We start from the raw sequence: 41,990 nt of genomic DNA, 5'->3' as shown, positions 1-41,990 counted from the left end.
CGTCGGCGGCAGTGGCAACGACACACTCAACGGGGGTAGCGCAAAAGAGGCGATATATGGATTTGATGGAGACGACACGCTCAACGCCAATGCCGGCAACGACACTCTGACCGGCGGCGCTGGTACCGATGCGCTGAATGGCGGTTCCGGCAACGACACCTATGTGTTCAATTCGAGTGACGGCTCCGACACGGTCTACGACACAGGCGGCACCGACACGATCCAGCTCGGCGCCGGGCTGACCGCAGCTAATGTGATCTTCAACGTCTCCACCTCCGGCAACGACCTGCTGATCAGCGATGGTGTCAGCGGCGACCAGATCAAGCTGGTGAACCAATACGTTGGCACCAGCTACCAGATCGAGACACTGATCTATGGCGACGGCACCACCATCAGCCTGACCAGTGGTCTGCCGATCGTCGGCGGCACCGGCAACGACACCCTCAACGGGGGTAGCGCAAAAGAGGCGATATATGGATTTGATGGAAACGACACACTCAATGGCGGTGCCGGCAACGACACGCTAGTCGGCGGGGCGGGCAACGATACCTTCATCTTCCGGTCCGGTTTTGGGCTGGACGCTGTCGCGGATTTCACTGCCGGATCGGGATCCGACGACGTCATCGAGATTGCGAATGATGTGTTCGCTGACTTCGCTTCAGTGCTTGCCGCAGCGACCCAGGTCGGCACCGACACGGTGATCACGCACGACTCCAGCAACGTGCTGACCCTGAAGAACGTGGCCCTGGCGAACCTCCATCAGGACGACTTCCAGTTCATCGCCGCCTGAGTCTGATCCGGAACTGTAGTGAACGCGTGGCCTCAACTCCATCCATCCGAACCGCCGCGAACAACACTTGCGGCGGTTCTGGCTTCCTTCCGGCGAGCCTTCACCGGAATTGCGCTGATGAGCGGCGTCGTTAATGTTTTGGCGCTGACCGGCTCGTTCTTCATGCTGCAGGTCTATGACCGCGTCATACCCGGCCGCAGTGTGCCGACGCTTGTCGGCCTTGCCGTGTTTGCCGCCACGCTTTTCATCTTCCAGGGCGTGCTCGAGCTGATCCGGTCGCGGCTGCTCGTGCGCATCGGCATGGCGCTCGATGCGCGACTGAGCGGGCAGGTCTATGCCGCCCTGATGCGCTTGCCATTGCGCACCAAGCTCGCCGGCGATGGCCTGCAATCGTTGCGGGATCTCGACCAGGTGCGATCCTTTCTGTCGAGTGCCGGGCCGACTGCGCTGTTCGACCTGCCCTGGATGCCGCTCTATCTCGCCATCTGCTTCCTGTTCCATTTCTGGATCGGCATGACGGCACTGGCCGGCGCGGTTATTCTCTTTGGCCTGACACTGCTTGCCGAAGCGCGCACGCGGGAGCCCGCGAAGAGGGCCAACAGCCAGGCGGCAGCGCGCAACACGCTTGCGGAAGCGACGCGACGCAATGTCGAGGTCCTGCAAGCGATGGGCTTTGGCTCGCGCATTGCCGAGCGTTGGTCAGGCGTCAATGCCGACTACCTCAGCACCAACGCGAAGGCCAGCGATCTGGCGGGCACGCTGGGAACGATCTCGAAGATCCTGCGCATGATGCTGCAATCGGGCATATTGGCAATCGGCGCCTATCTCGTCATCCACCAGGAGGCGACAGGCGGCATCATGATTGCCAGCTCGATCATGATGGGTCGGGCGCTGGCGCCGATCGAGCTCGCCATCGCCCATTGGAAGAGCTTTGTCACTGCCCGCCAGGCTTGGGCACGGCTGAGCCAGCTTCTGGCTCTGCTGCCGGAAGCCTCGACAAGCGTCGCACTGCCGGCGCCGAGATCGGCCCTTTCGGTCGAAGCCATCAGCGTCGCGCCGCCCGGCGAGCGCCGCGTGGTCGTGCAGGATGCTGGCTTCGCGCTGGAGAAGGGCGCCGGCCTCGGCATCATCGGACCAAGCGCCTCGGGAAAATCCTCGCTGGTCCGAGCAATCGCCGGCATCTGGCTACCGGTGCGCGGAACCGTCAGGCTGGACGGCGCAACGCTCGACCAGTGGTCGCCCGAAGAGCTCGGCAAGCATGTCGGCTACCTGCCGCAGGACGTCCAGTTGTTCGACGGCACCATTGCCGAAAACATAGCGCGCTTCGAGCCGCAGGCACCCTCGGACAAGATACTGGCGGCGGCGCGCGCCGCCGGCGTGCACGATCTCGTCGTCCACCTGCCGGAAGGTTACGAAACGCGGATCGGCGAGGCGGGGTCGGCACTCTCGGCCGGACAGAGGCAAAGGGTGGCGCTGGCCAGGGCTCTCTATGGCGACCCGTTCCTCGTCATCCTCGACGAGCCCAACTCCAATCTCGATTCCGAAGGCGAAGCCGCGCTGACGGTGGCGATCCAGGGCGTGCGCGAAAGAGGCGGCATTGCCGTCGTCGTGGCGCATCGGCCAAGCGCGCTGGCAAGCCTCGATCAGGTGCTCGTCATGGCCAACGGCCGCGTCCAGGCCTTTGGTCCCAAGAATGAGGTGCTAAACAAGGTGACCCGTCCAGGCGGCGTTCCGCTGAAAGTTGTTTCCGGCCCCGAAGAGGTGGCGCCCTGATGGCGGAACGCGCTGCATCCGTGATTGACCGAACCATTCGCCGCTATCTGCTTGGCGGCGTCGCTGCCTGCATCCTGCTTGTGGGCGGGGCCGGAAGCCTTGCCGCCGTCACCGAGCTTTCCGGGGCCGTCATCGCCTCGGGAAAGCTGGTCGTCGATTCCAACGTCAAGAAGGTGCAGCATCCGACGGGCGGTGTGGTCGGTCAGATCTTCGTCAGGGAGGGCGATGCCGTGCAGTCGGGGCAAATCCTGATCCATCTCGATGAGACGGTCACCCGGGCCAATCTGGCCATCGTCACCAAGAGCCTCGATGAATTCGATGCCCGCCTGGCGCGCCTCGAAGCCGAGCGCGACGGCGCCGACGTCATCACCTTTCCACCGTCACTCCTGTCGCGGCAGGGCGATCCCGAGACCGGCCGCGGGATGGCCGGCGAGCAATCCTTGTTCGAGTTTCGCAGGCAGGCGCGCGCCGGCCAGAAGGCCCAGCTGGCGGAGCGTATCGTTCAGCTTGCTGAAGAGGTCTCGGGCCTGACCGAGCAGAGGGACGCCAAGAGCCAGGAAATCAAGTTGATTGGATTTGAGCTTGAGGGCATGCGCAAACTCTGGGAGCGCAAGCTGGTCTCGATCGATCGCATAACGGCGCTCGAGCGCGATGCCGTGCGGCTGGAGGGTGAGCACGGGCAGCTGACAGCGTCGATCGCGCAGTCGAAGGGCCACACGTCCGAAATCCGCCTGCAGATCATTCAGGTCGACCAGGACCTGCGCAGCGAGGTCGCGACCGAGCTGCGCGATGTCCAGGCAAAGATCTCCGAGCTTGTCGAGCGCAAGGTGTCGGCGGAGGACCAACTCAAGCGCATAGACATACGCAGCCCGCAGACCGGCGTGGTTCATCAGCTTTCCGTGCACACGGTCGGTGGTGTTATCTCACCTGGAGAGCTGATCATGCTCATCGTGCCGGTGGCAGACGAGCTGACCGCCGAGGCCCGGGTGGCTCCGCAGGACATCGATCAACTGACGCCAGGGCAGGGCGCAGCATTGCGACTGTCGGCCTTCAACCAGCGCACGACGCCTGAACTCAACGGAACCGTCGGCAAGATTTCCGCCGACCTCAGCATCGACGAGCGAAGCGGCGCCGGCTTCTACACCGTGCACGTCGTTTTGCCGCGCAATGAACTCACCAGGCTCAAAGGATTGACGCTTGCGCCCGGGATGCCGGTCGAGGTGTTCTTTTCGACCAGCCGCCGCACGATGCTTTCCTATTTGGTGAAACCCCTGGCCGATCAGATCGAGCGCGCGTTCAGGGAAGAGTAGGAAACAGCTTCCACGACTCTAAGGTGCAAGGGCATTCGGTAGAACAGGATGCGCCTACCGCGGACTACCACCTCGTACGTGGCTTGCTTCCCAGTGTGCTGGTCGTGGGCGGCGGCCGGAGCAGCAGTGAGACACTTGCTGCTAAGATGCACCTTGCTAGCGCAAAGACAAACCTCCAGGTCGACGTCGTTACCGACTGCTCGGATAGCCACCAAGATGATGAGTGCCAGACCTTATTTGTTCAAATTCATTTTAATGAAGTGGATATTCGCCCCTCCTAAAATGAGCTATACTCTCTCGTTGCATAGGGGCAGGGGTCTCTGGCATGATTGATTCAGACGTGTTCGACTTTGTCGAACGCTGCAGGAAGCACACGACAACCGGGCCGCTCCTGAGCGACCTTCTAGAGACTGTGAGAAACCTTGGTTTCGAACATCTAATTTTGAGCGGTGTTCCCCTCGGGGGCCAAAAGCTCGCCCCAATGGTGGAGTTGAACGGTTGGCCTGCGGGCTGGTTCGAACGCTATGTCGAAGCCGAGTATGCTGCGGTTGACGGTGTTTGCATCTATTCTGCGAAGACCTTGAAGCCGTTTCTTTGGGCTGACGTACCAGCAAAATGGTCTAACACCGAAGGTTCGCGACGAGTTGCCGGCGAAGCAACGGAGTTTGGCATCTGCAGCGGCTTCGCCGTACCCATGCTTAGCGTCCATCATTGGCAATCCGTGCTGTCGTTTGCGTCTTCCGCCAGGTCGTGCACTCTGTCGCCGCGACAGCAAGTGCAGTTGGTGACGATGGCGGTATACGCCGGCATGTCGATCCAGGCTTTGTCGAATGACGAAGACGGCGATGAAGGTCCGCTGACGGATCGGGAAAAGGAAGTGCTTTTGTGGGCGGCGGCTGGCAAAACCTCGTCGGAAACGTCTCAGATTCTCGGCCTGACCGAACGGACTGTCAAATGGCATTCCACACGAGCTCGGGAAGCCTTTGGCGTCGCGACAACCACGCAGGCGGTTGTTGAAGCGGTGCGCAGGCGCTTAATCCATCCCTGAGCGTGTCAACTGTTCGATCGGACAGGTGACGTATATTAGCGCGACTGCGACTGTCCCTCTAAGAAGCGATGGGGGTCGCGCTATGATAGAAGCCCATGTCGTCAATGCGCTGAACAAACATCTTTATGAAAGCGAATTCGACGAATTCCTGCGCCGGCGTCACGACTTTTTCGTGCATCAGAAGCATTGGCGGCCGGAAAGTCCCGACGGCCGAGAGGTAGATCAGTTCGATACGGACGCCGCGACCTACCTGCTGGGCATCGAGGATGGCCGGGTAATAACCTCCGCCAGGTTGATCCCGACCAGCGAGCCGCACATGGTCTCCGAAGTCTTTCCTCACATGTGTGAAAAATCAGGTGTCCCGAGGAGGCCGGATTGGGCGGAATGGACACGCACTTTCGTTGTCCCCGACAAACGCTCGACCGGTTTGCGGGGCACGCTCACGCAACTCTGCTGCGCGGTGATGGAGTACGCCCTCGACGAAGGCCTTAGCGCGGTAGGTGGCATCCAGGAAACTTACTTCATGCCCCATCACGGCGCACTCAAATGGCGAGCCGAGCCTTTGGGCATGGCCAGAGAAGAAAACGGTGAGTGGTACATCGTTGCCTACATTGACGTGAGTGAGCGGGCTCTCGCGAGTGTCCGCAGAATCCTTGGTATCGACCATTCCCTGTTGGTTCGTCGAGGGTCGCAATTGCCGTTCATCGAAAGTGCCCACAAATTTAACAAGGTTGCCTAGAATTCCAGCTGGCCTGAACTGATGCAGGTAGTCCTGGATACATGCAGATCACGTAGAGAGGTAAGTAACAGCACTCGTTCGGCGGCATTATCGAGCAGTGGAATCAGGATAATCGAGTGCACCGATAGCGTAGGAGTTTTGACCATTAGCTGAGCTCCACCGCAAACCAAAGATAGCGGGGTATCAAGGGGAAGGGAGGAGCATATGCCAATCGTAGGAACGGGATGGGAATTACATATAATTCGACAAAATATTCAGCAAAGGCGGGGAAGAATACGCACTATTGGCGATTACCAAATTTATCACAACGGAATTCCCCAAACGAATCTCAAAGGTACTGCGGTCGAAGCGAAGGGTCCTGGCGACAATAACGTGGCAGGAAATGGCCGAAGGGTCGAGGCGGCCAGATATCCCTTGGCCACCCAAGCAGGTTCACATTATCTGACTATAGGTTATTTGATCAGCAACGATTGTGACCAGACTCCCAAACCTGGCCTGGAATTGCTCCAAACAAGAAACCGTCGGGAAATACTTGTGCATCCTGGCCACGGATTTCTGGCGAGTGTCGGTTGCATCAACCTGACTAGCGCCTTAGCGAGCGGCAATACCGACATACCGTTCGTTGACAGCCGCGATCGAGTTATTGCGGCGATCACCGACCTTCAAACGTTCGCAGGAGGTGCCTTTCCCCATCATAACGGACAACCTATCGACAACGCCTGGGTTGTTATCGACGGCGAGCCCTAAAACGTGATCGGTATTCATGGGCACGAGTGACCCAGTTGCCAGGGAAGCTAGTCGCCGTCGAAAGGTTGATCTCAATTCCAGCTTACCTTTGAGGAATTTGACCAATATGGCTGACGTGCAGGTGCCGGATGTGTCCGGCTTGACCCAAGCAGAAGCGGAAGAGCGGCTGACGAGCGCGGGGTTGGTTGTTGGCACAGTGACGACCGCGACCAATTCAACGGTGCCGTCCGGCGGGGTCAGCAAGATGAACCCCGTTGCGGGCTCGCCAGTAGCACCTGGATCGACCGTAGATCTTGAGCTGTCGGGCGGACCGGCAGCGCAGGTCGTCGTGCCGGACGTGTCCGGCTTGACCCAAGCAGAGGCGCTAACACGGCTGACGAACGCGGGGTTGGTTGTTGGCACAGTGACGACCGCGACCAATTCAACGGTACCGTCCGGCGGGGTCAGCAAGATGAATCCTGGTGCGGGTACGTCAGTTGCACCTGGATCGACCGTGGATCTGGAAGTGTCGGCCGGACCGGCAGCGCAGGTCGTCGTGCCGGACGTGTCCGGCTTGACGCGACCCGCCGCGGAATTAGCTCTGAAAGGTATCGGTCTACAAGTCGGAGCCGTCAAGAATCAACACACCGATCTGGTTCCGACCGGCGGTATCTTAGCAACAAATCCGCCTGCCGGGGCAACGGCGCCATCGGGATCGGTGGTCACGCTTGAGATATCGTCTGGACAGGAACCAAATTTTACTCAATATATACCAACTGTATTGTTTTCGATGCTTACTCTTATCGTAGTTGGTTTACTTGTGTGGGGAATATGGTCAGAAAGTTTTCTGACAAATCTTTCACGTAAAGAGTTCGCAAGGGGATTGATCACATTCCTAATAGCAGTTGCGACCGTCGGAATTGCCATGATCATCGCCATTTCGACGATTATGTTAAATGAAACGGCGGATGCAGACAAAAGATTTGACCGCGGAAAGCAAATTCTTACAATTCTAATTGGGGTATTGGGAACGATTGTTGGGTTTTACTTTGGTTCCACCCCCGATACTGAGAAGCCTCTAACTGAGCAGCGCGTATCGGCACTAAAGATGATGCTACCGCGAGGCACCGTCGGGATTCCCTATCCGACCATAACTTTAGAATCGACCGGATTAACGCCGCCACTTAAATGGTCGGTTTCTCCCGACTTGCCAGATGGCATCGTATTGGACGCTAACGCGGGGAAGATCAGTGGTACTCCAACAGTGCCCTTAGCGAGGACCCAATTCACATTTAAGGCTACAGACAGTGCTGCTCCCCAAGGCTCGTCACAGGAAATATTGGAACTGCAAATACAGTAAAGTTGCCGAGGGAGAACAAAAGGCATGATCAGCCGGATGCGGTTGCGGTACTAAAGCCGTCGCCTAGCGTATGCGGGCGCTGAGGCCTGCGGTGAGGTTTGGTTTTCTGTTCGGAGTAAATTGGTTGGCCTATACCCTCGCTGACGCGAGGCACCTTTGGGTTTCGAGTCTAGGGAATGTTTTGCATGCATTATGCTGCGTCATCTCTTGTTCTTGTTCTCTGCTTAGCGGGCTGCGCGACGCCGCCTCTTCAGGAGACAAAGGCCTTCGTAACTGCTGTGAATGCGGTAAATTCTGCGGCGGATACGCTCGTTGATGAAATCAACGTCGCTGAAAAGGCTCGATATTCGCGGCTTCACGCAAAAGATCCAGTCTTCGAGCTAAATAACGCTTACTATGTTTCAACTATCAGTGAAACGCCTGCCGCTTTGGATTACCGAAATGGCCTAACTGTACTTCAGGATTACGCAAATTTGCTGCAGAGTCTGGTTGACGGCTCCGGAATTAACGCCGTTCATACTCAGGCTGAGACGTTGGCGGCCAATATTTCGGCCATAGCCGGTGCTCCGGAAGTCGCGGTCGTCACCAAGGCTTTGCTACCCGTTCTTGATCGGATCACAGCTGCGGCCAACGTCGCGGAGGCCCGGCACATGGCAGTAGGCGGAGCAAAGGCCGTTCACGATCTTCTCGCCGCGCTCAGGGATGGCGCGCCGGCAATGTACGAATATCTGACATTGGATCTGCGTCGTACACGAGCACCTTACGAGAGACTGCAAGAATATCGTGTCGCCGTCGCGAATTACGTGGTTCTGATCGACAAGCTAGACTCAACCTTCTCGCAATTGATCGTCGCCTTCGATCGCCCCAGCAATCCCATCACATTAGCGGCACTTGTCGATGCTAGCGCCCAATTGAAGGCTAACGTGAGCGCCGCGCGACAGAGCCTCGTAGCGTTACGACGCAGCGGAATTTGATACCTCGGAGGTCACATGAGCGCACTGGCCGACACGATGAGCCGCGCCCTTGCAGCATTGCAAGAGCGCATCAACCAAACGCCAGCGCCACCCGACAAGGACGCACTGATTGCTCAATACGACGCACTGTTTGCGATCTACGAGGAGCGAGTGGATGACGATTGGACGCATGCCGCGAAAAAGGTACGCGATGCTGCGGCTGCCGTTCAGGCGGTCATAGATTCCGGCAAATCGTCACCCCTCGCAAACTTGGCGCCCGCTCTTGCGGCAGCTACGGCAAACCTGAAAGCTGCACTGGTTGGTTTGCCGTCCGCGCCTGTGGCGCTGATTCCTGCTGCTCGCGGCCCGGTCACCGCTCCTGCCCCAGGGCCGGTAGCGGCGGGGCCGGCGCCGGCGGCCATTCCCATCGCTCCGACCGGTGCAGCGATCCCGCTTACCCAAGCCGGATTGGAAAATGCCTGCCAGAAGCTCGCTGTAAAGGCAGCCGAAATCTGGGCTGTTCTGTTTACCGAAACCGATCCACCCTATTGCGGCTTTTGGGCCAATGGTTCGCCCCAAATTCTTTACGAGCAGCACATTTTCCATCGGTTGACACAAGGCAAATTCGACGTGGCCCATCCGGACATCAGCTCGCCTGATGCCGGAAACTACGGCGCCAGCGGTGCGCATCAATATGCTCGATTGAAGCAAGCGGCCGCCTTGGACGAGTCGGCGGCCTTGCAAAGCGCCAGCTGGGGTATTGCTCAAACCCTAGGCACTAACTTCAAGCGCCTCGGATTCGCCACACCACAAGTAATGGTCAAGCAGATGTTTTATTCAGAGGATGAACAACTCCTGGCCGGCGTTAAGGAGATCCTCGCCTCCGATCTCGCTGGTGCCCTCGCCGCACATGACTGGAAGTCCTTTGCCACCGGCTACAACGGTCCCGCATATTGGAAAAACAACTACGACGAGCATCTGCACAGCTGGCACGCAAAACTCGTTTCGGGTGCTTTGCCAGACCTGCGGGTCCGAACGGCTCAGGTTTACCTGATGTATCTTGGCTATGATCCCAGCACCATTGATGGAATTTGGGGCAAACGTACCCAGTCTGCGCTCAATCAATACAGGACCAAGATCGGTTTGCCAGCCTCTGACCAGCTGGACGATCCGACCATGGCCGCATTGTCCAAGGACGCTCAAGCCGCCACTGGGGCGGCAGTACCAGTTCTGTGACATTGCGGGTGCTGTCCGACCTAATGCGTAATTGGAGGAAGCAATGACCACCGGCAGCTATCTTGACAAGACGTTTGTGGTGGAAAACCCAGATGCCCGCATTCGGAGGGACGACGACTTGCACAGCTTCGTCACTTTGTCTGCCTCTGAGGCCGCATTAGCCGGCGGAAACGTCGGAGATTTCAAGCGGATACCGGTTGATACTAAAATCCGGGTGCTTGGAACCCGCATCGGCCCCAATGGAGTCGTCTATGTTCAAGCGGCGACCGACGCCAACCCTCCCACGACAATCGGTTGGACGTCATCGCGCAATCTGAGGGGCCAGTTCGTTAATGAAACTCTCGGCGAAGTCGACCCCACTGACAATGATCCAAGGGGCGCTACGGCGGCTTGGGCAAAGGGAAACTTCGTCGGGCAGAAAAAACTGGTGAATATCGTCGACAGCACGCTCGAGGTGGAACAGATTGCGCTCGAGACATTGCCGGCATATCTCAGGCTCGTTGCAGCCGCCGAACAATCCAAGGTCACAGTGGCGTTGCGGAGTGGCTTCCGAACCTATGCCGAACAAGCGTATCTGTACGAAGGTTTCAAAAATCACAAAGCAGGATTTGCAACGGCCGCGCGACCTGGATTTTCTAATCACCAGCATGGTCAGGCCTTCGACCTAAACGTCGGGGGCTTCCAAGGCAATCCTGTCTATGACTGGTTGAGTCAGAACGGCCCAAAGTTCGGGTTTATTCGTACGGTAAGCGGCGAACCCTGGCATTGGGAGTACCGCCCTGAAATGGCCGCCCAACTCGCAGCGAAAGGGAAGCACAAGCTAGCTGGCATCGTTTAACCTGCTTCTTGTTTTTTCTTACTTCGACATCTCGAGGGGCGTCCACGATGGCTGAGACAACGCAAGCAGATCCCATACCCGGACAGTCACAGAAAGAACCCAGCAGCTGCACAGGTAGGGATCCCCACTTTGCAGTGAATGACGCCTCGTTCTTTGAATACGTTGACCGGCTTAAGCGTCTTCGGAATTTTTTATATCAAGAGGCTATTCCGATGTCGACCGCAGCTTCAGAAGCGCTAGAGATGGGAAATCTACATGTGCTCTATTTTCATGCTGACGGAAGAATGCCGACAATTGAGGAGTGGAACCAAGTTGAACGGCAAACTCAACTTGTTTATAGTATATTGCCCCCAATGCTACGAAGACGATTTCTCTTGATTAAGACACCACGAAATTTAGTTATTTTGCCAGTCGCGTTTTTGAGTCTGATCATTATATCTGCAATAACGATTGTTGGTGTATTCAATTTTTCGTGGCAGGTTCTGATTTACGTAGCTTTTTTCTTGTTTTGGACAGGATCTCTCGGATCTCTCGGTGCGATAGCATCCATCGGAATGAATGCTTTGTCAGTTCAGAATGATATTACTTTTGATATAACTAATAACGCACTTCTATCACTTCGCGTGATCATTGGGGCGTTATTTGCGGTGGTTCTTATATTTCCATTTGGTTATAACGGTCTATTTAATTTTTTCTACACAATCTCCTTTCTCGTTTTTGGTCCAATACAGTCCAACACGACGCAAGGTAGTCAAACCAGCCTGGATTTAATAGGCCAAGGCGTACTTTTGCTAGCACCATTTATTCTTGGGTTCAGCACATCGACCGTAATCCTTATTTTAAATCATCTTACGGATGCCGTTCAGAGTTTGTTCGGTCACGGGCCGTCACCTTCAGTTCCCCCATTGGTTACTGCCGATGAGGGCTTAAAGTCCTAAGCATAAAGGCCGACTGCTCCCTTAATTGAATCCGAACCGCAATTAGAGTGTTGCACCCATCGATAAGGCAAGAGAGGCAGATGAGTACAAAATTTAGTTCATCGTTCTGGTCCATTCTGACGTTGCTGTCGATGCTCGACCAGGTGGCGGTTGCCCAGGAGTTGCCCGCTGATCAGGTCGACGCTATCGTACAAGCCTGCGCTCAGATCGCTGAGGTCAAGCTCAGCGATGATTTGGTAAAATCTATCCGAGACACGTATTCCGACGTAGAGACACGCAGCGACTTCAGTTTAGTAGGTCCTTTTTTGGCGCGAATGCCGCCACCAGATCGTGGCGTGGCGCTCAAGTTGTTCGATTGTCTCTCAAAAAATTTGCTACAATCGTCTAGTCTCCCCACGCCGCAACCGCAGCCGAAACCTCCGCCGCCTGTGCTTCCGCTTGTAACGTATAAAGTGTGTTCAGGCGAATACGAAAACAGGTGTCAGCAGCACGATGTTTACCTCTACTGCTATAGCGATGTTGGAGCTTGGGCAAGCGCACGCTGCAGCTCATCCAACGTAACAAGATACAATACGTACGGTGGAAATAAGTGCGGGTATTCGATGGATCTTGTCACATGCACAGGACCTAAATGAGCTTTTGGGTTTCCTCTCGGCGCAGCAAATAGAGCAGCGGCAGTGTATCCAGGTTCAGCATTAACAGACGTCGCTGCGTCTTTATGCAGCGCCCGGTATTGTTGAGTCGCCGGTGTTTCCCGCAACAACGAGCGTGCCGGATCCCTTGAGACGGATCGCCTTGCGGAAGAGCGCGACGTATGGGACTTCAAAATCGCGCCTCAGCATGAAGTTGCGATTAGAGCGAAGAGGGATTGCTGGTGAACGGCACTCGCGTGACGATTTTCACCGTAACTGCATGGCCCCAGTGGGGCAGGTGCGCTTGCGTGTGCGCGCTGTTTGCGAGGCTCCGCGGGAACGCTGTCGATGTGGTGGTTCGGGCGGCTCCTGATCTTGCCCCGCTCCTGCAATGCTTCGCCTCAACCGGGTATGCTTATCCTAATAGTGTTTGATCGGCTTCTGTGATAAGTAGTCTAAGTACTAGGCGGAGGTCACAATGACAAAGATATTTCCTCGGCCCTTTGATGACGTTTCCGAGGTTGAAAGGCGGGAACGCCTGGAGGTGCCCGCTGCGTCGAAGCAGCCGGCGCAAAACCCCTATGGGCAAAAGGCTGCCAAGAAAAACGAGCCCCGGCCGGCCGCCAAGCCGAGCGCCCAAGCCAAGCCGGCTGAGGCCGTGAGGAAAGCGTCAGTCAAGAAAGCGGCGGCCAAGCCCGCAGCGAAGCCAGCACCGCCTTTGCATGACTCACCGGACCCGGAGCTGTCGTGGAGCACACTGGAGGCGGAGGCGATGACGTGCTTCTTCGAGGGTGCTACGGTCGCCGGGTCGCCTTCCCTTGTCAATGTCGCCAACATTTGCGCACATTTCGTCACGGTTGATACTGCACAGCCGCGCCTTGTCATCGGGCTTGCCTCGGTGTTGGCGGCCTACTTGTTCGCTGGGGTCAGAGGCAAGGCGCAACTGCCTCAGGGCGACACGCCAACCTGGCTCGTCGAGTGGGCGATAGCGCGCACGGCCCGAACCGAGCTCGAAGCACGGCTCGACGCCCGCCTCAGCGGTGAGGACAAAATCATGGGCGGCCGACGCGACGGCGCCGCCTTTGCGCTCGATAACCAGACCGCGAGCGTCATCAGGACGGCCCAATCCTATCTTCCCCTCGTCAATCCTGGTCACAGGGACCCTTCGGCACGCCACATGTTCGCCGCCATGCTGAACGCACCAGGGTTCGATGCACTGCTTTCATCGGAATTGGGGAGGACGGTCACACTCGCCGAAATCGACGAGCTGCGGGCATTCTTCCTCCGGAAACTCAAGGCCAAACCCGCGTCGGACGAAAAGGCCGACAATTGGGACGCGATCGTCCTGCCGTCGGAGATCGACGCCGTCCTGGCGTTGCTCCAGATTCCGATAGAGAAGTCCGCCCACGCCATGCTTTCTCGCGCCGCCATCCGGCGCGAAACTGGCGAGGATCTCCGCCTGCGCCATGTCCTCTCGGCCCTGGTGGAAGATCAGGCTTCAGGACAGCGCTCGCCGACCTCCCCTTCGGCGATGCTGTCTCAGGCGAGGACCTTCAACCCCCAACCGATCAGCTCGGGGTCATCGGCCGACGTGCGGGTCAATCCCTCCGATCCGCTACGTCTTTCGTCCGCTGTCGAATCGCTGTTACGGCGCGGGCTCAGGACGCAGCGGGAAATCTTTCTCAATCCTGCCCTGGGAACCAAGGGGCTTGTCGCCGGCATTCTCACCACGCCGCAGGAGGAACGGACAGCCGAGTTCACGAGCCAAAACATCGATTTCGACGGCATCGATTTCGACGAGATGCAGGGGCGCTTCCGCGACGTGGTGCGCGAGCGTTTCGCGGATAATCCCGAAGAGATGCGGGAGTGGTTTCGCGCCCTCGAACTCGAAACCGCGACTCTGCCCAAACTCAACCACGACCAGCCGGGCCAGGGTCAGGCGCACGACAAGCTCGGCATCACCAACGATGCGCTCGCTATCGCCAACGTCGCCGCCGGGTCGAACACGAACCTGCCCCTGGCATTCGGCATTTTCGGCGACTGGGGCGCTGGCAAGACGTTCTTCATGCGGCTGATCCAGGATCAGATCGCCGGCTTCGTCAAATCGGAAGCCAGGAACGACGGCTTCGAGCACGCGATCGTCCAGATCGAGTTCAACGCTTGGCACTACGCCGAAACCAACCTCTGGGCGAGTCTCGTCGGCCACATCTTCGATGAGCTGGACCGCTGGATGACGCGGGAGAACCGCGATCCAACGGCCGCCGACCAGATCCTCCAGCGCCTCGCCACCTCGCGCCAGCTTACGCTCGAGGCCGCGGCCGAACTGGCCATGCGCCGCAAGGAGCACGCCAAAGCCGAGAGCAAGCTTTCCAAGGCGCAGGAGAGCCTCGCAAATGCGCAGGTCGCCGTGGCCCATGCCCCGGGCCTCGCTTGGCGCGTCGCGCTCGACGCAGTGCGGCAGGAAATCATGAAAGACGCTGAACTGGAGCAGCAGCTTGGAACTATCGGGACTGCAGCTGGCGTGCCCAAGCTGCTCGACGACAAGGCCAAGCTCGTCGCCGCCCTCGATGAGCTCAACCGCTCGGCATCCGCCGGAAACGCCATGCTCGGCGCCTTGCGGTCGACGGTGGGAAGTTCGAGCACGGTCATCCTGGCGCTTTCGGCCCTCGTCGTCGTGCCACTCCTTCTGTTTGGCCTCCACACCGTCCTCGCGGCTGTACCGGGGTGGTCTGGACTGGCCGGGGTCGGCAGCGGGTTCGAGGCACTTGGCGGACTGCTCGCAATGCTGGCAGTGCTGGCGCAGAGGTTCTCCAACAAGGCCAAATCTCTAGCGGACAAATTCGCCAATCTGAAACGGAGCGTCGACGTCCAGATCGCCTTGGCGACGCAGAAAGAACAGGACGAAGTCGTGGCGGCCGCCAGCGGCTTGGCCAAGAGTTCGGCCGAGGTCGAGAACGCCAAGACCTTGGCCCAGGCCACTGGCGATCAAGTGGTCGCCGCGCTCAAGGATTATGCGGAGGAGACCAGTGCGCTTCGCATCCGCCGTTTCGTACGGGCCCGCGCGGGCGCCGACGGCTACGGTAAGCACCTTGGGCTGGTCTCGACGATCCGCAAGGACTTCGAGCAGCTCGAGTCACTCATGCTGAACAAGGAGGCGCCTCCCCATATGGAAGAGGCACGCCTCCACTACGAGGCGCGCGTGAAGGCCTTGATCAAAGAAAACGAGCAGGCCCTTGAGGAAAGCGAAAAGACACAGCTTCTGGCAACCGCAACCAGCCCGCGTGGAATAAAGGGTCTGGAAAGCATGCGGTTCAACCGCATCGTGCTTTACATCGACGACCTCGACCGGTGCGAACCCGACAAGGTGGTCGAGATTCTCCAGGCAGTGAACATGCTGCTGAGCTTCCGGCTGTTCGTGGTGATGGTCGCGGTCGATGCGCGCTGGCTCTCGCGGTCGCTCGAAAAGCGCTATCCGGACTTCTTCGGCCGAACCGAAGTCACCGACGAGGACCCCAGGGAGCCAACGGCTGCAACGAAGGCTACCCCCAATGCGACCGGCAAGGTCGGAGGCCAGGCCAACCGAAACGAGGATGGTGCCGCCGAGCGCGCGACGGCAGCGGACTACCTCGAGAAGATATTCCAGATTCCCTATTGGGTGCCGAGCATGAACGCGAAGGCCAGCATCTCACTAGTCGGCGACCTGGTCGCTCCGGATCGGATCATCGAAAAACCAGGCCCGGTTCCGCCTGAACCGGTTCCAGCACCCCCAGACAAACGGGGACGAAAGGGGGAAGTGCCCGCCCAGCCTGCGCTACCCGAAGAGGACCGTCAAACGCGGAGCGAGGCGGCGCCAAGCCGCGCGCTCGGGCTCACCGACAACGAGATCGCGACGCTAACCGCCCTCTCGCCTTTCCTCGGCGGTTCGCCGCGGCGCGCTCGCCGCTTCGTTAATATCTATCGCGTCGCCAAGGCGAGCCTGACCCCTGCCGAGGTCAAGAAGCTGGAGGACGGCGAGCACAGGGCGCTGGCCACCCAGCTCGCCATTGCGACGGGCGCGCCGAACGCGTTTGGCACATGGATGAGCATATGCGAGCGCGCCGACGAAAAGCGCTTGACCGAGCTCGTGACCGATGAATTCGACCGCAGTAACATCGAGGGTGCGCTCAAGGCATTTCGAGCGATGCCGGGCGAGGGCACGGATGTGCTGGCGAGGCTTGCCGTCCAGGCATCGCGGGCGGCCCGCTTCAGCTTTGCCGTCCCCCGCCGGCGATCACAAGGCGAGGCATCGCGAGCAAAATAGGGACAAGATTGAGGACGAATGGCTACCCGGCCGCGAGCCCCACTGGCAGAGAAGCCTGAGTCGCCTGTCCCCCCATCTCGGTGGCGCGATGGACGTGAGACATCCAAAGGATGTCCATCATACGTTCCATATCCACAATACATCTTATTCGATTTTGACCGCTCATTTCGACGGTCAGTCTGCCGCGAAAAAACAGAGGTTGAGCTTCGTGCTAAAAGCACCGCTCCATAAATGATGTTCTGCGACTTTTCATGATCAGCTAAGCACCAGAATTGGTCATTGGAACTTTTGCCCCCGTATGGCCGCCAGCGACGCTTTTCTGACAGGGCGCGCTGTCGAGCACTTTTCGCCAGCGACTCTGGTTAGTCCTGGACGAACCAATCACAGTACGCGCTCGCAGCGTACTGTGATTGGCTGCGGGCTCTATAGAGGCGACTGTCATATTGGGTCCGCCAGATTTCAAGCGAACAACACTACCTGTTTTGATCTGAGTCGCCATCTTCCCCTCCCTGGCAATTTAAAGACGATGACTGATCATACGACTAACACTTACCAAAGAAAATGGGTAAGCGATCGTTGCTAACTCAGATGCGACATGCTTGTTATTAAGATTAGAACCTAGAGAGGGGGTTCAATTGCCCGTTACAAAAGGCTCCGGAAACCCAAAGTGGACGCGCGACGAATCCTTGCTGGCATTGGATTTGCTCTATCGCCACGGCAAACCAATCGACAAACACCACGCTGACGCAATTGAGCTATCGAGGCTCTTGCGCGCGGCCCGTATCTACCCTGAAGCGAAACGCAAAGAGAGTTTTCGCAATCCAGACGGCGTGGCGCTGAAGACGCAAAACCTACTGTCCGCAATTGACCCAACGCGAAGGCTTAGCTCCTCTGAAACTGACAAAGAAGTCGTCGTGGAATATCCGAGCAACCGGAAGATCGAGCTCGCAAAACTCGCGACGGCCATTCGTGAAGCACTTGCGACTGAATCTGCATCGGAGATTGAGACCGACGACGATCCTGCGTTTCCCGAAGGCAAGATACTGACTGCGAGGCATCGTCAACGAGACCGACGATTGCGAGCGAAACTCATAGAGGCGCGACGGCCATCCGGATTGAAATGCGAAGTCTGCAGCTTCGGCGTAAGTGCAAATTCCCCGCGGTCTACAGATAGTTTTTTTGAGGGGCACCACACGGTCCCATTGGCCGCAGCTGAAGGCGAGCGGAAAACTCGCCTGTCTGACATGTCACTCCTTTGCGCCTGCTGCCATCGATTCATCCACCGGCTAATCGTGGACAACAAGCGTTGGATCAGCATCAATGAGGCTGTCGAGATGCGCCGACAAGTGGTGACTTAATCCGGCTAGTCGTCTCGAAAATCTATGGAAATCAGCGAAACGGACGGAACATGCTTCCGCCAACCGATCAGCGCTTTGATCGCCGCCAACCTGCGGCAAGGGCTTGTGCTTCTGAGCAGAACCATCTTTCGCCCTTGGCTTCGGTGATTTTGGTGACGCCGTAGTATTTCTGGCCAGGCACGTGATAAATGCGCTCGCCGTCCGCTGAAATGTTGCCCTTGATGTTGCAGCCGGAGTTGCCGTTGCCCAAGGCTAGAAGCGGTGCCGTCGTCGGCTGCGCATCGTCGGTGTGCTGCGCTCGCCAGTCCCACGGCGCTTGAAACGTCCCGACCCAAAGCCCGATCTTCGACGCCTTCGCCTTGGCCTGTTGCTCTGCATAGGCGCCATTGCTGTATTTTGGCCAATCCAGCGCTTGGCCGTGCTCGACCATCCAGGCGGCGACGCTGGACCCATCCCCTCGCCTGCAATCGCCAACATAGCGGTCATAGCGATCCCACGTGACGAAAGTGCATTGGACCGGCTTAGAAGCGGCTAGGAAGCCGTCCAGCGCTTCGGCGGAACGCCGCCCGCATGGATACTCGAACCCCTTTGCATCGTCGCAGTACTGCCGGCTCTCTGGCGCGTCGATCCCATTGAAGCGGACGCGCTGCCCTTGGATTGCGATCGTGTCACCGTCGATGACGGAGGCAACGCCGGCAATCGGCGCTGGAGCAGGCTTGGTCAAGCTCTGTAGGTTTATCTCAGGCAACGAGCCGCCGCGTTGGATGACAAACTGCGTGATCAGAGCGGTCACCGCGGCTACCGTCACGAAAACCACCCGCAAAGGCACGCCGGCCAACCGACGTGCGCGATATCGCTTTGGTCCGGTGCGCTTTCGCCACCGGTCAGCCTGATTGGCGCCTTGATAACGGCGGACTTTGCCCACTCCCCTTCTCCCGAAGGAGAGAATGCTTCCATCGCGGGCAAGAGTCCAGAAGTCTAGCTGGCCAACGCCTAACAGCGTTGGCCTCAGTGTGCGATACACAAAAGCCATACTTCGAACGCTGAAGCGATGCTCGACGCTATTTCAACGCTGCAACCCGATAGGTCTCGATAGCGTCAGATTGCAGCAACTCTTGGCAAATCGACAGCAAGATGTAATCCAGGTTTGGTCGAACATATGCAGGATATAACTCAGTCAGATGGTCAAGAATCCTTGCGGCATCGGGACTGCGTTTCAGATACCTATCGCCTTGGGCGTGTATATAGCCGGCGCGATATGCGGCGTACTCTATTACGTCAAACCTGCTCAGTTTGATCCCATCATGACAAGCTATCGTGCTTGAAAAATACTCTGGAAAAACGCAGGAGCGCTTAACGAAAGGCTCGCCACCCATCGTAAAATTGATTGGGGTAGTGGAGGATGTAATAAACCAGTCCTTTCCGATTGATGGATGTTCGACAGTTTGTCCACTTCCGTTCTCGGAGGTGACTATTGCCGACAGCACGCCGACGCCGCCGTATGAAGGAAGTTCCTCGCCGCCAAACAGTAACGCCGTCACATCTTTGGGGAGTGGCTCCCATTCGAGAGCGTAGGCCTCAATATGTGGTTTTCCATCAAGACCGACATACCCCCAGAATTTTTCAAAGTTGTCATAAATGTCTCGAAGCCAAACTGTCGCAGCTTTCAATTGCGACGCTGAGACACCAACTGGAACGAGTTCCCTAAGATCAGCGATATTTTCAGCCAGATTTCTGGCATACCGCGCTTTCTCGGTGGGCACTTCGCGAATCTCCCGGATGGCTGTGACACACCGATGTGATCCGGCCGCCTAGGCGGTCCCGTTCACGCTGGTCTCTTCGTCAAGAGCATATGGTGCCGGCAAATAGGCATTTGCCACAAGCCAATCATCTACAATCGATTTGATCAAATCGGATTTCGAAACTCCGATCTCAGCGGCCAGCCCGGCAAGGGATTCATCGACCTTCGGCTCCAGGGCAATCCCGGTGACGTTCCTAAGCACAAGCGCGGCCCTGCGAAGAATGATTTGAAGATCAGGGCGGGAGATGTCCGCAATCCGGTCAGCTGCGCTTGCAAGTTCGCTTGCGATGGTGAGGCGTGCCATTGCTGATCCCTCTCAAAGATACCGCTCGCCGTCCGTGCGGTGCTCGAAACAAAACCAATGCGGTGTGTGCTTCGGTTTGCCAAAGCCCCAACCCGCATCCTTGCCGCAGCCGGTGTGTTCGCAGAAATGATGTTGGATGCCCGGCGGCGTGACGTGTTCCTGCCTGGGAAGCCTAATTTCGTCGCTCATGACACCTAGTGAACAAAATAGGAACAAAAGTGTCAAGGGTGCCTTGACGAGTTAGGAATATGTTCTCTATCTCTGATCGCATTAGAAGCGGGAACGAACGGATCGGCAAAGCGTGTCAAGCGCTGGCCGGCGAAGCTATGGCAAAGACAGCAGAGGACAATTTTCGGATCGAGGTTTGGGATCGCGAGGAAAAGGCCCTTGTCGAGACAATCTGTCGATCGCCGGACTCATTCGTGAGTCAGGCCGCATGGCAATCCGCCATCCGACGACGGCCAGGAATGCTGCTCATCCATCGTAACGGTCGGCACGTGATGGAAAAGATCATCACGCCGGGCGAACCGACAATCTCGCCGCAGACCATCGTTGACGGCAGCGTACATGCTGGCTTGGACGTGGCGCTTGGCGATTTGCGCGAATGGCACAGACTGCGCGCGTGGTGCAAAAACTGCTCACATCACGCCGACGTCAAACCCGCAGCGCTTATCAAACGCTATGGCAAAGATGCGTTGTTTAGCACAGTCGAGCGGGCGCTGTTCTGCACCAGTTGCGACCGTGGCGGGCCGGTCAGGTTAGAAATTCACAAGCTGCCGAGGAATTGACAAGCGCGAGATTGCGCCGGCTGTTTTCACGAGTAACCGCGCCTGTGAATCTCAACGTGACGGGTGATCTTTTCAGGCAAGACCATCTCGACCCCGTTGGAATTTATCCACGCGCCTAGAAATACCAGGTGCGATCCGATCGGTGCGCAAAGTCCTCGGCCGTCGGCGCCGGGCTGATCTGCTGCCAATTCCCATTGGACAATCGCCAAATCTCGACTGTTGCAAGGGACGTGAAGTTCGTCGATCCAGATTTTGGAGGACAAGCCATCAATAGAATCGAACGCCGACCACTTGCCTGGACCTTGGAATCGCAATCCTGCAGTTTCGAACGCGTCCAGCAATATTGGTCGCAGCACCGTTCGCAAATGCGAATTCGCGTTTCGACCTAGCTCGGCATCAGTGAGAAATTGAGCGCGAAGACCGCATGGACTATTGAAAAGCCAATCAAGGGTCATGCGGCGGACTGAGAAGGAAAACTGGACGCGTTCGCAGTCCGGTAGCCGTTCGTCCGTCGCGGGCCTGATTGTGGGTTTAACCGTGCCCGTCGAGATTTCGTGCCCAATTGCTTCCGCTATCTCAGCAAAAGCCGGAGCAGCTTCTAAACTGAGGCGTCGCTCTTCATCAAATTCTGGTAGGAAACGCCAATCATTGGATTTTCGGAAAGGCACTGAGATCATCATCGAACATCCCTCAGCGCCTCGACAAACGCAACTTTCGCGGAACTATCCTCTAGGCGGTCGCAATGGTCAGCGATTTGGTGAGCGCCCGACCACAGAAATGTTCCAATGGGCAGAAAATAAGGGCTCTAGGGTATTGACTGGCGGAGGGAGTGTCCGCCGAGCGAATGCGATGTCACAATCGCTTCTTCTGACCTGCGTTGGGGTAGACTGGATGTCAGGAACGCGCCTCATCTCGGTCATAGAGTCAGGCAGCGACGCTTCCTGAAAGCTGACATACCGCTACGAGTTAGTCCTAGTTGCGTCACACCGTCACTCGCTCCACTGCCTATAAAGGAAGGTCCCGAACCAAGCTCCGTTTGGCCATCGCCTTGTGGTCCTAGGCGTCACATGAAATGATCGAAGCCAGCCAGAAGCTGGGCACAGCTCTGGGTGGGAGAAATGTCGTCATGGTGACGACCCGGGCTGAGCGGCGGCTGGCGGCCATAATGGCTGCAGACGTAGTCGGCTATTCGCGTCTGATGGAAACCGATGAGGCGGCGACGCTCGACGCGCTCAAAACGCTCCGCGCGGCAGTGATCGATCCTCTGCTCAGCGAGCATAAGGGACGAATCGTCAAACTCATGGGCGATGGCGCTCTGGTGGAGTTCCAGTCCGTCGTCGATGCCGTCACCTGTGCCGTGGCGATTCAGAGCAAGGTCGCCGCGCATGAAGTGGACGCTCATGCCGAGCGCCGCTTGGTCTTTCGGATCGGGATCAATCTCGGCGACGTGGTGGTCGAAAGTGATGATCTCTTCGGTGACGGGGTGAACGTGGCGGCGCGCCTTGAGCAGCTTTGTCCACCGGGCGGCGTGCTCATCTCGGGCACCGCCTACGACCACATGAAGGGCAAGCTCAGCCTGCCAATCGACTTTGCTGGTGAGCAGAAGGTCAAAAATATCGCTGAGCCGGTCCGCACCTACAGCGTCCGAATGGCAGGGGTAAAGCGGGGATGGATCCTGCGCACACGCCGGATCCGACACTTGCTAATGATGGCAACTGCCGCATTTGTTCTACTTGCGCTTGCGGTGGCCGGAGCCTGGTGGCTGAGGCCGGTAGATAGCGCCGTCGCCAAGGCTTCTATTGCCGTATTGCCGTTCACCAATATCGGCGGCGAGGAGAGTACAGGTCGGCTTGCCGACGGCATCACCGAGGACATCATCACGGATCTCGCGCGTTTTCCCGAGTTTGAGGTTGTTGCCCGCCACTCGGTCGAAACCTACAAGGGCAAGGCCCTGGATATCCGAGAGGCAGGCAGGGCGCTCAATGTCGGTTACGTGTTAGAAGGTTCGATCCAGCGTCAAGAAGGTCGCGTCAGGATCACTGCGCAGTTGCTCGACGCGGCATCAGGAACCCACCTCTGGTCCGAGCAATGGGACCGGCAGGCTGAAGACGTCTTCGCAGTGCAGACCGAGATTGCCGAACTCGTCACCAACCGACTCGGCGGTGGTACGGGACTGGTCGTAGGAGCCGAACGCAGCTTGGCGCGTCGAAAGCGGCCCGAAAACCTGACTGCTTACGAACTTTACCTTCTCGGCGGGGAGAAGATCGAGCAGTTGACCTCCGAAAGCGTCGGGGAATCGGTCCGATTGCTCACCCGCGCCGTCGAACTGGACCCCGGGCTCGCCCGCGCCTGGGTTGAACTCTACCATGCGCATAGTCTCTCAAGTAGTTTTGGGATCGAAGACGTCGAGACCGCAAAGAAGGCAGGGATGGACGCGGCCAGCCGCGCAGTTGCGCTGGATCCGGGCGACGCTGAGGCGCATTCCGTTCTAGGATCAGCGCTGGCTGAACGGGGGGAGTTCGCGCTCGCCAAAGCCTCGTTCGACACCTCCTTGCGGCTTGCACCAAACGCGTTCGAGATCCTGATGTTCTATGCCGGTTGGGCCGCTAGTTTGGGCGAGCCCGAGCGCGGTGCCGAGATGGGCGATAGGGCAATTCGACTCAACCCAAACTATCCGGTGTGGGCGGCTGGGATCCTTAGCTGGACTTATTTCGCAGCAGGTCGCAACGCTGATGCCTTGCAAATGCTCGATCGCCTGAGACCAGAGAACTACGGGGAGTCTCGCTGGGTGGTACGTGCGGGCGCTCTCGCGTCGCTTGGACGCACGGCAGAAGCCAAGATGGCGATGCGCCAAGCTCTTGAGCGGTTTCCCGGTCTGACGATAGAAGGTTTCGTTTATAGGGACAACGGCAGCGGCGATCTCCGTCTACATCTTATCGAAACTATGCGCCTCGCCGGCTTCCCATCCTGCGCCCAATCTCCGGCCGACTTGTCCGACGGGTCCGGACGCCTACCCGAGTGCATGGTTGATCGTAAGGAACAAAATTGACCGCCGGCTTCCCGCGCGGCGGCTTGAGGGAATTCCGACTGAGACAATAGCGTAGCAGTTTTCAAGCGGCATCGGTTCATCAGGGACGAACGACCGGATATCATCGAAGGTCCGCTAGACCACTAGAGGGTCAGTTGGAGACGCCGACCTTATTCCACTCAATGTCTGCTATCGCGTTCTGGACGCCAGAAGCGGACGGTCGGTTTCCGGCCCCACTGCGGTCATTCGAGAGTTAGAGGCGGATGGCCCGGCTCGGGGGCTAAGCGGTCAACGAGAAACACCTTACTGCGCTGGACTTCGTTGGAGCGGCAAGCATTGCTGTCGGGACCGTGGCGACGTACCTCCGCCTTGGTCAAAGCCCGCCCAGCGCGGGCTCCTGTCAGTACAGGCATTGGATTGTCCGATGCCGGTATTGATGGAGAGAAACAATGCGCGTTACCGAAACTGACCAAACGGAAAGCACCGGGGCCGGCGAGCCTGAGAACATTTCGCTTCAAGCGGTGGTGACCCCGCCAAAGCGCGGTCGGAAGCAGGCAGCCGCGCATGCGGAAGTTGCGAACAAAGGTAAGAACCCCAAGCCTGCGGACACGAAGACAGACACTGTGTTGAAGAAGCTTCGCTTGGCCAGGGGCATCACAATTGAGGGGTTGATAGAGGCAACTGGTTGGCAGCCTCATTCGGTGCGCGGATTTCTCTCCGGGACTGTGAAAAAGAAACTGGGCCTGCCTCTGGTCAGCGAAATTGGCAAGGACGGTGTCCGCCGCTATCGGCTCGACAGCAAGGCCAAGGCTGATTGAAGCCGTGGCTATCGATCCAAAGCTCGAACAGGAGGTCGCCGCACTCGGCGCCCTCTCTCGCGATGAACTGGCGGCTCGCTGGATCAAGACCTATGGGTGCCCACCCCCGAGCGGCGTGCGGCGCGAACTTTTGGTGAGAGCAGCCGCCTGGCATCTGCAGGCAAAAAGGCTGGGTGGCTTTTCGACTGAAACAAAGAAGCGTCTCGCCGAAGCAGTGCGACAGGTTGGCATCAATGGATCAGGAAGGGCATCAGGCTCGGCGTCGGAGATTTCAAATGAGATGAACGGCGCTGGCAAGATTGCCGGCGCGGCGTTGAAGCCGCGTCGGTCCCTATCGAAGGGGGTTCGCCTCCTGCGCGATTGGAACGGCAAGACCCACATTGTCGACGTGACCGCAGGAGGGTTTTTGTTTGAAGGAAAGCTTCATCGATCTCTCTCCGCCATCGCCCGCGAGATCACCGGTGCCCACTGGTCAGGTCCGAGGTTCTTCGGACTATGAGCAATCGGCAAAAACTGCGTTGTGCCGTCTACACTCGCAAATCCACCGAAGAGGGTCTTGAGCAGGAGTTCAATTCACTTGATGCTCAGCGCGAAGCCTGCGTGGCCTTCATTGCTTCGCAAGTCGGTCTGGGGTGGAAACTCGCTCCCGACCTCTATGACGATGGCGGCATCTCCGGTGGGACGATGGAGAGGCCGGCCCTAAAACGCCTGCTTCAAGACATTTGCGACAGGCGCATCGATGTCGTGGTGGTGTACAAGATTGATAGGCTCACGCGATCGCTGATGGACTTTTCCAAGATCGTCGAGACCTTTGATGCTCACAGCGTGTCCTTTGTCTCGGTCACCCAGCAGTTCAACACCACGACGTCGATGGGCAGGCTGACGCTCAACGTGCTCCTCTCATTCGCTCAATTTGAGCGAGAAGTGACCGCAGAGCGTATCCGCGACAAGATCGCTGCATCCAGGAAAAAAGGCATATGGATGGGCGGTACCATTCCGCTCGGCTACCGTGCAGTTGATAAGAAGCTGGTGGTCGATGAAGCAGCAGCGACAATCGTCCGGTCGATATTCCAGCGTTATCTGAATTTGAAGTCGGTGCTGGCGCTGGTCGACGAGCTCAATCAAAGCCAAACGGTGGACGGTTCCACGCCGCTTCGACCCCCGGTCAGTCGTGGGCGACTCTATCACCTGCTTTCAAACCCCGTTTACATCGGCCAGGCTCGTCACAGAGACACATGCTACGAAGGCGCTCACCAGCAGATCGTAGACGCGGAATTGTTTACATCGGTTCAAGCACTTTTGAAGGTGCAAGGGCCGAAACGCCGATCGCGCTCGAATGCTGCGGATCTGCATCTGCTTACAGGCCTCATCTTTGACGAGACCGGCGACCGGCTGAGCCCTGCCTATGCGAACAATCACGGCAAGCGCTATCGCTACTACATCTCCAATCGACTCAAGGTCGCTCGGCGCAAAGACGACAGCGGTTGGAGAGTGTCAGCCGACGAAATGGAAGCGCTCGTCGACCAACAGCTGACCGCTTTGCTCAAGGGCAAAGCACTGTTGGCCGAATGGATCGAGCGATATGCCTCTAAGGAGGGGATCGCGAGCGGGTTGAACGAGGCCGACTGGCTCGTGAGCGACTCGCCAGGATGTAGTGCAAAGCGCAGATCGATTGTCAGAAACGCGATTGTGAGGACAACGCTCGCGCCCGAGACCATTGAGTTCGAGATTGATCCTGCTGCTCTGGTGACGGCGCTCTCACGATCAGAGGGCGCCGGTTTTGACACAAAAGACCGCCAGAAACCTGTCATCGCAGTGGAGACTCACAAGATCACCGTCGCATGCCAGATTCAGAGGCGTGGAAATGAAGCACGCTTGATCATTGGAGATCAACCAAAGCGCGAAAAGGCTCCTGACCCGAGCCTCGTCAAACTGCTGGCAAGGTCACACTCGATGTTGTCGGCGCTCATAAATGGCTCGGCTCGAAGCATTTCGGAACTCTCGAAAGTTACCGGCATCCATCGCGCTGACCTCAGCAAGGCATTGCCACTAGCCTTCCTGTCTCCGGCGATCGTGGACGACATCTTGGCGGGCAATCAACCTGTCAGCCTAACCGCCCGGCGGCTCGCTCGGCTCGGCGATCTGCCGGTTGATTGGAACCAGCAGCAGTCCGTTCTGGGCTTTTAGTCACTGACGGTCCGCTCTGTTTTCCGTCCGCACCGGGACACATAAGCGATCTCTCTGCATCGACTGCAAAAACAATAGGGCACGCAAAGCCGGTCAGAGAGACAGGCCTTGAAAACTCGGCGGATACAGAGACGGATTGCGCGGATCAGCCCTACTGTGTGGAGACTGCTGCGGCTAACCCTCGGATAAGTCGACCGAATTTCGAGCCGGCCGATATGGGCTACGTCTACCGTGACTGAGTGGTGATCCCGACAGGAATCGAACCTGTGACCTACAGATTAGGAATCTGCCGCTCTATCCTACTGAGCTACGGGACCACGCGGCCCGACACATAGCCGCTTCGGACCGTTTCGCCAAGAGGAAGGTTCAACGCGCCCGGTGCGTCGTTTACAGCGCGGCTCGGCCTTGAAATCCAAGGCATGGCCAGGTCTTCGATCGGGTCGCGCCCGGTGCCGGAACGCCGGCGCCGCATGCGGCCCGGCGCGATCCGTCAGGCGGCCAGCGCGGTTTCCGCCAGCTTCACCCAATAGCTCATGCCGTGCGGGATGACCTCGTCGTTGAAGTCGTAGGCTGGGTGGTGGAGGCCGGCGGTATCGCCGTTGCCGATGAAGATGAAGGCGCCGGGGCGGGCTTCCAGCATGTAGGAGAAATCCTCGCCGCCCATCACCGGCTGGATGGCGCGGTGCACCTGGGCGTTGCCGGCCACGTTGGCCGCTATATCGCCGGCAAAGACCGTCTCCTCGGCGTGATTGAAGGTGACGGGGTAGTTGGCGTTGTAGTCGACCTCGATCGTGGCGCCGAAGGCGGTGGCCAGCCCCTGGCAAATCGTGCGGATGCGCTCCTCCGCCTTCTTGGCGACTTCCTTCTTCAGCGAGCGCACGGTGCCGGCGATCTCGGCGGTTTCGGGAATGACGTTGTAGGCGTCGCCGGCGTGGAATTTCGTCACTGACACCACGACGGCCTCGACCGGGTCGGTGCTGCGCGAGGCAACCGTCTGCAGCGCGCCGACCAGCTGGCTGGTAATGACGATCGGATCGATGGTGCCATGCGGCATCGCCGCATGCCCACCGCGGCCCTTGACGTGAATAGTGAACTCGGCGGTCGCGGCCATGATCGGGCCTGGCCGGATGGCGAACTGGCCGACCGGCAGGCCCGGCATGTTGTGCATGCCGAACACTTTGGAGATGGCGAAGCGGTCCATCATGCCGTCCTTGACCATCTCGTTGCCGCCGCCGCCGCCTTCCTCGGCCGGCTGGAAGATCACTGCCACGGAACCGCTGAAATTGCGGGTCTCGGCCAGGTATTTGGCCGCGCCTAGAAGCATTGCCGTGTGGCCGTCATGGCCACAGGCGTGCATTTTACCGGGAACGGTCGATGCGTAGGGCTTGCCGGTGATCTCGTTGATGGGCAGAGCGTCCATGTCGGCACGCAGACCGATGGTCGCGCCGTCGCCCTTGCGGCCGTGGATGATGCCGACGACGCCGGTCTTGCCCAGGCCCGTCACCACCTCGTCGCAGCCGAAAGCCTTCAGCTTCTCGGTGACGAAAGCGGCGGTCTGGAAGACGTCGAAGTTCAGTTCCGGCGTCTGATGCAGGTGTCGTCGCCAGCCGGCAACCTCTTCTTGCATCTCGGCGGCGCGATTCAGGATTGGCATGATCGGTCCATTTCGCTGTTGGAGCAGCCGGGTTGCGTCTGCTCAATTGCAATCGTGATTGTCCGGCACTTTGCCATGTTGGCGTCACATAGGGTAAATAGCACCGCAGCAAAGCGGTCCGGGGATGAGGGTCGGACCAATATGGTTGGCGACCGTGTAATGAAATCTTACGGAGCCAGAGGCGACTACGGCAAGAGGCGATTTCGGATTCCATGATGCGGCACGGGCATTTCCTCAAATTATTGCTGGCGGGCGCGGTTGCGCTGCCTGCGTTCGCGACATCGGCTCTTGCCAATCCGCAGGTCCTGTTCGACCTGCAGACAGGCAAGATCCTCGAGCATCAGGATGCCTTCAAGCGCTGGTATCCGGCCTCGCTGACCAAGCTGATGACCGCCTATGTGACGTTCCGGGCGATTGCCGCCGGCGAAGTCCAGCTCGATTCGCCGATCAAGGTGACGAAGCATTCCGCCGGCGAGCCGCCGAGCAAGATGGGCTTCAAGCCGGGTTCGGTGATGCGGCTCGACAATGCGCTGAAGATGATGCTGGTCAAATCGGCCAACGACATTGCCATGGCTGTGGGCGAGAATGTCGGCGGCTCGCAGGCCGCCTTCGCCGAGCGTATGAATGGCGAGGCACGCCGGCTCGGCATGACCGGAACGCATTTCGTCAATCCGAACGGGCTTTATTCGCCCGACCAGTACACGACGGCGCGCGACCTCGCTTTGCTGGTGATGGCGATCCGCAGCGAATTCCCGCAATATGCGCCGTGGTTCTCGATCGAGGGGCTGGCGGTCGGCAAGAAGGCGATCTCGAACTACAATCTCCTGATCGGCCGTTATCCCGGCGCTGACGGCATGAAGACCGGCTTTGTCTGTCCTTCGGGCTTCAACATGATCGGTTCGGCAACCCGCAACGGGCGTACGCTGGTGGCGGTGGTGCTTGGCGAAAAATCCGCGGTAAGCCGGGCCGAGACGGCGGCACGCCTCCTCGACCAGGGTTTTGACACGCCGGCGACCGGCTCGACCACCATTGCCGCGCTGCCGTCCTATGGCGACACGCTCTCGGCCAACGATCTGAATGACGAGATCTGCAAGAAGAAGGCGAAGGCGGAGCAGTCGGAAGCACCTCCCGCCGTTGCCGCCAAGGACGTGCCGAAATCGCCCTACCAAGCAAAGCTCGACCACGTGCCGACCCTGGTCGCCGTCGGCCTCGGTGGCGCCACCGGGCCGACACCGAAAGCGATGCTCGACGAGGCCGGCCAGGAATTTGCCGACGTGCCGCTGCCGACTTGGCGGCCCGACCGGCCAGCACCGGCCGGCGCCACCGTGGTCGGCTCAGCCGCCGTACAGGGCGACCAGTCGGTCAAGGCCGCGAACTAGGCAATGGCAAGCTTCCCGATCCCAGTGTCGGTGCTCACCGGTTTCCTCGGCTCTGGTAAGACGACGCTGCTCAACCGGCTGCTCAAGGATCCCGCGCTCGCCGACACCGCCGTCATCATCAACGAGTTCGGCGAGGTGGCGATCGACCATCTGCTGGTCGAGCAGGCCTCCGACGGCATCATCCAGCTTTCCGATGGCTGCCTGTGCTGCACGGTGCGCGGCGAACTGGTCGACACGCTGGCCGATCTCGTCGACCGGCTGCAGACCGGCCGCATCGCAAAGTTGGCGCGCGTCGTCGTCGAGACCACGGGTCTCGCCGATCCGGCACCGGTGCTGCAATCGATCATGGCGCATCCAGCACTTGTCCAGGCCTTCCGGCTCGACGGCGTCATCACTTTGGTCGACGCGGTCAATGGCGGGGCGACGCTCGATGCCCATGTCGAGGCGCTGAAGCAGGCGGCCGTCGCCGACCGCATCGTGCTGACCAAGACCGATCTGGTCACCGATCCCGGCGAGGTCGAGGCGTTGCGGACGCGGCTGCGGCAGATCAATCCGGGTGCGGCGCTGCTCGAGGCGGGCGACAAGAACACGGGCGCGGCCGCGCTGTTCGACTGCGGCCTCTACAATCCGGCGACGAAATCCGCCGACGTGCAGCGCTGGCTCGGTGAAGAAGCCGCCCACGACCATCATGGCTATGATCATCATCACGATGGTGATCACGACCATGCTGGTCACGATCATGACGGCCATCGCCACGATCCACGCGTGCGGTCCTATTCGCTCGTGCATGACGGGCCGATGCCGTTTTCGGCGATCGAGATGTTCCTCGACCTGTTGCGTTCCACGCATGGCGAGCGTCTGCTGCGCATGAAGGGCGTCATCGAGTTGCAGGAGGACCCGTCGCGGCCGCTGGTCGTGCACGGCGTGCAGAAGATCCTGCATCCGCCGGTGCGGCTGCAGTCCTGGCCCGACGGCCAGCGCGGCACCAGGCTGGTGCTAATCACGCTCGACATGCCGGAGAATTATGTGCGCCGGCTGTTTGCCGCCTTCACCAACCGGCCGTCGATCGACACGCCCGACCGCGCGGCGCTGGAAGACAATCCGCTAGCGATCGCCGGGCGGCGTTAGCTCGCGAAGGTGACAGATTACCGCAAGATTTCCGCGGTCTCGCCGCGCTCAACCAGAAAACGATGGCCGCCAGATACCGCCGCCGTTTCGATCAGCTGGTGGCCGGCGTCGGAGCAGAAGGCGGGAATGTCGATGACCGCCAGCGGATCGGTGGTCTCAAGCCACAGCCGGCTGCCCGGCCGCATCGCGGCCAGCCGCTTCTTTGCTTTGAGCACGGGAAGCGGGCAGTTCAGCCCCTTGAGGTCGTAGACAGGGTCGGGATCGGCCAGGGCTTCTTGTTCAAGCATGATCTTTGTCCGAACCGAAGGTCAGCGCAGCAAAAACCGGATTCCACTTTTCGGGATCATGCTTCGGAACCTCAGCCGCCAAACATGCCGAACAGCTTCTTCTTGAGTTTCGTCATCGTGCCGTCGCCGGCATCAGCCGCCTGCGTCTCTGCCGGTGCTGCCTCGGTGGGCTGCGTGATGGTCGCGGTGGCGACCGGCTGCTGGGCCGCGGCCTTCTCGGCCTCCTTTTCGGCCAGTGCCTGCGCCTTTGCCGCCTCTTTCGCAGCCTTCGCTGCTTCTATGGCTGCAAGCCGCTGCTCCTCGGCCTTCTGCTTGGCCGCCTTCTCCGCGTCGAGCGCGGCCATCTTGCGGCCGGCCGGCGAATCGATGCGGCCCATGCGCGCCGTCTCGGTCACCGTACCGTCGGAATTGAGCGACGGCGGATCGATCGGCACGCGCTCGCCGCGGGCGCGCCGCTTCGACCAGTCGGAAACGATGCTGGCTTCCTTGATGCCGGCAATCGTCGGCTTGGGCGCCGGCACGCTGGCCTTGACCGCGCCGCTGAACGCCGCTTCGTAAGTGCTCTGATAGGCGTTGTAGGCGCTCTTCAGCGAATCCGGCTGCGTGCTGGCGGGGCAGGGCCCGGTCGGATCGAAGGTCGTGCCTTCAGGAGCCACCTGGTTGAAGACATAGCGCTTCTCGCAGACGTCGACCTTCGGTGGCACCTTGGTGATCTCGAAATTGTCGTAGCCGACCTTCAGCATCTTCCAGAAGTCGTAGTTCGGATCGTTGCGATAGCGCGCCATGTTGGCGGCGGTCATGCGGAACGGAAAGGCCTGGATCTGGAACTCGGTCTGGCCGCCCTGGAAGGCATCCCGGCCGAAGGCGTAGATCTGCTCGATCTGCGGATCGGTCATCGAATAGCAGCCCGACGACGAGCAGGCGCCGTGCACCATCAGATTGGCGCCGGTGCGGCCGTTGGCGCGGTCATAGGCATTGGGATAGCCGATGTTGAAGGACAGATGATAGTTCGAGCGCGGATTCATCTGCTGGGGACGGACCGTATAGAACCCTTCCGGCGCCTGGCGGTCGCCCTCGGTGTATTTCGGCCCGAGCTTGCCCGACCATTTGCAGATGTCGTAGCTGGCGACCATCTCGTAACGGCCGTTGGTCTTGGCCTTCCAGATCTCGAGCTTGCCCTCTTCCTTGAAGATGCGGGCCATCACCGAGGACGTGCGGACCATGCCCTTGGCCCTCATGTCGGCCAGGATCTTGTCCGGCAGCGGCTTGTTGGCCTCCGGGGCGAAATCCTTCATCGAGGAATCGTTGCAGCCGGCGATGCCGACGACGGCGATCAGGACTCCAGTGCGGGCAAACTTGGCAAACATGGGTACGGCTACGTCTTTTCTCTCGGGCGACAGATTTCGGCACCGCCGGCCCGCACGCTAAACATTAGCGGACCGTAAGCCCGTTAACCTTGAAAAATCCTTACCGCAAGCTTCGGATCACCCCTCACGGCAATTTCATTGACCTGAATGCGGCGGCATTTTTGTGGCGAAATTGCGCAATTCCGCCACTTTGCGGCGTGGTGTCAGCCCAGCCTAGAGGCTACGGCCCATGGCCAGGTATTTTTCGCGACGCTGCTCGCGGAAATCGGTGTTGGCGCCGGCAAAGTCTTTCATCGTCTTGGCGATGAGGTCGCCGGTGGCGGCGATCACCGTTTCCGGGGCACGATGGGCGCCGCCGAGCGGTTCGGGGACAATGGCGTCGATGATCTTCATTTCGTAAAGATCCTGGGCGGTGATCTTCATGTTGGTCGCAGCATCCTTCGAGCGGGTGGTGTCGCGCCACAGGATCGAGGCCGCACCTTCCGGCGAGATCACCGAATAGATGGCATGTTCGAGCATATAGACCCGGTTGGCGGTGGCGATGGCAATGGCGCCACCGGAGCCGCCTTCGCCGATGACCACCGAGATCGACGGCACCTTCAGGCCAAGGCAGGCCGAGGTCGAGCGGGCGATGGCTTCGGCCTGGCCGCGTTCCTCTGCGCCGACGCCGGGATAGGCGCCGGCGGTGTCGACCAGGGTCAAAAGCGGGATCTTGAAGCGGTCGGCAAGCTCCATCAGCCGCACCGCCTTGCGGTAGCCTTCCGGGCGCACCGAGCCGAAATTATGCTTGAGACGGCTCGCCGTGTCCGAGCCCTTCTCCTGGCCGATCACCGCCACCGGCTCGCCGCGGAAGCGGGCGAAGCCGCCGACGATCGCCTGGTCCTCACCGTAATTGCGGTCGCCGGCCAGCGGCGTGAAATCGCTGAGCAGGCCCTTGATGTAGTCGACGCAATGCGGCCGGTCGGGATGGCGCGCCACCTGCACCTTCTGCCACGGCGTCAGCGCCTTGTAGGCATCGCGCAGCGCGTCGCGCGAACGCTTCTCCAGCCGGCCGATCTCGTCGCCGACATCGACGGCCTCGCCGTTCTCGGCGAGCTTCTTCAGCTCGAGGATCTTGCCTTCGAGATCCTGCACCGGCTTTTCGAAATCGAGGTAATTGTACATTCTTGAGCGGACCGGCAATTCGGAAGGCAATGGCTGGCGAAACCCTCGAAAACGGAGGCTCCGGGCGGTGGAACGTCGCCCTCACATAGCGATATGAGGCCTAGTCGGCAAGCGGATGATGATCATTGACCAGCCGCACCAGCCGCTCCTCCAGCACATGGGTGTAAATCTGCGTGGTCGAGATGTCGGAATGGCCGAGGAGCTGCTGCACCGCCCGGAGGTCGGCGCCGTTCTGCAAGAGATGGCTGGCAAAAGCATGGCGAAGCACATGCGGCGATATCTTCGCCGCGGTGATACCGGCCCTGGCGGCGAGCCCTTTGAGGTCGCGGGCAAAGACCTGCCGGGAAAGATGGCCGGAGTCGGAGGCGGCCGGGAACAGGAACGGGCTGTCGGCAAAGGCCGGCACGGTAGCCCTGACCGCAAGCCAGGCCCGCATCGCGGCGCGCGCCTTGGCCGAAAGCGGCACCATGCGCTCCTTGTCGCCCTTGCCGCGCACCATGAAGAAGCGATCGTCGCGCAGAGCCACCGTCACCGGCAGGCCGACCAGCTCGGAGACGCGCAGGCCGGTGGCGTAGAGCACTTCGACCAGCGCATGCAGGCGCAGCGCCGCCAGGCCGTCGCCGTCGTTCAGCGCGGCATTCGTCGCCTCTTGCGCCGCGCGGTCGATCAGGCGTCCGGTCTCGGCCTCGCTCATCGTCTTCGGCAGCGGCCGGCCCTTCTTCGGACTGTCCAGCGTGCCGGTCGGGTCGTCGCCGCGCAGGCCTTCGGCGTAGAGGAACTTGAAGAACTGGCGGATCGCCGACAGTTTTCGCGCCTGCGATGTCGGCGCAAAGCCGCGTTCGGCGATGTCGTCGAGATAAGAGCGGATATCGGCGGCACCGGCACCCGCAAGCCCGCCGCTGATCTCTTGCGAGGCGTCCTCAAGGTCGTGGCGATAGGAGGAGAGCGTGTTTTCGGCAGCACCGCGCTCGGCGCTCATCATTTCCAGGAAGGCTTCGATGCGAGCCGCGCTGTTCATTCTTTCGGATCAGTTCTTCTCTTTTGGATCAGTTTTTCTTGGGATTCAGCTTTTCCGGCGGAATGCGCACGCTCATCTCGGCCTTTTTCGGCTCGACGAACATCGCCAGGGCGAACATCGTTCCATAGGCTATGCCGGCAAGAATCATCAGCGTCACGACAAAGCGAAACAGAGTCGGCATCAATCTTCGCCCGTCTTCTTGTTCTGCGTTTCCAAGCCCTGTGCCCTTATGGGACGCCAATCCGGCCAATTCAAGGACGAAGCTCGCGTACCCCTGCTTGACGCAAACAGGCTTTTGATGTCGATACGCCGGCAAAGAGGGCCTAGAAACATCATGGTCTCATGAACGCGCTGCCAGCAAATCCTCCAGGCGAAGGCCATGCCGAGCTGCTCGAGCGGCTGGGCAAGCGCTCGATCGTCTTTGTCGGCCTGATGGGCGCCGGCAAGACGGCGATCGGCCGCAAGGTGGCGGCGATGCTGGCACTGCCCTTCATCGACAGCGACCAGGAGATCGAAAGCGTCTCGCGCATGACCGTGCCGGAGCTGTTCGAGCGCTATGGCGAGACGGAATTCCGCGCGCTGGAGCAGCGCGTCATCCTGCGCTTGCTGGAAAACGGTCCGCAGGTGCTGTCGACCGGCGGCGGCGCCTTCATGAATGCGCAGACGCGCGAGGCGATCGCCGGCCATGGCGTTTCGGTATGGCTAAAGGCTGAGCTCGACCTGTTGATGGAGCGCGTCTCCAAGAAGCAGAATCGGCCGCTGCTCAAGAACCCCGATCCGCGCGCCGTGCTCGAGCGGCTGATGGCCGAGCGCTATCCGGTCTACGCCACATCAGACGTCACCGTGCTGACCCGCGACGACCGCAAGGAGGTCATCGCGGCCGAGGTCGTGAATGCGCTTTGCCGGCATTTCGGCGTTGTTGAAATCGTCACCAGCGGCGAGGTGCGTCCATGAGCGGCGATATGCCTGTCGGGGAGACAGTCACCGTCGAGGTCGGGCTCGGCGAGCGTGCCTACGACATATTGATCGGCTCCGGCCTTTTGTTGCGCGCGGGCGCCGAGATTTCGCGCCGTTTGCCGGGCACGCGCGCTGCCGTCGTGACCGACGACAATGTCGCCGCTGCCCATCTCGAGACGCTGAAGGCGGGCCTCGAGCAGGGCGGCATCCAGCCTGCCGTCATCACGCTTCCGGCCGGCGAAAAAACCAAGAGTTTTGCCCATCTCGAAGAGGTGGTGGACGGCGTGCTTGCCGCAAAGCTGGAGCGCGGCGACGTCGTCATCGCGCTTGGCGGCGGCGTCATCGGCGACCTGGCCGGCTTTGCCGCCGGGATCGTGCGACGCGGCATGAATTTCGTGCAGATCCCGACCTCGCTGTTGGCGCAGGTCGATTCCTCGGTCGGCGGCAAGACCGGCATCAACAGCGCGCGTGGCAAGAACCTGGTCGGCGTTTTCCATCAGCCGAAGCTGGTGCTGGCCGACACCGGGGTGCTCGACACGCTGCCGATCCGGGAATTCCGCGCCGGCTATGCCGAACTCGCCAAATACGGACTGATCGACCGACCGTCCTTCTTCGCCTGGCTGGAGGAGAACTGGCGCGCGGTCTTTGACGGCGGCCCGGCGCGAGCCGAGGCGATTGCAGAGGCCTGCCGCGCCAAGGCCGATGTCGTCGCGCGCGACGAGTTTGAAACAGGCGACCGCGCACTGCTCAATCTCGGACACACGTTCGGCCACGCGCTTGAAGCCGCCACCCGCTATGACGGCGCCCGCCTCGTCCATGGTGAGGGCGTCGCCATCGGCATGGCGCTGGCGCATCGCTTTTCGTCGAGGCTCAACCTGGCGAGCCCGGACGATGCGGCGCGCGTCGAGGCGCATCTCCGCGCCGTCGGCCTGCCCTGGCGGATGGCCGATATTCCCGGCGAACTGCCCGACGCCGAGGCGCTGTTCTCGTTCATCACCCAGGACAAGAAGGTGTCGCGCGGTGCGCTGACCTTCATCCTGACGCGCGGCATCGGCCAGTCCTTCATCGCCAGGGATGTGCCGGCCTCGGAAGTCTTGTCGTTCTTGAGTGAGAGCCATCCGGGTCAGGAAAGCCACCCGGATCGGCAGGAAAGCCGACCTGGATGACGAACGAGCCCGGCTGGATCGTCGCTGCCGTCCTTGCCGGCCTCTGCCTGCTGGTGCTTCTTTTGCGCACGCGCTTGCTTGCCCTCTTTGGCTACGAGTTGCAGCCGATCGAGCCGCAACGTTCGAGCCATGACGAATTGCGCGGTGCCGTCGACGATTTCCGCCGCGACGGCCAGGTGGTGCGCGAGGATCGCGACCGCGTCGGCGGCCTGTTCGACCTCGAAGAGCTCGAAGTCTCCGACATCATGGTCCACCGCACCAATATGCGCTCGGTCAATGCCGACAATCAGCCGGAAGCGGTGGTGCGCGAGATCCTGCAGAGCCCGCACACCCGCATGCCCTTGTGGAAGGGCTCGCTCGACAACATCGTCGGCGTGCTGCATGCCAAGGACCTGCTCAGGGCGCTCAACGAAGTCGGCAACGACTTTTCCAGGATCGACGTGATGAAGATCGCGTCGAAGCCGTGGTTTGTGCCCGACACCACGACACTCCAGGAACAGCTCAACGCTTTTTTGCGCCGCAAGGCGCATTTCGCCATCGTCGTCGATGAGTATGGCGAGGTCGAAGGGTTGGTGACGCTGGAGGACATCATCGAGGAGATCGTCGGTGAAATCGCCGACGAGCATGATATCGAGATCCAGGGCGTCAAGCAGGAGGCCGACGGTTCCGTCATCGTCGACGGCACCGTGCCGATCCGCGACCTCAACCGCGCACTCGACTGGAACCTGCCGGACGAAGAGGCCACCACCATTGCCGGCCTTGTCATCCACGAGACGCAGTCGATCCCCGACGAGAAGCAGGCCTTCACCTTCCACGGCATGCGCTTCGTCGTCATGAAGCGCGACAAGAACCGGATCGCCAGGCTGAGGATCAAGCCTGCCGGCGAAGCCTGACCAGCCCGCGAGATGCAGGTTGCGGAGCCTCACTCCGCGATCTGGCGGGTGGAGCGCTCGTTGATGGTCGCACCGGTCTGGGCATCGACCGCCGCCAGGCTGACCTCGTAGCCCCAGAGCTTGCGGATGTGGCGCAGCGTCGCGTCGCGGCTGGCCTCATCGAGAACGACGCCGTCTTTGACCTTGTGCTGCAGCCGCAAATGCCGGTCGCCAAGCAGATCGACATCCACGGCCTGGATGTCGGGCCGGTTTACTCCGACATCGTAGCTGTGAGCCAGCGCGGCGCGGATCTTCCTGTAGCCACGCTCGTTGTGGATCGAGGCGACCTGGTAATGCGGTTCGCCGGCTGCGTCGCCAAGGACAAAGAAGCGCCATTTCCGGATCAAGGTTGGACTGAGGTACTGGCGGATGAAGGACTCGTCGCGATGGTTCGCCCATGCGTCGAGCAGGATCTCGCGCCAGTCGCCGTGGCCAGCGATGTCGGGAAACCAGTCGCGGTCCTCCGCCGTCGGCTCGGTCGCGATGCGCTGTATGTCCCGCATCATATCGAGGCCAAGCGCGTAGGGATTGACGCCGGAATAGCGCGGATCGTTGAAGGCCGGCTGGAAGATCACGTTGGAATGGTTGCGCAGGATTTCGAGCATGGCGCCTTCTGTGATCTGGCCCCGGTCGAACAGCATGTTCATGAGCGTATAGTGCACGAAGGTGGCACAGCCCTCGTTCATCACCTGCGTTTGGCGCTGCGGATAGAAATACTGCGCGATGATACGCACGATCCTGACGAGTTCACGCTGCCAGGGCTCAAGGACGAGACTGTTCTTTTCCAGGAAGTACAGCAGGTTTTCCTCCGGCAGGTTGAGCGATTTCTTCCGCTCCGCCATACGTCCGGCCTCGCCGTCGGCCTTTTTGCTTTCCTGCGCAGGTGGCAGCGTGCGCCACAAATCGTTGTAGGAACGCTCTTCGTATTCGAGGCGCTCACGCAGTCCCTCGCGCTGCCGTTCCGACGACAGTCTCGGCGGCCGGCGGTAGCGGAATACGCCCTGTTCCATCAAAGCGTGCGCTGCATCCAGAACCGACTCCACGGCGGCAAGGCCGTGCCGCTCCTCGGAGCGGGCGATGTAGCCTTTGGCGAAGTCCAGATAGCTCAGGATCGCCCCGGCATCCGTCCATTGCCTGAACAGATGATTGTTCTTGAAGAAATGGTTATGACCGAGTGCCGCATGCGCCGTCACCAGAGCCTGCAAGGCCATGGTGTTCTCCTCCATCAGATAGACGATGCAGGGGTTGGAGTTGATGACCAGTTCATAGGCCAGGCCGCGCCCGCCCTTGCGATAGAGCAGTTCCTCGTAGAGGAAATGCTTGCCGAACGACCAGTGACGATACATCAGCGGCATGCCGACCGAGGAATAGGCGTCGAGCATCTGTTGAGAGGAGATGATCTCCATCTGCACCGGATAGGTATCGAGGTGCAGTTCCTCGATCGCGAGAGCCTCGATCGCTTCATAAGCCCGCGACAATTTCCCAAAATCCCAGTCGGATCCTGAAAAGAGCAGACCCGGTTTAGTGGCTTGCCTGGCCATCGACCCTCCTCAGGCGCTCTTGCGGGCAGCCGGCTGCCTGGCGAAGAGCCGGCGAAAGACCGGGTATATATCCGCCGGAGTGGCAATGCGGCTCATCTGGAAGTTGGGCCATTTCAGCTCGACCCTGCTGTAGGCGCGCCAAAGCGACGTCCCGTTTTCGGTGGCGCCGAATATATGGGTTTCTCGTTCGTCGATGATCTCGACATAGGCGAAATACTGGCACAGGCGCATGAGCCTGCGGTCCAGAAACTCTATGCATCGCTCGGAATCGGTGGCGAAATTGTCGCCGTCCGAGGCCTGTGCGGCGTAGATGTTCCACTCGTTGGCCGGATAGCGCTGTTCGATGATGCGGTGCATTTCGGCAAGCGCGGTGGAGACGATCGTACCGCCGCTCTGCGTGTTGTAGAAGAACGTGTCCTCATCCACTTCGTGCGCCTCGTGCGTGTGGCGGATGAAGACGATCTCCGTGCGTTCGTAGCGCCGCTTCAAGAACAGGTGCAGCAGCACGAAGAAGCGTTTGGCCAGGTCCTTCTCGCGTTCGCCCATCGATCCCGAAACGTCCATCAGGCAGAACATGACGGCTTTGGCATTCGGTATGGGCCGGGCGTCGAAGCGGTTGAACCGGATGTCGACCGGATCGACAAAGGCAATTCGCCTGCGCCGACGTTCCAGCCGGTCAAGCTCCTCGCGCAATCCTGCAATGCGCTGGCGCGTCGCCGCGCTGGCTGATGCCGACTCAAGCGTGGCGATTTCCTGGAGGATCGCATCCAACTCCTCCTGCTTTGGGCGCCTCAGCGCAATGCGCCGGCCGTGGCTGTTGCGCATGGTGCGCCCGACATTGACGTTGGTCGGTGAACCGGTCGCGGCGAAGCCGGCCCTGCGCGGCTTGAAGGCAAGGATCTCCTTGAGATTGAGCTTGACCAGGTCGGGCAGTTCGAGATCCTCGAAAAAGAGCTCGAGCACCTCCTCGCGCGACAGCACGAAACGAAAATCGTCTTCCGACACTTTGTTTCCCGGGCCGCCTGCGCCGCTGCCCTGACCGGGCTTGGGGATCAGGTCTCCAGGGGAAAAATGCCTGTTGCCAGGAAGGATGTGCTGGCGCCGGCCGCTGGCCTTGTCATCGTTGAATCTCGGCTCGACCGTTCCCCTTTCGGGCATGGGCACGGCGTGCTCGGCATCCACATCGGCGATCTTGCCGCTGCGGATCTGATCGCGGATGCTTCGCTTCAATTCCTCGCGAGCACGCCGGAGGAAGCGCTGTCGATTGCCGAGGCTCTTGTCCTTCGGGTTCAGGCGACGGTCGATGAAGATCGGCATGGAAACCATCCGGGCCCTATCAACCCGCCTTGTTCACCCGCATGTACCAGTCCACCAGCCTGCGCACCTGCCGTTCGGTATAGCCGCGCTCGACCATGCGCTGCACGAATTCGTTGTGGCGCTTTTCCGTAACGCTGTCCTGCTTGGAGCCGAAGCTGATCACCGGCAGGAGGTCCTCGACCTGTCCGAACATCCGCTTCTCGATGACCTCGCGCAGTTTTTCATAACTCGTCCATGACGGATTGCGGTCGTGGTTTTTTGCCCTGGCGCGCAGCGTGAACTTCACCACCTCGTTGCGGAAGTCCTTGGGATTGGCGATGCCTGCCGGCTTTTCGACCTGTGACAGTTCCTTGTCCAGGACCTCCCGGTTGAGGATCTGGCCGGTGTCGGGGTCCTTGTAGTCCTGGTCCTCGATCCAGGCGTCGGCATAGGCGATGTAGCGGTCGAAAAGGTTCTGGCCATATTCGCTGTAGGATTCGAGATAGGCTTTCTGGATCTCGTGGCCGATGAACTCGGCATAGCGCGCGGCGAGCTCCGACTTGATGAATTCGAGATAGGCGGCTTCCGTTTCCTTCGGGAACTGCTCCCGCTTGATCGCTTCCTCCAGAATGTACATCAGATGCACCGGATCGGCGGCCACTTCCTTGGTGTCGTAGTTGAATGTCTGCGACAATATCTTGAAGGCAAAGCGCGTGCTGACGCCCGTCATGCCTTCATCGACGCCGGCGGCGTCGCGGTATTCCTGGACCGACTTCGCCCTGGGGTCGACCTCCTTCAGGTTCTCGCCGTCATAGGCGCGCATCTTGGTGTAGAGCGGCGAGTTGGAGTGCTCCGCCAGGCGGGTCGAAACGGTGAAGCGGCTGAGAATGTCCAGCACTTCAGGGGCACAGGGGCTTGCTGCCAGCTCGCTCTCGCGCAGCAGCTTTTCATAGATCTGCCTCTCTTCGGTGATGCGCAGGCAGTACGGCACCTTGACCACGAGGATGCGGTCGAGAAAGGCCTCGTTGTTCTTGTTGTTCTTGAACTGCTGCCATTCCGACTCGTTGGAATGGGCCACGATGATCCCCTGGTAGGGAAAGGCGCCGAAATTTTCGGTGCCGTTGTAGCTGCCTTCCTGGGTCGCGGTCAGCAGCGGATGCAGGACCTTGATCGG

General features: G+C 59.7%; 38 protein-coding genes and 1 tRNA gene (1 of these 39 only partly in view). 23 read left to right on the top strand and 16 right to left on the bottom strand.

Annotated features, from left to right (window positions below):
* From ACSQ3Z_RS25010 to ACSQ3Z_RS24955, 12 genes are all read left to right on the top strand, one after another.
* Positions 1-790, top strand: a 790-nt coding sequence (locus tag ACSQ3Z_RS25010) for a calcium-binding protein (RefSeq protein ID WP_436173901.1), incomplete at its 5' end; no start/stop codon positions are given.
* Positions 791-808: 18 nt separating this feature from the next.
* Positions 809-2,563, top strand: coding sequence for a type I secretion system permease/ATPase (locus ACSQ3Z_RS25005; RefSeq protein ID WP_436173900.1), 1,755 nt, complete (start codon positions 809-811; stop codon positions 2,561-2,563).
* Entirely contained in the window at positions 2,563-3,873 is a 1,311-nt protein-coding gene (locus ACSQ3Z_RS25000) for an HlyD family type I secretion periplasmic adaptor subunit (protein WP_436173899.1), read from the top strand. Before ACSQ3Z_RS25005 ends, ACSQ3Z_RS25000 begins: the two co-directional genes overlap by 1 nt.
* 325 nt (positions 3,874-4,198) lie before the next feature.
* The gene (locus tag ACSQ3Z_RS24995) at positions 4,199-4,921 is read left to right on the top strand and encodes a LuxR family transcriptional regulator (RefSeq protein WP_436173898.1); all 723 of its coding nucleotides are present in this window, start codon (positions 4,199-4,201) and stop codon (positions 4,919-4,921) included.
* A gap of 82 nt (positions 4,922-5,003) precedes the next feature.
* Complete coding sequence (locus ACSQ3Z_RS24990) at positions 5,004-5,660, top strand: acyl-homoserine-lactone synthase (RefSeq protein ID WP_436173897.1); 657 nt, start codon at positions 5,004-5,006, stop codon at positions 5,658-5,660.
* Between the two features lie 204 nt (positions 5,661-5,864).
* Complete coding sequence (locus ACSQ3Z_RS24985) at positions 5,865-6,407, top strand: hypothetical protein (RefSeq protein ID WP_436173896.1); 543 nt, start codon at positions 5,865-5,867, stop codon at positions 6,405-6,407.
* A gap of 106 nt (positions 6,408-6,513) precedes the next feature.
* Positions 6,514-7,746: a PASTA domain-containing protein gene (locus ACSQ3Z_RS24980; RefSeq protein ID WP_436173895.1), complete on the top strand. Its 1,233-nt coding sequence runs from the start codon at positions 6,514-6,516 to the stop codon at positions 7,744-7,746.
* Between the two features lie 185 nt (positions 7,747-7,931).
* Positions 7,932-8,720 carry a hypothetical protein gene (locus tag ACSQ3Z_RS24975; protein ID WP_436173894.1) on the top strand — a complete coding sequence of 263 codons (789 nt, stop codon included), beginning with the start codon at positions 7,932-7,934 and terminating at the stop codon, positions 8,718-8,720.
* A gap of 15 nt (positions 8,721-8,735) precedes the next feature.
* Positions 8,736-9,935, top strand: coding sequence for an N-acetylmuramidase domain-containing protein (locus tag ACSQ3Z_RS24970; protein ID WP_436173893.1), 1,200 nt, complete (start codon positions 8,736-8,738; stop codon positions 9,933-9,935).
* A 43-nt stretch (positions 9,936-9,978) separates the two neighbouring features.
* Positions 9,979-10,773 carry a M15 family metallopeptidase gene (locus ACSQ3Z_RS24965; RefSeq protein ID WP_436173892.1) on the top strand — a complete coding sequence of 265 codons (795 nt, stop codon included), beginning with the start codon at positions 9,979-9,981 and terminating at the stop codon, positions 10,771-10,773.
* A gap of 47 nt (positions 10,774-10,820) precedes the next feature.
* Positions 10,821-11,711, top strand: a complete 891-nt coding sequence (locus ACSQ3Z_RS24960; RefSeq protein ID WP_436173891.1) for a hypothetical protein — start codon at positions 10,821-10,823, stop codon at positions 11,709-11,711.
* Between the two features lie 1,809 nt (positions 11,712-13,520).
* On the top strand, positions 13,521-16,643 hold the full coding sequence (locus tag ACSQ3Z_RS24955) for a P-loop NTPase fold protein (RefSeq protein ID WP_436173890.1): 3,123 nt from the start codon (positions 13,521-13,523) through the stop codon (positions 16,641-16,643).
* 259 nt (positions 16,644-16,902) lie between these two features.
* On the opposite strand, the gene ACSQ3Z_RS24950 is transcribed toward ACSQ3Z_RS24955, so the two are convergent.
* Complete coding sequence (locus tag ACSQ3Z_RS24950; RefSeq protein WP_436173889.1) at positions 16,903-17,142, bottom strand: DUF2158 domain-containing protein; 240 nt, start codon at positions 17,140-17,142, stop codon at positions 16,903-16,905.
* Between the two features lie 136 nt (positions 17,143-17,278).
* Here ACSQ3Z_RS24950 and ACSQ3Z_RS24945 point away from each other — a divergent pair, with 136 nt between their 5' ends.
* Entirely contained in the window at positions 17,279-18,001 is a 723-nt protein-coding gene (locus ACSQ3Z_RS24945) for an HNH endonuclease (protein ID WP_436173888.1), read from the top strand.
* Positions 18,002-18,068: 67 nt separating this feature from the next.
* Here the strand turns inward: ACSQ3Z_RS24945 and ACSQ3Z_RS24940 are convergent, their stop codons facing one another.
* From ACSQ3Z_RS24940 to ACSQ3Z_RS24925, 4 genes are all read right to left on the bottom strand, one after another.
* A complete protein-coding gene (locus tag ACSQ3Z_RS24940) occupies positions 18,069-18,926 on the bottom strand; it encodes a thermonuclease family protein (protein ID WP_436173887.1) in 858 nt (285 codons plus the stop codon).
* Between the two features lie 136 nt (positions 18,927-19,062).
* Positions 19,063-19,764 carry a hypothetical protein gene (locus tag ACSQ3Z_RS24935; protein ID WP_436173886.1) on the bottom strand — a complete coding sequence of 234 codons (702 nt, stop codon included), beginning with the start codon at positions 19,762-19,764 and terminating at the stop codon, positions 19,063-19,065.
* Between the two features lie 48 nt (positions 19,765-19,812).
* Positions 19,813-20,106 (bottom strand): hypothetical protein, encoded by a 294-nt coding sequence (locus ACSQ3Z_RS24930; RefSeq protein ID WP_436173885.1) that lies wholly within the window; start codon positions 20,104-20,106, stop codon positions 19,813-19,815.
* Between the two features lie 12 nt (positions 20,107-20,118).
* Positions 20,119-20,295, bottom strand: a complete 177-nt coding sequence (locus ACSQ3Z_RS24925; RefSeq protein WP_436173884.1) for a hypothetical protein — start codon at positions 20,293-20,295, stop codon at positions 20,119-20,121.
* Positions 20,296-20,432: 137 nt separating this feature from the next.
* Between ACSQ3Z_RS24925 and ACSQ3Z_RS24920 the strand changes: the two genes are divergently transcribed.
* A complete protein-coding gene (locus ACSQ3Z_RS24920) occupies positions 20,433-20,894 on the top strand; it encodes a hypothetical protein (RefSeq protein WP_436173883.1) in 462 nt (153 codons plus the stop codon).
* A 26-nt stretch (positions 20,895-20,920) separates the two neighbouring features.
* On the opposite strand, the gene ACSQ3Z_RS24915 is transcribed toward ACSQ3Z_RS24920, so the two are convergent.
* A complete protein-coding gene (locus tag ACSQ3Z_RS24915; RefSeq protein WP_436173882.1) occupies positions 20,921-21,574 on the bottom strand; it encodes a hypothetical protein in 654 nt (217 codons plus the stop codon).
* Between the two features lie 446 nt (positions 21,575-22,020).
* Between ACSQ3Z_RS24915 and ACSQ3Z_RS24910 the strand changes: the two genes are divergently transcribed.
* From ACSQ3Z_RS24910 to ACSQ3Z_RS24895, 4 genes are all read left to right on the top strand, one after another.
* Entirely contained in the window at positions 22,021-23,943 is a 1,923-nt protein-coding gene (locus ACSQ3Z_RS24910) for an adenylate/guanylate cyclase domain-containing protein (protein ID WP_436173985.1), read from the top strand.
* A 428-nt stretch (positions 23,944-24,371) separates the two neighbouring features.
* Positions 24,372-24,740, top strand: a complete 369-nt coding sequence (locus ACSQ3Z_RS24905) for a DUF3489 domain-containing protein (protein WP_436173881.1) — start codon at positions 24,372-24,374, stop codon at positions 24,738-24,740.
* Positions 24,697-25,239 carry a DUF2924 domain-containing protein gene (locus ACSQ3Z_RS24900; RefSeq protein WP_436173880.1) on the top strand — a complete coding sequence of 181 codons (543 nt, stop codon included), beginning with the start codon at positions 24,697-24,699 and terminating at the stop codon, positions 25,237-25,239. Before ACSQ3Z_RS24905 ends, ACSQ3Z_RS24900 begins: the two co-directional genes overlap by 44 nt.
* Positions 25,236-26,927 (top strand): recombinase family protein, encoded by a 1,692-nt coding sequence (locus ACSQ3Z_RS24895; protein WP_436173879.1) that lies wholly within the window; start codon positions 25,236-25,238, stop codon positions 26,925-26,927. Before ACSQ3Z_RS24900 ends, ACSQ3Z_RS24895 begins: the two co-directional genes overlap by 4 nt.
* A gap of 240 nt (positions 26,928-27,167) precedes the next feature.
* Here ACSQ3Z_RS24895 and ACSQ3Z_RS24890 read toward each other — a convergent pair.
* A tRNA-Arg gene (locus ACSQ3Z_RS24890) sits at positions 27,168-27,244 on the bottom strand.
* Between the two features lie 173 nt (positions 27,245-27,417).
* Positions 27,418-28,581, bottom strand: a complete 1,164-nt coding sequence (locus tag ACSQ3Z_RS24885) for a M20 aminoacylase family protein (protein ID WP_436173878.1) — start codon at positions 28,579-28,581, stop codon at positions 27,418-27,420.
* Positions 28,582-28,796: 215 nt separating this feature from the next.
* On the opposite strand from ACSQ3Z_RS24885, the gene ACSQ3Z_RS24880 reads away from it, so the two are divergent.
* Entirely contained in the window at positions 28,797-29,960 is a 1,164-nt protein-coding gene (locus ACSQ3Z_RS24880) for a D-alanyl-D-alanine carboxypeptidase family protein (RefSeq protein ID WP_436173984.1), read from the top strand.
* A gap of 3 nt (positions 29,961-29,963) precedes the next feature.
* Positions 29,964-31,088 (top strand): CobW family GTP-binding protein, encoded by a 1,125-nt coding sequence (locus tag ACSQ3Z_RS24875; protein ID WP_436173877.1) that lies wholly within the window; start codon positions 29,964-29,966, stop codon positions 31,086-31,088.
* Positions 31,089-31,105: 17 nt separating this feature from the next.
* Here ACSQ3Z_RS24875 and ACSQ3Z_RS24870 read toward each other — a convergent pair whose 3' ends face one another.
* The 5 genes from ACSQ3Z_RS24870 to ACSQ3Z_RS24850 all read right to left on the bottom strand — a co-directional run bounded on the left by ACSQ3Z_RS24870 (position 31,106) and on the right by ACSQ3Z_RS24850 (position 35,105).
* Positions 31,106-31,375, bottom strand: a complete 270-nt coding sequence (locus ACSQ3Z_RS24870; protein WP_436173876.1) for a sulfurtransferase TusA family protein — start codon at positions 31,373-31,375, stop codon at positions 31,106-31,108.
* 71 nt (positions 31,376-31,446) lie between these two features.
* Positions 31,447-32,742: a L,D-transpeptidase family protein gene (locus ACSQ3Z_RS24865; RefSeq protein ID WP_436173875.1), complete on the bottom strand. Its 1,296-nt coding sequence runs from the start codon at positions 32,740-32,742 to the stop codon at positions 31,447-31,449.
* A gap of 213 nt (positions 32,743-32,955) precedes the next feature.
* Entirely contained in the window at positions 32,956-33,906 is a 951-nt protein-coding gene (locus tag ACSQ3Z_RS24860; RefSeq protein ID WP_436173874.1) for an acetyl-CoA carboxylase carboxyltransferase subunit alpha, read from the bottom strand.
* Between the two features lie 100 nt (positions 33,907-34,006).
* Positions 34,007-34,924: a site-specific tyrosine recombinase XerD gene (locus ACSQ3Z_RS24855; RefSeq protein WP_436173873.1), complete on the bottom strand. Its 918-nt coding sequence runs from the start codon at positions 34,922-34,924 to the stop codon at positions 34,007-34,009.
* Between the two features lie 28 nt (positions 34,925-34,952).
* The gene (locus tag ACSQ3Z_RS24850; protein WP_006200257.1) at positions 34,953-35,105 is read right to left on the bottom strand and encodes a hypothetical protein; all 153 of its coding nucleotides are present in this window, start codon (positions 35,103-35,105) and stop codon (positions 34,953-34,955) included.
* Positions 35,106-35,266: 161 nt separating this feature from the next.
* Between ACSQ3Z_RS24850 and ACSQ3Z_RS24845 the strand changes: the two genes are divergently transcribed.
* The 3 genes from ACSQ3Z_RS24845 to ACSQ3Z_RS24835 are packed head-to-tail and all read left to right on the top strand — an operon-like array spanning position 35,267 to position 37,940.
* Positions 35,267-35,878, top strand: coding sequence for a shikimate kinase (locus ACSQ3Z_RS24845; protein ID WP_436173872.1), 612 nt, complete (start codon positions 35,267-35,269; stop codon positions 35,876-35,878).
* 8 nt (positions 35,879-35,886) lie between these two features.
* Complete coding sequence (aroB, locus tag ACSQ3Z_RS24840) at positions 35,887-37,047, top strand: 3-dehydroquinate synthase (protein ID WP_436173983.1); 1,161 nt, start codon at positions 35,887-35,889, stop codon at positions 37,045-37,047.
* Entirely contained in the window at positions 37,044-37,940 is an 897-nt protein-coding gene (locus ACSQ3Z_RS24835; RefSeq protein WP_436173871.1) for an HlyC/CorC family transporter, read from the top strand. The genes aroB and ACSQ3Z_RS24835 overlap by 4 nt, the downstream gene beginning before the upstream one ends.
* Positions 37,941-37,969: 29 nt before the next feature.
* On the opposite strand, the gene ACSQ3Z_RS24830 is transcribed toward ACSQ3Z_RS24835, so the two are convergent.
* The 3 genes in view from ACSQ3Z_RS24830 to ACSQ3Z_RS24820 are tightly spaced (at most 19 nt apart) and all read right to left on the bottom strand, a layout consistent with a single transcriptional unit that may run on beyond the window.
* Positions 37,970-39,520, bottom strand: coding sequence for a SpoVR family protein (locus ACSQ3Z_RS24830; RefSeq protein WP_436173870.1), 1,551 nt, complete (start codon positions 39,518-39,520; stop codon positions 37,970-37,972).
* 9 nt (positions 39,521-39,529) lie between these two features.
* The gene (locus tag ACSQ3Z_RS24825; protein WP_436173869.1) at positions 39,530-40,837 is read right to left on the bottom strand and encodes a YeaH/YhbH family protein; all 1,308 of its coding nucleotides are present in this window, start codon (positions 40,835-40,837) and stop codon (positions 39,530-39,532) included.
* A gap of 19 nt (positions 40,838-40,856) precedes the next feature.
* On the bottom strand, positions 40,857-41,990 hold the 3' portion of the coding sequence (locus ACSQ3Z_RS24820) for a PrkA family serine protein kinase (protein ID WP_436173868.1). Its footprint extends 816 nt past the window's final position; only the last 1,134 of its 1,950 coding nucleotides appear in the window; its start codon lies beyond the right edge, outside the window; it ends in the stop codon at positions 40,857-40,859.

Source organism: Mesorhizobium sp. LjNodule214, from assembly GCF_964252735.1.
Taxonomy (GTDB): Bacteria; Pseudomonadota; Alphaproteobacteria; order Rhizobiales; family Rhizobiaceae; genus Mesorhizobium.
Note: the sequence above shows the minus strand (reverse complement) of the source record. Positions and strands in the feature narration are given on the sequence as shown.

Bases quoted from the DNA above. Each gene is read 5' to 3' on its own strand.
- ACSQ3Z_RS24860 (WP_436173874.1), bottom strand. From the start codon at position 33,906: ATGTACAATTACCTCGATTTCGAAAAGCCGGTGCAGGATCTCGAAGGC.
- ACSQ3Z_RS24850 (WP_006200257.1), bottom strand. From the start codon at position 35,105: ATGCCGACTCTGTTTCGCTTTGTCGTGACGCTGATGATTCTTGCCGGC.
- ACSQ3Z_RS24910 (WP_436173985.1), top strand. From the start codon at position 22,021: ATGGTGACGACCCGGGCTGAGCGGCGGCTGGCGGCCATAATGGCTGCA.
- ACSQ3Z_RS24985 (WP_436173896.1), top strand. From the start codon at position 5,865: ATGCCAATCGTAGGAACGGGATGGGAATTACATATAATTCGACAAAAT.
- ACSQ3Z_RS24885 (WP_436173878.1), bottom strand. From the start codon at position 28,581: ATGCCAATCCTGAATCGCGCCGCCGAGATGCAAGAAGAGGTTGCCGGC.
- ACSQ3Z_RS24990 (WP_436173897.1), top strand. From the start codon at position 5,004: ATGATAGAAGCCCATGTCGTCAATGCGCTGAACAAACATCTTTATGAA.
- ACSQ3Z_RS24830 (WP_436173870.1), bottom strand. From the start codon at position 39,520: ATGGCCAGGCAAGCCACTAAACCGGGTCTGCTCTTTTCAGGATCCGAC.
- aroB (WP_436173983.1), top strand. From the start codon at position 35,887: ATGCCTGTCGGGGAGACAGTCACCGTCGAGGTCGGGCTCGGCGAGCGT.
- ACSQ3Z_RS24960 (WP_436173891.1), top strand. From the start codon at position 10,821: ATGGCTGAGACAACGCAAGCAGATCCCATACCCGGACAGTCACAGAAA.
- ACSQ3Z_RS24825 (WP_436173869.1), bottom strand. From the start codon at position 40,837: ATGCCGATCTTCATCGACCGTCGCCTGAACCCGAAGGACAAGAGCCTC.
- ACSQ3Z_RS24870 (WP_436173876.1), bottom strand. From the start codon at position 31,375: ATGCTTGAACAAGAAGCCCTGGCCGATCCCGACCCTGTCTACGACCTC.
- ACSQ3Z_RS24920 (WP_436173883.1), top strand. From the start codon at position 20,433: ATGGCAAAGACAGCAGAGGACAATTTTCGGATCGAGGTTTGGGATCGC.
- ACSQ3Z_RS24950 (WP_436173889.1), bottom strand. From the start codon at position 17,142: ATGGCGACTCAGATCAAAACAGGTAGTGTTGTTCGCTTGAAATCTGGC.
- ACSQ3Z_RS24855 (WP_436173873.1), bottom strand. From the start codon at position 34,924: ATGAACAGCGCGGCTCGCATCGAAGCCTTCCTGGAAATGATGAGCGCC.
- ACSQ3Z_RS24980 (WP_436173895.1), top strand. From the start codon at position 6,514: ATGGCTGACGTGCAGGTGCCGGATGTGTCCGGCTTGACCCAAGCAGAA.
- ACSQ3Z_RS24865 (WP_436173875.1), bottom strand. From the start codon at position 32,742: ATGTTTGCCAAGTTTGCCCGCACTGGAGTCCTGATCGCCGTCGTCGGC.
- ACSQ3Z_RS24905 (WP_436173881.1), top strand. From the start codon at position 24,372: ATGCGCGTTACCGAAACTGACCAAACGGAAAGCACCGGGGCCGGCGAG.
- ACSQ3Z_RS24880 (WP_436173984.1), top strand. From the start codon at position 28,797: ATGCGGCACGGGCATTTCCTCAAATTATTGCTGGCGGGCGCGGTTGCG.
- ACSQ3Z_RS24835 (WP_436173871.1), top strand. From the start codon at position 37,044: ATGACGAACGAGCCCGGCTGGATCGTCGCTGCCGTCCTTGCCGGCCTC.
- ACSQ3Z_RS24915 (WP_436173882.1), bottom strand. From the start codon at position 21,574: ATGATGATCTCAGTGCCTTTCCGAAAATCCAATGATTGGCGTTTCCTA.
- ACSQ3Z_RS24965 (WP_436173892.1), top strand. From the start codon at position 9,979: ATGACCACCGGCAGCTATCTTGACAAGACGTTTGTGGTGGAAAACCCA.
- ACSQ3Z_RS24995 (WP_436173898.1), top strand. From the start codon at position 4,199: ATGATTGATTCAGACGTGTTCGACTTTGTCGAACGCTGCAGGAAGCAC.
- ACSQ3Z_RS24930 (WP_436173885.1), bottom strand. From the start codon at position 20,106: ATGGCACGCCTCACCATCGCAAGCGAACTTGCAAGCGCAGCTGACCGG.
- ACSQ3Z_RS24925 (WP_436173884.1), bottom strand. From the start codon at position 20,295: ATGAGCGACGAAATTAGGCTTCCCAGGCAGGAACACGTCACGCCGCCG.
- ACSQ3Z_RS24875 (WP_436173877.1), top strand. From the start codon at position 29,964: ATGGCAAGCTTCCCGATCCCAGTGTCGGTGCTCACCGGTTTCCTCGGC.
- ACSQ3Z_RS25000 (WP_436173899.1), top strand. From the start codon at position 2,563: ATGGCGGAACGCGCTGCATCCGTGATTGACCGAACCATTCGCCGCTAT.
- ACSQ3Z_RS24970 (WP_436173893.1), top strand. From the start codon at position 8,736: ATGAGCGCACTGGCCGACACGATGAGCCGCGCCCTTGCAGCATTGCAA.
- ACSQ3Z_RS24895 (WP_436173879.1), top strand. From the start codon at position 25,236: ATGAGCAATCGGCAAAAACTGCGTTGTGCCGTCTACACTCGCAAATCC.
- ACSQ3Z_RS24845 (WP_436173872.1), top strand. From the start codon at position 35,267: ATGAACGCGCTGCCAGCAAATCCTCCAGGCGAAGGCCATGCCGAGCTG.
- ACSQ3Z_RS24955 (WP_436173890.1), top strand. From the start codon at position 13,521: ATGTTCGCCGCCATGCTGAACGCACCAGGGTTCGATGCACTGCTTTCA.
- ACSQ3Z_RS24975 (WP_436173894.1), top strand. From the start codon at position 7,932: ATGCATTATGCTGCGTCATCTCTTGTTCTTGTTCTCTGCTTAGCGGGC.